Origin of the sequence: Streptomyces similanensis, from assembly GCF_039543625.1 — a bacterium.
GTDB lineage: Bacteria > Actinomycetota > Actinomycetes > Streptomycetales > Streptomycetaceae > Streptomyces > Streptomyces similanensis.
Map to the genome: position 1 here is coordinate 56,463 of NZ_BAABKC010000047.1, position 41,776 is coordinate 98,238.

At 74.0% G+C, this 41,776-nt stretch carries 33 protein-coding genes, 1 pseudogene and 1 riboswitch (1 of these 35 running past the window's edge); of the genes and pseudogenes, 13 read left to right on the top strand and 21 right to left on the bottom strand.

All coding sequences use genetic code 11. The features are described from left to right. The 6 genes from ABEB07_RS17150 to ABEB07_RS17175 all read right to left on the bottom strand — a co-directional run. Positions 1-465, bottom strand: partial view of a 2'-5' RNA ligase family protein gene (locus ABEB07_RS17150; protein ID WP_176150215.1) — the 5' portion only. 120 nt of this gene lie to the left of the window's left edge; 465 of the gene's 585 nt are visible here — the first part of the coding sequence; the start codon lies at positions 463-465; its stop codon lies beyond the left edge, outside the window. Positions 466-764: 299 nt separating this feature from the next. After that, positions 765-1,778, bottom strand: coding sequence for a tryptophan--tRNA ligase (trpS, locus tag ABEB07_RS17155; RefSeq protein ID WP_345669121.1), 1,014 nt, complete (start codon positions 1,776-1,778; stop codon positions 765-767). Positions 1,779-1,920: 142 nt separating this feature from the next. Continuing rightward, the gene (locus tag ABEB07_RS17160; RefSeq protein WP_345669122.1) at positions 1,921-3,366 is read right to left on the bottom strand and encodes a glycine hydroxymethyltransferase; all 1,446 of its coding nucleotides are present in this window, start codon (positions 3,364-3,366) and stop codon (positions 1,921-1,923) included. A 34-nt stretch (positions 3,367-3,400) separates the two neighbouring features. Further along, positions 3,401-3,512, bottom strand: a riboswitch (ZMP/ZTP riboswitch). Positions 3,513-3,566: 54 nt separating this feature from the next. Continuing rightward, positions 3,567-3,764 carry a hypothetical protein gene (locus tag ABEB07_RS17165; protein ID WP_345669123.1) on the bottom strand — a complete coding sequence of 66 codons (198 nt, stop codon included), beginning with the start codon at positions 3,762-3,764 and terminating at the stop codon, positions 3,567-3,569. A 168-nt stretch (positions 3,765-3,932) separates the two neighbouring features. Further along, entirely contained in the window at positions 3,933-5,117 is a 1,185-nt protein-coding gene (locus tag ABEB07_RS17170) for a glutathionylspermidine synthase family protein (protein ID WP_345669124.1), read from the bottom strand. Between the two features lie 8 nt (positions 5,118-5,125). Next, the gene (locus tag ABEB07_RS17175) at positions 5,126-5,491 is read right to left on the bottom strand and encodes a hypothetical protein (protein WP_345669125.1); all 366 of its coding nucleotides are present in this window, start codon (positions 5,489-5,491) and stop codon (positions 5,126-5,128) included. Between the two features lie 239 nt (positions 5,492-5,730). On the opposite strand from ABEB07_RS17175, the gene ABEB07_RS17180 reads away from it, so the two are divergent. Continuing rightward, positions 5,731-6,594: a DMT family protein gene (locus ABEB07_RS17180; protein ID WP_176152093.1), complete on the top strand. Its 864-nt coding sequence runs from the start codon at positions 5,731-5,733 to the stop codon at positions 6,592-6,594. A 43-nt stretch (positions 6,595-6,637) separates the two neighbouring features. On the opposite strand, the gene pdxR is transcribed toward ABEB07_RS17180, so the two are convergent. Next, positions 6,638-8,044, bottom strand: a complete 1,407-nt coding sequence (gene pdxR, locus ABEB07_RS17185; RefSeq protein ID WP_345669127.1) for a MocR-like pyridoxine biosynthesis transcription factor PdxR — start codon at positions 8,042-8,044, stop codon at positions 6,638-6,640. Positions 8,045-8,090: 46 nt separating this feature from the next. Here pdxR and ABEB07_RS17190 point away from each other — a divergent pair, with 46 nt between their 5' ends. From ABEB07_RS17190 to ABEB07_RS17200, 3 genes are read left to right on the top strand one after another with little or no spacing between them, the layout of a single operon-like run. After that, entirely contained in the window at positions 8,091-8,702 is a 612-nt protein-coding gene (locus tag ABEB07_RS17190; RefSeq protein ID WP_425589019.1) for a carboxymuconolactone decarboxylase family protein, read from the top strand. Further along, a complete protein-coding gene (locus ABEB07_RS17195; protein WP_345669128.1) occupies positions 8,699-9,142 on the top strand; it encodes a carboxymuconolactone decarboxylase family protein in 444 nt (147 codons plus the stop codon). Before ABEB07_RS17190 ends, ABEB07_RS17195 begins: the two co-directional genes overlap by 4 nt. Further along, positions 9,139-9,930, top strand: a complete 792-nt coding sequence (locus ABEB07_RS17200; RefSeq protein WP_345669129.1) for an isocitrate lyase/PEP mutase family protein — start codon at positions 9,139-9,141, stop codon at positions 9,928-9,930. Before ABEB07_RS17195 ends, ABEB07_RS17200 begins: the two co-directional genes overlap by 4 nt. 67 nt (positions 9,931-9,997) lie before the next feature. On the opposite strand, the gene ABEB07_RS17205 is transcribed toward ABEB07_RS17200, so the two are convergent. Beyond that, complete coding sequence (locus ABEB07_RS17205; protein ID WP_345669130.1) at positions 9,998-10,951, bottom strand: LysR family transcriptional regulator; 954 nt, start codon at positions 10,949-10,951, stop codon at positions 9,998-10,000. A gap of 93 nt (positions 10,952-11,044) precedes the next feature. Here ABEB07_RS17205 and ABEB07_RS17210 point away from each other — a divergent pair, with 93 nt between their 5' ends. Continuing rightward, complete coding sequence (locus ABEB07_RS17210; RefSeq protein WP_345669131.1) at positions 11,045-12,499, top strand: MFS transporter; 1,455 nt, start codon at positions 11,045-11,047, stop codon at positions 12,497-12,499. A 156-nt stretch (positions 12,500-12,655) separates the two neighbouring features. Here the strand turns inward: ABEB07_RS17210 and ABEB07_RS17215 are convergent, their stop codons facing one another. The 4 genes from ABEB07_RS17215 to ABEB07_RS17230 form a co-directional block, all read right to left on the bottom strand. After that, on the bottom strand, positions 12,656-13,645 hold the full coding sequence (locus ABEB07_RS17215; RefSeq protein ID WP_164583742.1) for a malate dehydrogenase: 990 nt from the start codon (positions 13,643-13,645) through the stop codon (positions 12,656-12,658). A gap of 438 nt (positions 13,646-14,083) precedes the next feature. Next, on the bottom strand, positions 14,084-15,775 hold the full coding sequence (locus ABEB07_RS17220; RefSeq protein ID WP_345669132.1) for a helix-turn-helix domain-containing protein: 1,692 nt from the start codon (positions 15,773-15,775) through the stop codon (positions 14,084-14,086). Between the two features lie 286 nt (positions 15,776-16,061). Then, positions 16,062-16,619, bottom strand: coding sequence for a DUF3017 domain-containing protein (locus ABEB07_RS17225; protein WP_345669133.1), 558 nt, complete (start codon positions 16,617-16,619; stop codon positions 16,062-16,064). Positions 16,620-16,824: 205 nt separating this feature from the next. Further along, the gene (locus ABEB07_RS17230; protein ID WP_164584753.1) at positions 16,825-17,679 is read right to left on the bottom strand and encodes a bifunctional methylenetetrahydrofolate dehydrogenase/methenyltetrahydrofolate cyclohydrolase; all 855 of its coding nucleotides are present in this window, start codon (positions 17,677-17,679) and stop codon (positions 16,825-16,827) included. 300 nt (positions 17,680-17,979) lie between these two features. Between ABEB07_RS17230 and ABEB07_RS17235 the strand changes: the two genes are divergently transcribed. From ABEB07_RS17235 to ABEB07_RS17250, 4 genes and pseudogenes are all read left to right on the top strand, one after another. Continuing rightward, on the top strand, positions 17,980-18,558 hold the full coding sequence (locus ABEB07_RS17235) for a hypothetical protein (RefSeq protein ID WP_176150204.1): 579 nt from the start codon (positions 17,980-17,982) through the stop codon (positions 18,556-18,558). 143 nt (positions 18,559-18,701) lie between these two features. Further along, positions 18,702-19,418 (top strand): annotated as a pseudogene (locus ABEB07_RS17240) (FHA domain-containing protein); the annotation flags it as partial. 455 nt (positions 19,419-19,873) lie between these two features. Continuing rightward, positions 19,874-21,481, top strand: a complete 1,608-nt coding sequence (locus tag ABEB07_RS17245; RefSeq protein ID WP_345669134.1) for a protein kinase domain-containing protein — start codon at positions 19,874-19,876, stop codon at positions 21,479-21,481. Positions 21,482-21,578: 97 nt separating this feature from the next. Beyond that, positions 21,579-22,049 (top strand): hypothetical protein, encoded by a 471-nt coding sequence (locus tag ABEB07_RS17250; RefSeq protein WP_345669151.1) that lies wholly within the window; start codon positions 21,579-21,581, stop codon positions 22,047-22,049. A gap of 155 nt (positions 22,050-22,204) precedes the next feature. Here the strand turns inward: ABEB07_RS17250 and ABEB07_RS17255 are convergent, their stop codons facing one another. The 3 genes from ABEB07_RS17255 to purN form a co-directional block, all read right to left on the bottom strand. Further along, a complete protein-coding gene (locus tag ABEB07_RS17255; RefSeq protein WP_345669135.1) occupies positions 22,205-23,650 on the bottom strand; it encodes a hypothetical protein in 1,446 nt (481 codons plus the stop codon). Between the two features lie 142 nt (positions 23,651-23,792). Next, positions 23,793-25,358 (bottom strand): bifunctional phosphoribosylaminoimidazolecarboxamide formyltransferase/IMP cyclohydrolase, encoded by a 1,566-nt coding sequence (purH, locus tag ABEB07_RS17260; protein ID WP_176150201.1) that lies wholly within the window; start codon positions 25,356-25,358, stop codon positions 23,793-23,795. Beyond that, positions 25,355-25,984, bottom strand: a complete 630-nt coding sequence (gene purN / locus ABEB07_RS17265) for a phosphoribosylglycinamide formyltransferase (protein WP_176150200.1) — start codon at positions 25,982-25,984, stop codon at positions 25,355-25,357. Before purN ends, purH begins: the two co-directional genes overlap by 4 nt. Positions 25,985-26,277: 293 nt before the next feature. Here purN and ABEB07_RS17270 point away from each other — a divergent pair, with 293 nt between their 5' ends. Continuing rightward, a complete protein-coding gene (locus tag ABEB07_RS17270) occupies positions 26,278-27,099 on the top strand; it encodes a hypothetical protein (RefSeq protein ID WP_345669136.1) in 822 nt (273 codons plus the stop codon). A gap of 56 nt (positions 27,100-27,155) precedes the next feature. Here ABEB07_RS17270 and ABEB07_RS17275 read toward each other — a convergent pair whose 3' ends face one another. Continuing rightward, a complete protein-coding gene (locus ABEB07_RS17275; RefSeq protein WP_345669137.1) occupies positions 27,156-28,904 on the bottom strand; it encodes a cell division protein PerM in 1,749 nt (582 codons plus the stop codon). A 96-nt stretch (positions 28,905-29,000) separates the two neighbouring features. Here ABEB07_RS17275 and ABEB07_RS17280 point away from each other — a divergent pair, with 96 nt between their 5' ends. Then, positions 29,001-30,092, top strand: a complete 1,092-nt coding sequence (locus ABEB07_RS17280; RefSeq protein ID WP_345669138.1) for an RNA polymerase sigma factor — start codon at positions 29,001-29,003, stop codon at positions 30,090-30,092. A gap of 289 nt (positions 30,093-30,381) precedes the next feature. Here the strand turns inward: ABEB07_RS17280 and sucD are convergent, their stop codons facing one another. From sucD to ABEB07_RS17305, 5 genes are all read right to left on the bottom strand, one after another. Next, the gene (sucD, locus tag ABEB07_RS17285; RefSeq protein WP_164588202.1) at positions 30,382-31,266 is read right to left on the bottom strand and encodes a succinate--CoA ligase subunit alpha; all 885 of its coding nucleotides are present in this window, start codon (positions 31,264-31,266) and stop codon (positions 30,382-30,384) included. A gap of 28 nt (positions 31,267-31,294) precedes the next feature. Next, positions 31,295-32,476 (bottom strand): ADP-forming succinate--CoA ligase subunit beta, encoded by a 1,182-nt coding sequence (gene sucC, locus ABEB07_RS17290; RefSeq protein ID WP_345669139.1) that lies wholly within the window; start codon positions 32,474-32,476, stop codon positions 31,295-31,297. Positions 32,477-32,984: 508 nt separating this feature from the next. Then, positions 32,985-34,184, bottom strand: a complete 1,200-nt coding sequence (locus ABEB07_RS17295) for a VWA domain-containing protein (RefSeq protein WP_345669140.1) — start codon at positions 34,182-34,184, stop codon at positions 32,985-32,987. 119 nt (positions 34,185-34,303) lie between these two features. Further along, positions 34,304-36,817: a DUF5682 family protein gene (locus ABEB07_RS17300; protein WP_345669141.1), complete on the bottom strand. Its 2,514-nt coding sequence runs from the start codon at positions 36,815-36,817 to the stop codon at positions 34,304-34,306. Between the two features lie 217 nt (positions 36,818-37,034). After that, the gene (locus tag ABEB07_RS17305; protein ID WP_345669142.1) at positions 37,035-38,234 is read right to left on the bottom strand and encodes an AAA family ATPase; all 1,200 of its coding nucleotides are present in this window, start codon (positions 38,232-38,234) and stop codon (positions 37,035-37,037) included. A 134-nt stretch (positions 38,235-38,368) separates the two neighbouring features. On the opposite strand from ABEB07_RS17305, the gene ABEB07_RS17310 reads away from it, so the two are divergent. Further along, the gene (locus ABEB07_RS17310; RefSeq protein ID WP_345669143.1) at positions 38,369-39,718 is read left to right on the top strand and encodes an SWIM zinc finger family protein; all 1,350 of its coding nucleotides are present in this window, start codon (positions 38,369-38,371) and stop codon (positions 39,716-39,718) included. Between the two features lie 290 nt (positions 39,719-40,008). Next, entirely contained in the window at positions 40,009-41,637 is a 1,629-nt protein-coding gene (locus ABEB07_RS17315) for a DUF5691 domain-containing protein (RefSeq protein WP_345669144.1), read from the top strand. The last annotated feature ends 139 nt before the right edge of the window (positions 41,638-41,776 follow it).

Here is a 41,776-nt window from a genome sequence, read left to right on the forward strand (position 1 = left end):
CAGGGCGAAGCCGGTGCACGGCCACTGGGCCCGGTAGTCGGCCAGCTCCTTCTGGGCGCGGTCCATCCCGGCCTCGTCGATGCCGTGCGCCACCGTGACGTGCGGGTGGTAGGGGAACTGGAGTTCACGGGGCACCGGCCCGGAGGCGGACCGCACCCGCTGCTGGAGCCGGGTGCACTCCTCGGCGCCCGCGACCACCCGGACGTACACCACCGGCGACAGCGGACGGAAGGAGTCGGTGCCGGACAGCCGCATCGTGAAGGGGCGCCCGGCGGCGGCCACCTCGCTCAGATGGGCCTCGACCGCCGGCAGCTCGGCGGCCGCCACCTCGGTCGGCGGCAGCAGGGTGACGTGCGTGGGGATGCCATGAGCCGCGGCGTCACCGAAGCCCGCGCGCCGCTCCTGGAGCAGGCTGCCGTGAGGCTCCGGGACCGCGATCGACACGCCGATCGTTACGGTCCCCACGTCGTCTCCTGTCGTCGTGCCGATGGTCTGTCGTCGTCCCGGGCGCCGTCCCCCGCCGCGCACCCGGCCGTGTCGCCCCGACCACTCGGGCTCCGGCCGTCGCGTCGCGGCCGTCCGGCCTTCGACTGTACGGCCACGGGCGGGCCGGCGGCAGGCGCGGCGGCAGTGATGTGCAGCGCTCTGCCCGGTCCGCCGCGCGAGCCGTGGTGCGCCTCGGGGCCCGGCGGTCCGGCGCCCCGCGGCCGGACGGTGCGGGGCGGGTCGGTGCCTGCCGGGCGGGTCGGTGCCCGGCAGGCGGGTCAGTGCTTGGCGGGCAGGAAGCCCACCTTGCCGTACACCTGCGCCAGGGTCTCCGCGGCGACCGCGCGGGCCTTCTCCGCACCCTTGGCCAGGATCGAGTCCAGCGTCTCCGGGTCGTCCAGGTACTGCTGGGTCTGCTCCCTGAACGGCGTCACGAACTCGACCATGATCTCGGCGAGGTCCGTCTTGAGCGCACCGTAGCCCTTGCCCGCGTACTTCTCCTCCAGTTCGCCGATACCCGCACCGGTGAGGGTGGAGTAGATGGTGAGGAGGTTGCTGACGCCGGCCTTGGTCTCCGGGTCGTAGCGGATGACGGTGTCGGTGTCGGTGACCGCGCTCCTGACCTTCTTCGCGGTGGCCTTCGGGTCGTCCAGCAGGTTGATGAGGCCCTTCGGCGTGGACGCCGACTTGCTCATCTTCGCGGTCGGCTCCTGGAGGTCGTAGATCTTCGCCGTCTCCTTGAGGATGTACGCCCTGGGGACGGTGAAGGTCTCGCCGTAGCGGCCGTTGAAGCGCTCGGCCAGGTCACGGGTCAGCTCGATGTGCTGGCGCTGGTCCTCGCCCACCGGCACCTCGTGCGCCTGGTAGAGCAGGATGTCGGCGACCTGGAGGATCGGGTACGTGAACAGGCCGACCGAGGTGCGGTCGGCGCCCTGCTTGGCGGACTTGTCCTTGAACTGGGTCATCCGGCCGGCCTCGCCGAAGCCGGTGAGGCAGTTCATCACCCAGGCGAGCTGGGCGTGCTCGGGCACATGGCTCTGGACGAAGAGCGTGCAGCGGTCCGGGTCGAGGCCGGCGGCCAGCAGCTGGGCGACGGCCACCCGGGTGTTGGCGCGCAGCTCGGCCGGGTCCTGCGTGACCGTGATCGCGTGCAGGTCGGCGAGCATGTAGAACGCGTCGTGGCTCTCCTGAAGGGCCACCCACTGGCGCACGGCGCCGAGGTAGTTGCCGAGGTGGAACGAGCCCGCGGTGGGCTGGATTCCGGAGAGCACGCGAGGTCGATCAGTGGCCATGCTCACCATTCTCTCATTGACCACCGCCCCCGACGGGCCGGGTTTGCGCGGCCGGAGAACGCCGCGCGGCGGCCCGCCGGGGAGGCGGACCGCCGCGCGAAGGGGGCGTCGGGCGAGGGGCCCCGTCGTTCACCGGGACGGGTCAGCCGAGGTCGATCTCCGGGTAGAGCGGGAAGCCGGCGACCAGGTCCGTGGCCCGCTGGGAGATCTCGTCCGAGACCTTCGGGTCGAGCACGTGCTGCGCCTTGGAGGGCGCGCCCTTGCTGGTGGTGCCGGGCTCGGCGGTGGTCAGGACGCGGTCGACGAGGCCGGCCACCTCGTCCATCTCGGCGGTGCCCAGGCCCCGGGTGGTCAGGGCCGGGGTGCCGACGCGGATGCCGGAGGTGTACCAGGCGCCGTTGGGGTCGGCCGGGATGGCGTTGCGGTTGGTGACGATGCCGGAGTCCAGCAGCGCGGCCTCGGCCTGGCGGCCGGTGAGGCCGTAGGAGGAGGCGACGTCGATCAGGTTGAGGTGGTTGTCCGTGCCGCCGGTGACCAGGGTGGCGCCGCGGCGCGTCAGGCCCTCGGCGAGCGCGCGGGCGTTGTCCACGATCCGCCGGGCGTAGTCCTGGAAGGCGGGCTGCCGTGCCTCGGCCAGGGCGACGGCCTTGGCGGCCATGACGTGCGGGAGCGGGCCGCCGAGGACCATCGGGCAGCCGCGGTCGACCTGGTCCTTGAGGGAGTCGTCGCACAGGACCATGCCGCCGCGCGGGCCGCGCAGCGACTTGTGCGTGGTGGTGGTGACGATCTGCGCGTGCGGCACCGGGTCGAAGTCGCCGGTGAGGACCTTGCCCGCGACCAGGCCGGCGAAGTGCGCCATGTCGACCATGAGGGTCGCGCCGACCTCGTCGGCGATCTCGCGCATGATCCGGAAGTTCACCAGGCGCGGGTAGGCCGAGTAGCCCGCGACCAGGATCAGCGGCTTGAAATCGCGGGCCTGGGCGCGCAGCGCCTCGTAGTCGATCAGGCCGGTGGCCGGGTCGGTGCCGTAGGAGCGCTGGTCGAACATCTTTCCTGAGATGTTCGGACGGAAGCCGTGGGTGAGGTGGCCGCCGGCGTCCAGGGACATGCCCAGCATGCGCTGGTTGCCGAAGGCGTGCCGCAGCTCGGCCCAGTCGGCCTCGGAGAGGTCGTTGATCTGGCGGACGCCGGTCTTCTGGAGGAAGGGGACCTCGACCCGGTCGGCGAGGACGGCCCAGAACGCGACCAGGTTGGCGTCGATGCCGGAGTGCGGCTGGACGTAGGCGTGGCGGGCGCCGAAGAGTTCCCTGGCGTGCTCGGCGGCGAGCGACTCGACGGTGTCGACGTTGCGGCAGCCGGCGTAGAAGCGGCGGCCGACGGTGCCCTCGGCGTACTTGTCGCTGAACCAGTTGCCCATCGCGAGCAGGGTGGCCGGGGAGGCGTAGTTCTCCGAGGCGATCAGCTTGAGCATCTCGCGCTGGTCGCCGACCTCCTGGCCGATGGCATCGGCGACGCGCGGCTCGACGGCGCGGATCACGTCGAGTGCGGCGCGGAAGGCGGTGGACTCGGTGGAGAGGGGCGCGGTCATGTCTAGGACCTCCGGACGTGGCGTTCGGCGTTCACGGTACGGCCCAGGCGCACGGCACAGTTCTTTCACCCGGGCCGCTTCCCGATGGTCGGTCCCATCCTCGGAGCCCCGCGTCGGGGTCCAGCGCGCCAGTCACGGCCCGCCGTCAGCCTACCGGGCGCCGTGCGGCGCCCGGCCCGGCGTCCACCATGCGAGCGCGCTCAGCCCTCGTCGTCCCCGGTCAGACGCCACCGGCCGACCTCCCGGTAGCCGGAGTCGTACACCGCCGAGCCGTCGCCGGGCTCCAGGGCGTAGTGGTGCAGGTTGCCGCCCCAGTAGCGCAGGATCCGGCCCAGTTCGGCCGCCTTCTCCCCGGCGGGAAGCGCGTCGTCCACCGTGACTTCGAGGAGGAACCTCATGTCTGCCGTCTCCCGTCCTGTCCGGACCGGACGCGCCGCGGGCGCGACGCGTCGCCGGACCGCCCAGAGAATCACACGGCCGCCGGGCCGTGCCCGGAGAATGCCCGTCGGGCCGTGCCCGGAGAACGCCCGTCGAGCCGTGCCCGGAGAACGCCCGTCGGACCGCGCCTAGAGGATCACGTGCGGGACGAAGCGCGCGTACTCGTCGGTGACGAGGCCGGAGGACTCGCGGATGCCGAGACCCGCGGCCTCGTCCCCGACCACCCAGGCGCCGAGGACGACGTGGTTGCCGTCGAAGGCGGGCAGCGGGGCGAGGGCCTGGTAGCAGCAGGGCTCCTCGCGCACGGCGGCCTGCGTGCCCGGCGGGTGGACGGTCACTCCGGCGCCCTCGCGGCCCAGCAGCGGCTTGGCGACGTAGCCGGGCCCGGCGGCCAGGTCGCGCGGGCCGTCGAGGTGGGCGGGCAGGAGGTTGGGGTGGCCGGGGTAGAGCTCCCACAGGATCGCCAGCAGCGCCTTGTTGCTGAGCAGCATCTTCCAGGCGGGTTCGATCCACAGGGTGGAGCCGGTGCCGCCGCCGTTGTCGAGGGTGTCCAGGACATGGCCGGCGAAGCGGTCGGTGGTCAGCCACTCCCAGGGGTAGAGCTTGAAGATCGCGCGGATGAAGTGCAGGCCGTTGTCGACGAACCGGCCGGACAGCGGGTCCCAGCCGATCTCCTCCATGGAGATCCAGTCGGTGGCGAGCCCGGCCTGTTCCGCGGTCTCCTTGAGGTAGGCGACCGTCATCAGGTCCTCGCCGAGTTCGTCGTCGGCGGAGTGCGCGAAGTGCAGCGGGCTGCCCGGCGGCAGCAGGCGGGCCTGCTCGCGCCAGGCGGCCACCAGGCGTTCGTGCAGGGAGTTCCACTGGTCGGCGCCGGGGAAACGATCCTCCATCCAGAACCACTGGGGCGAGGCCGCCTCCACCAGGGAGGTGGGGGTGTCGGCGTTGTACTCCAGCAGCTTGGCCGGCCCGGTGCCGTCGTAGCGCAGGTCGAAGCGGCCGTAGACGGCGGGGAGTTCGGCGCGCCGGCGCCACGCCTCGGCGACGGCCCCGGCGACGCGCGGGTCGGTGATGCCGAGGTCGGCGAAGCGGTTGGTGGCGACGATGTGCTCGGCCGCGGCCAGGCACATGCGGTGCAGTTCCTCGACCGTCTCCTCCAGCGCCTCGACCTCGGGCAGCGAGAAGACGTAGTGGGCGCTCTCGTCCCAGTAGGGCCGCAGGCTGTCGTCGGGGTACCGGGTCAGGGGATAGATGAGCCCCTGGGCCTCGACGGTCTGCTGCCAGCCGGGCCGGGGGGCGATCGTACGGCGTTCCATCGCGGGCGTCAGCCGCCGGACTTGCCGTGGCCGCTGCCGAAGCCGCCCCGGTCCACGCCGCCGTGGCCGCCGCTGGACCCGCTGGAGCCGCTGGAGCCGCCGGAGCCCTTGCCGGGCTTGGTGAGAGAGCCGCCGGTGACCCAGCCGCTCTTCTTCTTGCCGCCGTAGTACCAGACGCCGTTGGCGGAGGTCTTGCCGGTGGACTTGCAGTTCTTGTCGGAGACGACCTTGTAGCCCTTGGCCGCGGTGTAGCTGCCGCGGTCGACGCAGCGCTTGTCGGGGGCGGAGGAGCAGGCGGTGAGTGCCGTCGCGAGCAGTCCCATGCCGCCCAGTACGACCGTCGCCGACCGCAGTTGTCGCCGTGCGTCCGCCATGTCCGTCTCTCCCCGTCGTGGTCGACCACCGGCCGCGTGCGCGGCCGCTCTCCGGCCGCCAGCCTAAAGACACCGCCATGCGCATGCCCAGGGGGGATCGGTTCAGGCGTGAGGTGGGAGGGGGTGGGGCGGGGGTGGAGGTGGGGGGGCTCAATGCGGGCCTCGGGGGCGGGGCTTGGTTACGGGTGGTGGGGGCGGGTGGTGCGGGCAGGGCCTAGAGTCGCCGGGTGCTTCTCGGAATGGTGTGCGCGCTCGGCGCGGCGGTGTGTTTCGGTACGGCGACGGTGCTCCAGGCGGTCGCCGCCCGGGCGGCGGCCGACGCCGGAGGGGGTTCGGGCGGCGACGCGGCACTGCTGCTGCGGGCGCTGCGGCAGTGGCGGTACCTGGCGGGCCTGGCCCTGGACGGACTCGGTTTCCTGCTCCAGATCGTGGCGTTGCGCTCGCTGCCGATCTACGCGGTCGGCGCCGCCCTGGCGTCCAGTCTCGCGGTGACGGCGGTGGCCGCGGCGCGGCTGCTGCGGGTGCGGCTGAGCGGCACCGAGTGGGCAGCGGTCGGGGTGGTCTGCGCGGGCCTCGCGATGCTGGGCCTGGCCTCGGGCGCCGAGGGGCACGAGGACGGCTCGGCGGCGCTGCGGTGGGTGATGCTGGGGGCCGCGCTCGCGGTGCTCGCGCTGGGCGCGGTCGCCGGACGCCTGCCGGAACGCGGCCGGGCGCTGCTGCTGGGTCTGGGCGCGGGCTGCGGGTTCGGCGTGGTCGAGGTGACGGTGCGGCTGGTGGACTCGGTCAGTCCGGCCCGGCTGTTCGCCAACCCGGCGGCGTACGCGCTGGTGCTGGGCGGCGGCGCGGCGTTCCTGCTGCTGACCTCGGCCCTCCAGCGCGGTTCGGTGACGACGGCGACGGCGGGCATGGTGCTCGGCGAGACGCTCGGCCCGGCGGCGGTCGGCGTGGTCTGGCTGGGCGACCGCACCCGCGACGGACTGGCCTGGCTGGCGGTGCTGGGCTTCGCGGTGGCGATCGCCGGGGCGCTGGCGCTGGCCCGGTTCGGGGAGGCGCCGGCGGAGGAGACGGCGGCGGCGAGGACCCCGGCCGACGACGCGCGCTGAGCCGTCGCCCCGGTGGCTCTCGGGGTGTCGTCGCGGGTCGTCGCTACGGCAGGACCCGGCACAGCGCGTCCAGGGCCGCTGTCCAGGCGTGGTCCGGTGGGGTGCCGTAGCCGACGACCAGGGCGTCGTCCGGGGCGGTGACGGCGGCCCGGTCGTGGCGGAAGCGGGCCAGGCCGTAGACGGCGAGGCCCTGCCAGGCCGCCGCCCGGACCACGGCCGGCTCGGTGCCGGGCGGCAGCCGCAGCACGGCGTGCAGACCGGCCGCGATCCCGGTGGCGCGCACGTCGGGAGCACGGGCCGCGAGCGCCTCGACCAGGGCGTCCCGGCGGCGCCGGTACCGCAGCCGCGCCGAGCGCACATGCCGGTCGTAGGCCCCGGAGGCCAGGAACTCCGCCAGCGTCAGCTGGTCCAGCACCCCGCAGGTCTCCATCGCGCCCTTGGCCGCCGCGGCCTCCTCGGCGAGCGACGGCGGCAGCGCCATCCAGCCCAGCCGCAGCCCGGGCGCCAGCGACTTGCTGGCCGTGCCCAGGTACACCACCCGGTCCGGGGCGAGGCCCTGGAGCGCGCCGATCGACTGGCGGTCGTAGCGGAACTCGCCGTCGTAGTCGTCCTCCAGGACCAGGCCGCCGGTGCGACGGGCCCACTCGATGACGGCGGCGCGCCGGTCGGGCCGCAGCGGCACGCCCATCGGGAACTGGTGCGACGGCGTGAGCAGCACCGCCCCCGCGTCCGCGAGGCCGCCGGTGACGGTGCCCAGGTCGTCGAAGGGCAGCGGCCGGGTGCGCAGTCCGGCCGCCGCCAGCAGGTTCCAGTGCACGTCGAGGCCGTAGGAGTCGACGGCGACGGTCGAGGCGCCGCGGCGGCGCAGCACCTCGGCGAGGACGCGCAGCCCGTGCGCGAAGCCCGAGCAGATCAGCACGTGCTCCGGGTCGGTGCGCACGCCGCGGGCGCGGGCGAGGTAGCCGGCCAGGGCGGCGCGCAGTTCGGGCAGGCCGCGCGGGTCGCCGTAGCCGAGGACGTGGTGCGGGGCCGTGGTCAGGGCCCGGCGGGCGGCGCGCAGCCAGGCGGCGCGGGGGAAGGAGCCCAGGTCGGGGCTGCCGCTGCGCAGGTCGTGGCGGGGGCGGGACGGGGGGCGGCGCGGGTGCGCCGGGCCGCCGGGCGGGGTCTGGGCGAACGGCGCGGCGGGCACTCCCGTGGCGACCCGGGTGCCCGAGCCCTGGCGGGCGGTGAGCCAGCCCTCGGCGACCAGGTCGGCGTAGGCGTCGGCGACCGTGTTGCGGGCGACGCCCAGGTCGGGCGCGAGGGCGCGGGAGGAGGGCAGCCGGGTGCCGGGGGCCAGCCGGCCGGTGCGCACCGCCTCGCGCAGCGCGTCGGTCAGGCCGCGGCGCACGCCGGGTCCGGTCGGCTCCAGGTGCAGGTCGACGCCCAAAGTGGCCCACGTTTCCGCCATGGGAATGGACCATACTCCTGGGACGCTTCGTGCCTAGGGTCGAAATGTGACCACGAAGAACGACACACCCGACACGACAGCGACCACGGCGACTACGGCGACCACGGCACCGAACGGAACGGCGACCACGGCGACCACGGCGACCACGGCACCGAACGGAGCGGCAGCGGCGGCCACGGCCGGGTACGCGCCCGAACAGGCGCCCCGGCTGGAGTGGGCCAAGCACGCCCCCGAGGTCTACAAGGCGATGATCCGACTGGACACCGCCGCGAAGCGGGGCCTGGACGCGAAGCTGTACGAGCTGGTGAAGATCCGCGCCTCGCAGCTCAACCACTGCGCGTTCTGCCTCGACATGCACACCAAGGACGCGCTCGCGGCCGGCGAGAGCGTGGAGCGGATCGTGCAGCTCAGCGCCTGGGAGGAGTCGCGGCACTTCTACACGGAGAAGGAGCTGGCGGCGATCGAGCTGACCGAGGCGATCACCGTCCTGACCGACGGCTTCGTCCCGGACGAGGTGTACGACCGGGCCGCGGGCCTGTTCGAGGAGCCTGAGCTGGCCCAGCTGATCGCCGCGATCACGGTGATCAACGCGTGGAACCGGTTCGGCGTGACCACCCGCATGACCCCGGGCCACTACCAGCCGGGGCGGCCCGCGTGAGCCGTTCGCAGCTGCTGGACCAGAAGGTGTTCCAGGCGATGCGGGCGGTCGGCGCGGCCGCGAAGAAGGGCTTCGGCGATCCGGTCCTCGCCGAGCTGGTCATGATCCGCGCCTCGCAGCTCAACCACTGCGCGTTCTGCCTCGACATGCACCTGCGGGCCGCCCGCGAGAACGGCGAGTCCGAGGACCGCGTCCAGCTGCTCAACGCCTGGGAGGAGGCCGAGGGCCGCTACACCGAGCGGGAGCGGGCCGCGCTCGCCCTGACCGAGGCGGTCACGGTGCTGACCGACGGCTTCGTCCCGGACGAGGTGTACGACCGGGCCGCCCAGCTGTTCGAGGAGGCCGAACTGGCCCATCTCGTCTCGCTGATCACCGTCATCAACGGCTGGAACCGGCTGATGGTCAGCCGCCGGGTCCCGCCGGGCGGGCGGCAGGCGTGAGCGGCGCGGCCACGTTCCGCGCCCTGCACCACGGGCGCGCGCCGGGTGATCCGCTGGTGCTGCCGGGGCCGTGGGACGCGGCGAGCGCCCGGGTGTTCGCCGAGGCCGGGTTCCCGGCGCTGGCGACGCCGAGCGCCGGGATCGCCGCGTCCCTCGGGTACGCGGACGGCCGGACGCCGGCGCCGGAGATGTTCGCGGCCGTGGCGCGGATCGCCCGGGCGGTGGACGTACCGGTGTCGGCGGACGTGGAGGACGGGTACGGGCTCGCGCCGAAGGAGCTGGTGGACCGGCTGCTGGAGGCCGGGGCGGTGGGCTGCAACCTGGAGGACTCGCACGGGGGTGTCCTTGAGGACCCGCGACGGCAGGCGGACTTCCTCGCCGAGGTCCGCGCGGCCGCCGGCGACCTGCTGTTCGTCAACGCCCGCCTCGACACGTTCGTCCACGGCGGCGACGACGGCGGGCAGGTGGCCGGACCGGCCGGCGGCCGTGCCGTCGGGCCTGCCGTCGGACGTGCCGTCGGACGTGCCGTCGAAGAGGCCGTCGAGCGGGCCGCGTTGTACGTGGCGGCGGGCGCGGACTGCGTGTACCCGATCCTCGCCCCCGTGGAGGCGCTGCCGGCCCTGCGGGCGGGAATCCGGGGCCCGATGAACGTGCTGGCACGGCCCGGCGAGGGCCCCTCGCCCGCCGCGCTCGGCGAACTCGGCGCGGACCGCGTCACCTTCGGCCCGGGCCTCCAGCGCCGCGCGACGGCGGCCCTGCGGGAGATCGCGGAGGGCATCGGGAGGTAGGGCGCGGGGGGGGGGACGCGGGGGCGCCGGCGCGGTGGGGCGGGTCCGGGACGGGCGGAACGGGGGTTCATCCGTCCAGGGACCCGGACCACTGCGCCAGCACCTCCCGGAAGCACTGCCGCAGCCAGGCGTGCGCCGGGTCGGCGTCGTGGCGCGGGTGCCAGGCCAGCCCCATCCCCAGCACCGGCAGCTCCAGCGGCACGTCGAAGGTGACCAGGCCCAGCGCCGTGGCCAGCGGCAGCCCCCAGGAGGTGATCAGGCCCACCAGATTGCTGTCGCGCAGCACGAACAGCGCGGCCGGAAAGGTCCCGACGCCGCCCACCACCCGCCGGGTCAGGCCCCGTTCGGCGAGGGCCGCGTCCACGGGCCCGTGCAGCCGGCCGCGCCGCGACACCGACAGGTGCTCGGCCGCGGCGTACCGCTCCGGCGTCACCTCGCCGCCGAGCAGCGGATGTCCGGCCCGTACGACGCCGACCATCCGGTCCTCGTACAGGTGCTCGGTGCGCACCTCGGGAGAGGTGGTGTCGATCACCCCGACCTCCAGATCGGCGGTGCCCTGCCGCAGGAACGGCGCGTCCACGTGGCTCTCGCCCAGGAAGCGGACCCGGACGCCGGGCGCCTCCCGGGCGGCCCGCGCGAACAGGGCCGCGCCGCAGGAGGCGGGCACCGCGTCGTGGCACAGCACCGTGAACGTGCGGGTGACGGTGCGCAGATCGGCGTCCCGGCCCGGCGCGAACAGGGCGCGGGCGCGCTCCACCACCGCGCTCACCTCGGCGCGTACCGCCAGGGCGTGCGGGGTCGGCACCATGCGCCGGCCGGCGCGCACCAGCACCGGATCGCCCAGCGCCCTGCGGATCCGGCCCAGGGTGCGGCTCATCGCCGGTTCGGACAGGTGCAGCCGCCGGGCGGCGCCCTGCACGCTCTGCTCCTCCAGGAGGACGTCGAGGGCGAGCAGCAGATTGAGGTCGATGCCGGTGGGCGCCGTGGGCCCGGCCGCCTCCGCGGATTGCGTCACACGCATCTTTCCCTTGTCAAGATTGCACTGGAGTGCAGGTCACCTGCGAGCCTACGGTGACAGGGCATCCCCCACCACACCGGTCTCCCCGGAGGAGCCATGCCCTCACCTGCCCGAAACACCGCCTCCGCCTCCGCGTCCGCCCAGGCCGAGACCCCGGCTCCCGCTCCGGCTCCGGCTCCGACGAGCGCCCTGAAGCGCTCCACGCTGCTGGCCCTGTGCGCCTGCGTCCTGGTCGCGCAGAGCATGGTCGCCGCCATCAACCTGCTGATCCCGCAGCTGGCCGCGTCCTCCCTGCACCTCACGCGTGGCGACATCCTGTGGACGGTCGACGCCTACGTCATCGCCTTCGCCGGACTGCTCATCCCGGCCGGGGCGCTCGGCGACCGGCACGGCCGCAAGGGCGCGCTGCTCGCCGGTCTCGCCCTGTTCGCCGCGGGCGCCGCCACCAGCGCGCTCGCGACCGGCCCCGCGCTGCTCATCGCGGGCCGGGGCGTCTCCGGCGCGGGCGCCGCGCTGATCACCCCGGCCACGCTGTCGATCCTGGTGCACCTCTCCGCGCCCGAGCACCGCGCCCGCGCGCTGGCGTCCTGGACCCTGGCCATCGGACTCGGCGGCTTCGCGGGCAACCTCGGCGGCGGCCTGATCGGCCAGTTCCTGTCCTGGCGCGCCCTGTTCGCCGTCATGGTGCCGCTGGCCGCCGTACTCGCCGCGGCCGTCGCCCTCGCCGTCCCCCGCACCGCGCGGACGGCCCGCGGCAACCCCGATCCGCTGGGCACCGTCCTGCTCACCACGGGCCTGGTCGCGGTGCTCTTCGGCATCATCGAGGGGCCGGCGTACGGCTGGGGCTCGCCGCGCATCGTCGCCGCGTTCGCGGTCGGCGTGCTGCTCGTCGCCGTCTTCACCCGGCACGCCTTGCGCTCGCCCGCACCGCTGTTCGACCCGCGGGTCTTCGCCCGGCCCCGGCTGCGCGCCGCCACCCTCGGCACCGCCACCGGCTTCTTCGGCCTGTTCGCCCTCTTCTACGTCAACTCGCAGTATCTCCAGGACATCAAGGGCTACGGCGCCGCCCTCACCGGGGTGGCGATCGTGCCGCTCACCGTCGGCATGGCGCTGATGCCCAGGCTGGCGGCCCGCTGGTCCGACCGCCCGCGCCCGGTCATCGGCGGCGGCCTCGCGCTGATCGGCCTCGGGCTGCTCGGCGCGTCCACCGCCGACGCGGGCACGCCCTACCCGCTGTACGCCTGCTGGCTGCTGGTCATCTCGGCGGGCACCGGGCTCAGCATGCCCGCGCTCACCGTCGGCGTGGTCACCTCGCTCCCGCCGCACCAGGCGGGCCTCGGCTCCGGCCTCGGCACCTCGGCCCGCGAACTCGGCGCGGCCCTCGGCGTCGCCGTCACCGGCACGGTGCTCGCCGCCCACCAGGGCGCCCGCGGCCTCGCCGACGGCATGGCGCCCGCCCTGCGCATCGTCGCCCTGCTGGTCCTCGTGGCGACGGCGGCCGTGGTCGCCGGCTACGGCCGGGACGGCGGCCGCGGGCGGGACGCGACCTGAGCCGCCGCGCCTGCGGGCACCAGTGTTGCCAGCCGCTCCAACGGCACCAACGGCACCAACGGCCACGGGCCCCGTTCCGGACGAATCCGGAACGGGGCCCGTGCGGGCTCGCGGCGAACGCGGGCCGTGACGTACCGCGCTGGCGAGGCGTCAGGCTCAGATGAGGCCGAGGCCGCGGACCGCCTCGCGCTCCTCCTCCAGCTCCTTGACGGAGGCGTCGATGCGGGCGCGGGAGAACTCGTTGATCTCCAGGCCCTGGACGATCTCGTACGCGCCGTCCTTGACGGTGACCGGGAAGGAGGAGATCAGGCCCTCCGGAACGCCGTAGGAGCCGTCCGACGGGATGCCCATGGAGGCCCAGTCGCCCTCGGCGGTGCCGTTGACCCAGGTGTACACGTGGTCGATGGCCGCGTTGGCGGCGGAGGCGGCCGAGGAGGCGCCGCGGGCCTCGATGATGGCCGCGCCGCGCTTGGCGACGGTCGGGATGAAGTCCTCGGCCAGCCACTTCTCGTCGTTGACGACCTCGGCGGCGTTCTTGCCGGCCACCGTGGCGTGGAAGATGTCCGGGTACTGGGTGGCGGAGTGGTTGCCCCAGATGGTCAGCCGCTTGATGTCGGCGACCGTGGTGCCCGTCTTCTTCGCGAGCTGGGTCAGCGCGCGGTTGTGGTCCAGACGGGTCATGGCGGTGAAGCGCTCGGCCGGTACGTCCGGGGCGGCGGCCTGGGCGATCAGCGCGTTGGTGTTCGCCGGGTTGCCGACGACCAGCACCTTGACGTCGTCCGCCGCGTGGTCGTTGATGGCCTTGCCCTGCGGCTTGAAGATGCCGCCGTTGGCCTCCAGGAGGTCACCGCGCTCCATGCCCTTGGTGCGCGGGCGGGCGCCGACGAGGAGGGCGACGTTGGCGCCGTCGAAGGCGACGTTCGGGTCGTCCGAGATCTCGATGCCCTGAAGGAGCGGGAACGCGCAGTCGTCCAGCTCCATGGCCGTGCCCTCGGCGGCCTTCAGCGCCGGCGTGATCTCCAGCAGGCGCAGCTTGACCGGCACGTCCGCGCCGAGCAGCTGGCCGGAGGCGATGCGGAAGAGCAGGGCGTAACCGATCTGGCCGGCCGCGCCGGTGACGGTGACGTTCACGGGAGTGCGGGTCATGGCGTTCTCCGTATGACAGCTGGCGGTGGGGCGTCCCTGCCCCGGGGAGCTGGACCGCTCGTCCGGTTCGTGACCGTGGGCGCCGCGATGATCGATCAAAGGTACGGATGATCGATCTCTTGGCGTCAAGAGAGATCCACCGGTCAGGCTATCGCGCATCCGGGATCACGCACCGCCCGGACCCTGTGGCCCGCCCCACAGAGTGATCGCGCGACGGCCGCCGGCAACGGTGAGGGGCGGCGCCCCACGGGGTGGCGGCCGCCCGTCCAGGAGAGGTGGGACGAGGGCGACCGCCGCATGGGGGTCACCGAGGCGACCTGACTTCCCGTGGGGGGTGCCTGTCCGTCCGCCCCGTCGCGCGCACCTCATGCACGACAGGGCCCGTTTCTTTTCCCGCTGCCCCGGATCTCACTCGGTACACCCGGTGACATCAGTGTTTCACCGCGTGCACGCCTGACGTCCCGACGCCGCCAGCGTCACGCACGCCGTCGCCCGGCCCGCGTCCGCCACGGCCACCATCGGCGTGTACGCGATGGTGTCCCCGGCGGTGTCGACGGTGTCGCTCTCCTCCCGCCCGCCGGCCTTGAACCGCACCCGGTCGCCCTGCGCGGCCTGGGTGATGCGCCCCCAGGCCGCGCCGCAGGTCTTGCTGTAGCGGACCTCGACGAGGGTGGTGCCCACGGTGACGCTCCGGCTGGTGCTCACCTGCGCGCGGCTGCACCCCATGGCTTCGGCGTCCTTGCCGGTGCAGCCCGCGCCGACGCACTTCACGCCCGGCGGCAGGCGCACGGCGGGACTGGCCGACGGAGACGGCGAACCGTCCGCGCGCCCGGCCTTCCCGCCCCCGATGCCACCGGTGACGTAGAAGACGACGCCCATCACGAGAAGGGCGGTGACCAGCCCGGCGAGGAACATGGTCACCTGCCGCCGCAGCGGGGTACCGCCGCGCGGAGGCTTCATCGCTTCGCTGCGCGGGACGGAGGGGTACGGGGCGTTCGGCCCCGCGCCGGGGGCGGGGGTGCCTGGAGTGCCCGGGGCGCCCGGGGCGTGGGGGCCGTTCGGGGCTTGGGGGCCGTTCGGGGTGCCCGGGCCGTACGGGTTCGGGGTGCCGGTCCCGTACGGGGCGGCGCCCGCCGGGTACGGGGCCGAGGTGCCGTTGCCGGGTGTGCCGGCCGGGGCGCCGGGGCCCTGGGAGGCGCGCTTGCCGCCCATCGGCGCCGGTCCGCGATAACCGGCCACCCGCCAGGAGTTGCCCCCGGAGGAGGACGCGGCATCGGACCCGGACGGCTTGCCGGAGCCGGGAGCCTTGGTGAGGTCCGGGGTGGTGCGGGGACTCGATGCCGCCGTCGTGCCGGTGGGGCCGGTCCCGGCGTCGCCCCCGCCGTCACCGTCGCCGTCGCCCTTGCCCTTGCGCTGGGGGCCTTCCTCGGCGCCGCTCTTGGTCTCGTCCTCGGTCTCCGAGCCGATGGCCCACGAGGCCCGCGCTCGCGGCCGGGCGTCCCGCGGTTCCCCCGGCACCGCCCGTTCCCTCCCCGCAGCTCCCGTCGCTCCCGACGCCCCCGCCGCTCCCGTACGCCCGTCCGCCTCGGACGCCGTGGGCTGCAACGGCACCGTGGGCGACACCCCCGCGGGCCCCGCGATCCCCGGCACCAGCCGACCGGCCGTCCCGCCGCCGTCCCGCGCACCTCTGTCCCGCGCACCGCCGTCCCCGGCGGCGTGCGCGTCCCGCGGCTCACCGGCCCCCGGCGTGTCGTCCTCGCGGGCCTTGTCCGCCGCCCCCGCCGACGCCCCGAACTCCCCCAGCGCGGCACGGGCCCGGGATATCCGGATGGCCTCCATCGTGCGGTCGTGCCGCAGCTCCGCACGGCTCCAGGCACGCTCGGCGAGTTCCCACATCGTGGTGAGGTGGACCGGGTTGGCGCCGGTGACCTCGGCGAGGGCGACGACCGCTCCCTTGGGCGCGAGGAGCCGGCCGCCCAGGTACCGCTCCCAGGACGTCTTGCTGTAGCCCGTGCGGTCGGCGAGTGCGGCCACGTTCAGTCCGCTGCGGTCCACGAGCCGCCGCAAATGGCTCGCGAACTCCTTGATCTGCGGATCGAGTTCATCGGGCAAGGCCTTCCAACGAGGCATTGCTGCATCCCCCTCTTCCCCGATTGCGTGCCGGCTCTTCCCCCGCGCGGCTTCGCCGCGGAGCCCCATTTTGTCAACAGATCGACACAGCTGGGTACATCCGCACCGCGCGGGCCCGTAGGGAACCGTTCCTGTGGCCAAGCGCGGACACCGTAGCGGAACGGTCACTTCCGTGCCACAGCGAGCGGACAGCCGTTGAGCTGCGCGTTCCTGGTGCAGGAAGGTGGTTCCCGGCGGCGGCCCGTCCTTACTCGGGGGAGAGGACGGGCCGCCGTCACGGCGAGGGCTAGCTGTTGCGGACGGTGAAGTGCAGAGCGTCGTCCAGGAACGGTATCTCCAGCCACGGCTTGGGCTGCGCCATCAGCGCCAGCAGCACGATGGCGACGCCGAGGACGCCGTAGGTGACGATGTCCGTGAACCGGGAGCGGACGGCGAGCATGCCGACCCTCGGCAGCATCCAGCGCAGCACCGCGCCGCCCAGCAGCCCGGCGCCGATGAGCAGCAGCCCGACCCGGAACGCGTCGAGAGCGGTCACCAGCAGACCGAGCCCGACCGCGATCAGCACGGACAGCAGCGGCCACTGCCGGGCGGGCGCCGGGGCGTCGCCGGCTGCGGCCCGGCCACCGCCCTCGGGACGGGCCGTGTCCCTGGTGAACAGCGGGAAGCGCCGCGTGGCCCGCCGCGGCCGCCCCTCGGCGTCCGGCGCGCTGATCGGATCCAGCACCTCGATCTCCGGCTCCCCCGCCTCGCCTGAGGTCTCCCGCGGCTCACCGGAGGTTGCCTGCGGTTCGCCGGAAGCCTTCTCCGTCTTCTCGGAGACCTGCTCGGACCGCTCGGGCCGCACAGGGGTCTGCTCGGACTGCTCGGGCTGCGGGGAGGTCTTCTCGGATTGCTCGGATTGCTCGGATTGCTCGGACCGCGACGAAGTCCGCTCAGGCTCCCCGGCGGCCCTCACCCGCCCCGGGCCCGCTGCCGTACCCGTACCCGGGGCCTGGCCCTGGGGCGGGGCCGTCTCCTGCGGGGTCCGGTCCCGCCGGGGTCCGCCCGCCTCAGCCGACACTGCGCTCCGCCGCCTCGACCACGTTGACCAGCAGCTGGGCCCGGGTCATCGGGCCGACGCCGCCGGGGTTCGGGGAGATCCAGCCGGCCACCTCGGCGACGTCAGGGTGGACATCGCCGACGATCTTGCCCTCGGCGTTGCGGGAGACGCCGACGTCGAGGACGGCGGCGCCCGGCTTGACGTCCTCCGCGCGGATCAGGTGCGCGGAGCCGGCCGCGGCGACGATGATGTCGGCCCGCTTGAGGTGGGCGGACAGGTCACGGGTGCCGGTGTGGCACTGGGTGACCGTGGCGTTCTCGCTGCGCCGGGTCAGCAGCAGCGGCATCGGCCGTCCGATGGTCACACCGCGGCCGACGACCACGACCTCGGCGCCCTTGATCTCCACGCCGTAGCGGCGCAGCAGGGTCAGTACGCCGTTGGGGGTGCAGGGCAGCGGCGCCGGCTCGTTGAGGACCAGCCGGCCGAGGTTCATCGGGTGCAGGCCGTCGGCGTCCTTGTCGGGGTCCATCAGTTCGAGGATGCGGTTCTCGTCGATGCCCTTGGGGAGCGGCAGTTGGACGATGTAACCGGTGCAGGACGGGTCCTCGTTCAGCTCGCGGACGACCGCCTCGATCTCCTCCTGGGAGGCGGTGGCCGGAAGCTCACGCTGGATGGAGGCGATGCCGACCTCGGCGCAGTCACGGTGCTTGCCCGCGACGTACTTGCGGCTGCCGGGGTCGTCACCGACCAGGATCGTGCCGAGGCCGGGCGTGACGCCCTTCTCCTTCAGCGCCGCCACGCGGGCGGTCAGATCGGACTTGATCGCGGCTGCGGTGGCCTTGCCATCGAGAATCTGGGCGGTCATGGTCCCATCCTCGCGGATGACCCGGCACCGGTACCAATCCGGGGGGCCGCTCGGGGATCCCGTCCCGTTCGTTCCCCTCCCGTTTCTTCCGCGGCCTCCGTGATCGGCGAGGTTGCACTTGCACAACGCATCACGACTCATACGAAATGCGGCTGGACAAGTAAGCACTCGGTCAAGAACGATGAACGCAACAGTGCCGCGGGCAGCTCATCGGGGGGTCGGGCCGCAAACTCTGTAGATCTCTCCTCCGTACGGTGCCGCGCGTCGTCCCCGCACTTGATCAACGGAGGAAACCCCGCCATGAGTTACGGCGACCCGAACAACCCCTACGGCCAGCCCCAGGGCCAGCCCGGCTACCCCTCGCAGGAACAGGGCTACGGCGCGCCCCAGCAGGGCCAGCCCGGCTACGGCTACCCGCAGGCCCCGGCGGTTCAGCAGCCCTACGGCGCCGTGCCGCAGACGATGCCCGGGACCGTCAGCGGAGCCCGGGCCATGCTGTGGGTGATCGTCGGTCTCCAGGTGGTCGGCGCGGTGATCTTCGCCCTCGGGGCCGTCGGCCTGAACGCCGCGAAGAACGACGAGAGCCTCAAGGACGACTCCTCCTTCCAGCAGCTCGTGGACTACTCCACCGGCAAGCTGTGGGCGCTCGTGGTGTTCGCGATCGCCTGGGGTGTGTTCGCGGCCGTGCTGGCCACGAAGTTCAACTCCGGCGGCAACGGCGTCCGCGTCACCCTCCTGGTCTTCGGCATCATCACCGCGGTGCTCGGCCTGTACCCGTTCACCCTCATAGGTATCGTCCACCTGGTTCTCGCCATCCTGATCGCCTGCTTCGTCGGCGGCTCCAAGGGCAAGGCGTGGTTCAACCGCCCGCGTTACTAGGGCCTGTCGACGGAAAGCGCCCGACGCGCTTTTCGCGCCGTTCACTTCCGGGGCCGTGACCCGCTTGTCCACAGGCGGGCCACGGCCCTTCCGCGTCCCCCTAATCTGGAATCCGTAGTTGTACAAGCACGGGGAGACGCACCTTGTACAGCATCATCGTGGTACCTCCGCCGACCACGGAGGACGAACGAAACGGCACCCAGATCCGGCTGGCGCCCGGCGACCACCTGGCCTTCGGACGTTCCGCCCCCGACAACGACCTGGTGATCCGGCACGACGGCGTGTCCCGCCGGGCCGGCCGCATCACCGCGCACGGCGCCTTCTGGATACTCAGCAACCTCTCCACCCGCCAGACCTACGTCGTGGAGAACCCGGAGGGCGCGGGCGAGCACATCAAGGTGGGGCCGGGGCGACTGGACGCCCCGATCCCGTTCGAGTTCTCCCGGATCGTGCTGCCGGCGGCCGGTGACCTGCTGCCGATCGAGGTGTGGGCGCCCCGGCACGACTATCTGGACGGCGCGGACGGCCCGGACGGCGAACCGACCGCCCCCGCCTTCTCCGTGGACCGCGCCAAGCGGTACTTCGCGGTGCTCACCGCACTGTGCGAACCACGGCTGCGCGGCGACCCGCACGCTCCGCTGCCCACCGTCGACCAGGTGGTCGAGCGACTGCGCCCCGTCTGGGCCGCCGCGTCCCGCACCTCGGTGCAGTGGAACATCGACTACCTGGCCGTGAAACTGCGGCTCAAGCCCGGCCCGGACACCGCCGACACGGGCCCGCGCCTCAACGGCAAGAAGGAGTCGCTGGTCTCCCTGGCCCTCCGCTTCGACCTGGTCCGCGAAACCGACCTCCCCCTCCTGACCCCCCGCCCACCAGCACCACCAGCACCACCAGCACCACCAGCACGACCCCCAACGCAACACCAGCCACAACCGACTCAAACGCCCCACACAGAACCGACGACACGGCGGGAACGGCCGGCACAGGCAGAGCGGGCGGCACGGACGGGACAGCCAGCAGCGGAACAAGCGACACGGACGGAACGGGCGGAGCGGACGGCGCGGACGGCGCGGACGGAGTCGCCGGCGCAGGTCGGACAGGCGACGCGGGCGGAAGCGGCGGCGCGGGCGACGCAGCCGGAGCAGCCGGAACTGGCAACTCAGCCGGGCCCGGCGGAACCAGCGGGACTGGCGGGACCGGCGGGGCTGGCGGGACCGGCGGAACTGGTGGCTCAGCCGGAACCGGCGGAACGACCGGGACCTGCCGAACCGGCCGAACCGGCGCGGCAGCAGCCTCGCTCAGGACGGGCGGCCCGGTGAAAGAGGCCTACGCCGTTCTGGTGCCGCGCGGGTACCGGATCGGCGACTGGGAGGTGCGGCGGCCCATCGCGACGGGCGCGTTCGGCAGCGTGTACGAGGCCCGCCGCACCGGCCCCCGCACGGGCCCCCACGCCGGACCCCGCACCGGATCCCGCTGCGGCGCCCAGCCGGAGACGGCCGCGCTGAAGTTTCTGCCGACCGGCACCGGCACCCCGCGCCGCCTCGCCCACCTGCGCGAACTCGTCGACCGCGAGGTGACACTGCACCGCCGACTCAGCCGCCCCCGGCTGATCCGGATGTACGAGACCCTCACCGTGGACGATCCGGCCCACCCCGAGCTGGACGGCGCCACCGTGCTCGTCCTGGAGAAGGCGGAAGGGTCACTGTCCACCCTGCTCACCGCCGGGCCCCGCCCCGCCGCCGGCCCCGAGTTGCTGGCCCAGATCTGCGAAGGCCTGGCCCAACTCCACCGCGCGGGCTGGGTGCACGGCGACTTGAAGCCGGCCAACGTCCTGCTGATGCGGGACGGCTCCGCACGCCTGGCCGACTTCAACACAGCCGCCGAACTGGAGGGCACCCACGCCTACTCCCCCGCTTTCTCCACCCCCGACTACACCCCGCCCGAACTGCTGTGGTCGGAGGTCGGCGTACGGGGCCGCCAGGTCCGCCCGTCCGCCGACGTCTGGGCCTTCGGCGTCCTCGCCCATCTCACCCTCACCGGCTCCTTCCCTCTTCCCGGCGGCACCCCTTCGGCCCGCCGTGACGCGGCGGCGGCCTACGCCCGCGGCAGCGATGAACTACGCCTGTCCTCCCAACTCCCGCCCCCTTGGCGGGACATCGTGTGCGCCTGCCTCACCCGGACCCACGCCGACCGGATCGGCACCGAGGCCCTGCTGCGGCGGGTGGCGGCCGCGACCGGTACGACCTGCCACTCCCCGCTGCCCCAGCGGTTACGCCGTTACGCGTCTACGCATAGGCGCCGCACCCGGCTGCTGCTGGGCGGCATGGCCGTCACGGCCGCCGTCGCAGCACTCGGCTTCGGCATCGGCAGCTTCGCCCATGCTCCGCCGGGCGTCCGGGCCTCCACCGCCCTGCCCGCGGCCGTCGCCCCGGCCACCTACGGCGCCGCCGAACTCCGTACCGACCGTGGCGTACCTCCTTCCTACCGTCCGCTGATCGTCAACGCGGCGCACGACTGTCCCCAGCCGGAGGTCACTCCGGCACTGATCGCGGCTATGCTGAAGGCCGAGAGCGACTTCGACCCCGCGCTGTCCGACCCGGCCAAGGACGAGTACGGCATCGCCCGCTGGACCCCGCGGGTACTGCGCTACTGGATCCGCGCGGACGGCGAGCCCGCCGCCACGGCTCCCGTGCCTCCTTTCTCCGCCGCCGTGTCCATCCCGGCCATGGGCCGCTATCTCTGCTTCATCGCACCGAACCTCGAACCCTCCCTGCCCGGCGATCGGCGGATGCTGGTCGCCGCCGCCTACCGGACCTCGTTCCGCAAGGTGAACACCACGGGCGGAGTCCCTCCGGAGTACCGCGACTACTGCGCCCGTGTCGCGCGCTACCTCAAGGAGTACACGCCCGCCGGCCGCACGTGACCCTGAGATGTCCGAGGTACCGGCGGAGCGCGGCCGGCGGCACGGTGGTACCACTCCGCTTCGGCGGACCGACCACCTTCGTCACATGGGGGAACCTGTGAACGTCAAAAAGCCCGCCGCGCTGCTCGTCGCGGCCACCGCCCTGCTCGCCGGCACCACGGTCGCGGCATCCGCCGCCGACCCGGCCGGCACCCGGGTGACCAGCGTCCAGCAGCGGGCCGAGCAAGTGCTGGCCGGCCACCCGAAGGTCCTGCACGCCTCCGCCGACGCGGTTCGGTACGACGGTCTGACCGTCACCGCCGTGCCCACGGGCAAGGCGGCCCTGAAGGACCTGTCCTGCGCCTACGGACACCTGTGCATGCTCGTCAACGGCCAGAAGTTCGACTTCTACAAGTGCCAGACGTGGAACCTCAACAACTGGACCGGCAACGGCCCCTTCACCAACAACCAGACGCCCGGCACGGTCGCCAAGTTCTTCAACAAGGACGGCAGCGTCCGCTGGACCTCGACGGCCTACCAGGCCGGCACGGCCACATGGGACCCGATCTGGTCCCTGCGCCCCTGCTGAGCCGTACCCGTTGAGCGGCGGTGACTCCCGGCCCCTCCTGGGGGAGGGCCGGGGGTCATGGCCGTACGGTCACCGCTCCTGCCGGGCGCTCGGTCAGGCTCCACTCGTGCGCGCGGCAGGAGCCGCGGGGAAGACCACCCGGCACAACGGGTGTGTCAGGTGACCCGAAGTTCGGTGGCGGGCCGGCGTTCGTAGACCGTCACCCGACGGCCGCGAACCGTCTCGTCCGTGACGACGGTGAAGTGCTCGCGCAGGACGGCCAGTTTCGCGCTGTCCCGCGTCACCGGCACTGAACCGCCCGTCGCAACCGCGTCCGTCACCAGCAGGACCCGCCGCTCGGCCAGCGTCAACGTCCTTATGGTGGCCGGATCCGCCTCCTCGCCGCCCAGCGTTCCGGACTCGGCGGGGCTCCGCGTCAGCGCGATGTCCCGCATGCCTGCGAAGGCGCCGGACGAGACCAGCGCGGTGTCCCGGCGAAACACCGGAACGAACAGCACCGCGTCCCCGTCCCGCCGCAGTTCGCGCACCCGATCGGCCACCGCGAGCACGTCGTCCACCCTGCTGGCCGGCGACCGCACGGCCAGCGACTGCGGCAGTAGCGCGGCCACCGCCGTGACGACCACGGTGGGAACCAGCCACGCGGACGCCCGCGGCAGCCGCGGAGCAGCCGCCCGCACCCCCGCGTCCAGGACGGCACCGATCAGCAGGGCCAGCCCGAGCTGGCTGAACACGACATACCGGTCCAGGAAAACCGGCTGGATGAAGGAGAGTCCGATCAGGCCGAGTTGCGGCACCGCCAGCAGAGGCAGCCCGACGGCCGCCACCGACAGCCGGCCGACCTTCGGACGGGTGAGCAGGGCCGCGAGGCCGCCCACCGCCAACAGCACGGCGGGACCAATCACCGAGTGCCAGGTCACGGGCGGTATCCAGGCCACCTGCCCGGCCTGGTCCCGGCTGTAGAGGATCAGCGGCAGTACCCCGGCCACCGCGCCCGCCGACACCCCGGCCCAGCGTGCCCACGTCCCGCGTCCGGCCCGGCTCCACAGCAGGGTCACCGCATGCGCGGGCAGAACCAGAAGGGAGAGCCAGTGCAGCAGCCCCGTCACGAGAACCACGCCGCCGTACGCGATCCACCGTCCCGCCCCGCCGCGCCCCTGGAGCAGCACGGCCAGCAGCAGCGTCGAGAGCCCGACGCCGGCCGCGACCAGCGCGTACGAGCGGCCGTCCTGAAGCTGGTACTGCACGGCGGGCAGCAGGGGCAGGGCCAGCCCGGCGGCCAGGCCCGTGCGGAAGCCGCCCAGCCGACCGCCGATGACCGCCACGCAGGCCGCCGCCCCGGCCATCGCCAGCACCGAAGGCAGCCGCAGGGTGAGGATGCCAGGCCCGAAGCAGCTGAAGAGGACGTGCATCCACAGGTAGTAGAGGCCGTGCACGGCGTCCATGTGCTGGAGCGTGTGCGCTATCTGGCCGGTGGAACGCTGGGCCACCAGCCAGGTCGCGGCCTCGTCCCGCCACACACTGCGCTGCCGACCGATCCCCCACAGGCCGAGGAGGACGGTCCACAGCACCGGGGCGGCCCAGACGGGCGGGCGAGAGGTCATGGAAACGGCCGGTCCTCACTGCGGTGATCATCCTGGTGAGCCGCACAGGGTACGTGCGGAGGCGACCCGGATGATCACCGAGCGTAAAGAACCGGCCAGAGGAAATGCTCAGCGCTCGAGCTCGGTAAGCCCGAGGGCGTGCTCAGTGGAAGAAGTGACGCGTGCCGGTGAAGTACATCGTCACGCCCGCCTTCTTCGCGGCCTCCACCACCTGCTCGTCGCGGATCGAACCGCCCGGCTGGACGATCGCCTTCACACCGGCCGCGATGAGGATCTCGGGACCGTCGGGGAAGGGGAAGAACGCGTCGGAGGCGGCGTAGGAACCGCGCGCCCGCTCCTCACCCGCCCGCTCGACCGCGAGCTTGCAGGAGTCGACGCGGTTGACCTGGCCCATGCCGACGCCGACCGAGGCTCCGCCCTTGGCGAGCAGGATCGCGTTGGACTTCACCGCCCGGCAGGCCTTCCAGGCGAAGGAGAGTTCGGCCAGCTCGTCGGCGGACAGCGCCTCGCCGCTCGCCAGGGTCCAGTTCGCCGGGTCGTCGCCGTCGGCCTGGAGGCGGTCGGTGACCTGGAGCAGCGCGCCGCCGTCGATCGGCTTGACCTCGGCCGGGTGGGAGGGCCCGGACGGGGCCTTCAGGACCCGGATGTTCTTCTTCTTGGCGAGGGCTTCGAGCGCCCCCTCCTCGTAGTCCGGGGCGACGATGACCTCGGTGAAGATGTCGGCGACCTGCTCGGCCATCTCCTTGCTGACCGGCCGGTTCACGGCGATGACGCCACCGTAGGCGGAGACCGGGTCGCAGGCGTGCGCCTTGCGGTGCGCCTCGGCGACGTCCGCGCCGACGGCGATGCCGCACGGGTTGGCGTGCTTGATGATCGCCACGCACGGCTCGTCGTGGTCGTACGCGGCACGGCGGGCGGCGTCCGTGTCCGTGTAGTTGTTGTACGACATCTCCTTGCCGTGCAGCTGCTCCGCCTCGGCGAGGCCGGCGCCGGTGCCGTCGACGTAGAGCGCGGCGGGCTGGTGCGGGTTCTCGCCGTAGCGCAGGGTGCTCTTGCGCTCCAGGGTGGCGCCCAGGAAGTCGGGGAAGGAGGAGTCGTCCACGGGTGCGTAGGAGGCGGCGAACCAGCCGGCCACCGCGATGTCGTACGACGCCGTGTGCTGGAACGCCTCGGCGGCCAGCCGCTTGCGGGTGGCCAGGTCGAAGCCGCCGTCCTGCACGGCGCCGAGGACGTCGGCGTACCGCTCGGGGCTGGTGACGACCGCGACCGAGGGGTGGTTCTTGGCGGCGGCGCGCACCATCGAGGGGCCGCCGATGTCGATCTGCTCGACGCACTCGTCGTCCGAGGCGCCGGAGGCGACCGTCTCGCGGAACGGGTAGAGGTTGACGACGACGAGGTCGAACGGCTCGACGCCCAGCTCGGCCAGCTGCTGCCGGTGGTCCTCCAGGCGCAGGTCGGCGAGGATGCCGGCGTGGACCTTGGGGTGCAGGGTCTTGACCCGGCCGTCCAGGCACTCCGGGAAGCCGGTCAGCTCCTCGACCTTGGTGACGGGCACCCCGGCCGCGGCGATCTTCGCGGCGGTGGAGCCGGTGGAGACGAGTTCGACGCCGGCCTCGTGCAGCCCGCGCGCCAGCTCCTCCAGACCGGTCTTGTCGTAGACGCTGACCAGCGCGCGCCGGATGGGCCGCTTGTTGCTCTCGGCGGTCACAGGATTACTACCTTTCGTCCCTCGATGCGATAGCCGTGGCGGGCGAGCCGGCTCACGACCTCGACGAGCAGCCTTCGCTCGACTTCCTTGATGCGCTCGTGCAGCGCGCTCTCGTCGTCCTCGTCCCGGATCTCGACCACGCCCTGGGCGATGATCGGTCCGGTGTCGACGCCGTCGTCGACGAAGTGGACGGTGCAGCCGGTGACCCTGGCGCCGTACGCGAGCGCGTCGCGGACGCCGTGGGCCCCCGGAAAACTGGGCAGCAGCGCGGGGTGCGTGTTGACGAACCGTCCGCCGAACCGCGCGAGAAACTCCTTGCCCACGATCTTCATGAACCCGGCGGAGACGACAAGATCGGGGGCGTGCGCGGCGACGGCCTCGGCGAGCGCCGCGTCCCACTCCTCGCGCGTGCCGTAGTCCTTGACCTTCCGCACGAAGGTCGGCAGCCCGGCGCGCTCGGCGCGCGCCAGCCCCTCGACGCCCTCGCGGTCGGCGCCCACGGCGACGATCTCGGCGCCGTAGGCCTCGGCGCCGGTCTCGGTGATCGCGTCGAGGAGCGCCTGCAAGTTGGTGCCGGATCCGGAGACCAGCACGACGAGGCGCTTGGCCACGGGCTTGGCGGCCACGGTGGGGCCCTTTCTCGGGGAGCTGTTTGTACGGTCGTACGAATGCTTCGGGCCCCCGGATACGGGGAAGCCTACGAAGCGGCCGACCGTCAGCAACGATACCGGCACACCGGAAGGCCCCCATGGGACGGGGGCGGGGCCGGCAGGTAGCGTCTGGGGAGAGCTGGTACGGGACGTGCGGGGAACGCACTGGGTGCACCGTGCGTTCCATGGATACCGGACCGGATACCGGACGCTCCGGACCGCCGGACCGCCGGACCAGTCGTGACTACCAAGGGGAAGACGCTCACTTGATGCCGGACCGCAGCCCGCGACTCCTCACGCTCCTTCCGCAGCCGACGCGGGGAGGGGAGCGCGGCGCCGTGCTGCTGAGGGAGCGTCCCGCCTCGCCGCCGGACGCGCCCTCCGGCGGTGGCGAGGGCGGCGGGCGGCAGGACGCCGCCGGGGACGACAACCCGTTCGCGCCGCCCGCCGAGGGCACGCCCGACCGCCCGTGGCAGCCCCGGCACCCGTCGGGCCAGGGGCAGGGGCAAGGGCAGGGGCAGGGGCAGGGTCCCGGTGACGGCTCCGGCGGTCCCGGTTCCGGTGACGGCCGCCCGCCCTGGGGCAGCCAGTGGAGCGACCGTCAGCCCGGCCGCTCCTCCGGCGGCTTCGGCGAGCGTCCGCAGCGGCCCGGCGGCGGCCCCGAGAAGCCCGACGGCGGGCCCGGTCCCGGTATGCGCTGGGACCCCACCGACCCGGCGCAGCGCCGTGCGCGGTTCGCCCTGCTGTGCGGTATGTGGGCCTTCTTCTTCGCCCTCTTCAGCTGGCCGTACGTCGCCCTGCTGCTCGGCGCGCTCGCGCTGTACTGGGGCATCAGTGCGCTGCGCGCCAAGCCGCGCCGGTCCGGTCCGGACGCCCCGGCGCCCGAGGGCCGCCCGCAGATCACGGCGGCGGTCACCGGCCTGGTCACCGCCTCCCTGGCGCTCGTCCTGGTCGCCACGGGCTTCGCCGCGCAGTTCGTCTACAGCGACTACTACTCGTGCATGAACGACGCGCTGACCAGCGAGGCCAAGCAGTCGTGCGACCAGCATCTGCCGCAGGAGCTGCGGGGGGTGCTGGGGGTCGACGGCTGAGGCCGCGGCGACCCCCCTCGCGGGCCCGGTGAGGGAGCGAGGGGGCCAGGTCGGAGTCACTCGGGAGGCGCTTCGGGGGCCGAGGAACTGTCGGGCTGAGGACCGCTGGGCTCGGTAGTCGGCGTCTTCTCGGGCGTCCCGGCTGTTCCGGGCGTCTCAGGTGTCTCGAGTGTCTCGGGCTGCGGCGCTTTGCCGGGTGTCTCGGGCTCGCCGTGCGGCTTGCCGGGGTTTTCGCTGCGCCGCGGTTCCGTGTGCTTGGCCGTCGGGGCCGGGGGCGTGGGGTGCGTCGTCGGCCGGTCGGTGAGGGCGTCGGGCGCCGGCGGGTCCAGCGGGAGCACGTCGTACGGCTCGAGGGTCGCGTCGTAGTGGTGGTCGGGCAGGCAGCGGCGCCCGGCGTCGACCGCCTCGGCCGTCCGGGCCGCCCGTACCGCGTCGCCGGTGCGGGGCATGGTGATCCGCCACGGCGTCTCCTCGTCCACCCGCGCCCGCTGTCCCCAGCAGCGCCAGGCCCGTACCGTCACCGCCGTCGGGACGGCCGCCGGCGCGGTCCACAGCAGTACGGCTCCCGTGATCTGCCAGCCGGCCGGACCGAACCGGTCGAGGGCGGCGTTGCCCAGCGGGCCGCCCGCCAGTTCGGCGAGGACTCCGAGCACGAGTGCGCACACCACGCAGGCCAGCGCGGCCCCGCCCGCGGTCCGCCGCCACGACCAGACCCGCGGACCGCCCTTCGCCCCCGGTTCGCGCGTCTCCCGTACCGCCGCGCCCGCCACGAACCAGCCGATCGTCAGTCCGGCGGCGGCGGGCACCACCGTGGCCGCCCAGTTCAGCGCGGTGCCCGGCCCCGCGTCCGGGACCGCCGCCAGCAGCGGGAACGGCGGCAGCGACGGCAGTGGGGCGGAGGCGAGCGGGCCGACCTGGCCGGGACCGAGCGCGAAGCCGGGCCCGAGGGCGTAGGCCGCCGCCCACAGCACCGCGTTCGGCAGCAGCGCCAGGCACAGCAGCAGTACGGCGAACCGGCCCGACCAGCCCTCCGTCAGCTTCAGGAAGGCTCCCTGAGCCGCGCCGCCGTGCGCCACCAGCGACACTCCGAGCACCAGCGCGCCGCCGCCGACGAACACCACGACGCCCGCGCCGGCCGCCCGCGCGGAGGCGCCGAGACGGGCCCGCGGTCCCGGTCCGAGCAGCAGCCGCCGTACTCCCGGCGACAGCGAGAGCGCGTCCAGCGCCCGCTCCAGCGGGACGCGCGGACAGCCGTACGCCGCCCAGACGCCGCTGCCCGCCGCCGTCACCGCCACCAGCGGCAGCCACAGGACGGTCCACGGCCACGAGGGGCGCAGGGGGCCGCCGGCCGCGTACACCGAGGCCGCGCAGGCGACGGAGAGGTAGCCGAGGACGACGCCCGCCCAGGCGGTGCGCTGGGGCAGCAGCGGGCCGCCGTCGCTGCCGTCGGTGGCGTCCCGCGCCGCCCGGTGCAGGAGCAGCGCGGGCAGCGCGAGCAGCAGCAGCGGGGTCACCCCGATGGGCGTGGGCGCGCCGGTGAGGGTGCCGGCGCGCAGCAGTTCGGTTCCGTGGGCGAGGAGCCACAGCGCGGCGGCGACGTGCAGCGCGCCGCTGGGGCCGCTGTCGGGGTACGGCGAGCTGATCCACAGCACGATGACGAGCACGGCGGACGAGCCGAGCCCGAGGCCCGCCGCGACCACGCCACCGAGGAAGCCGGCGCCGAGGCCGGGCGAGCGGTCCCGCACACGGATGCGCAGCTGGGCCAGGGGTGGGCGGTGACGGGTCGTCTGGATCACGTCCGCCATGCTGCCAACGTCACACGCGTTCCCGGCGCAACAGGCGAACCGCCGAAGTGTCGCTCAATATACGTTTATGTGCCTATTCACACGGAGGGACGCACTATGACGAACCGTCATGCGAACCCGCGGCCGCAGCCCGTGGAGGGCCGTACGCCCTGGGCGGCAGCCACCCTGACACGCACTCAGTCCTCCGGGACGACGAGCACGGAGACCCACGAGCGAGCACGAGAGAGGGAGAGCGGCCAGGCGGCGGGCAAGGCCGGGGAGGAGCTGACGGCCGTTCAGGCCTTCGACGCGCTCTACGCCTTCTGCGCCCCCGCCCTCGTCCGACAGGCCTATCTTCTGAACGGCCGTCACGAGGGGGCCCGCGCCGCCGTGGAGGCCGCATTCCAGCAGGCTTGGCTGCGCTGGCCGGAGGTGGCCCACGACCGGGACCCGGCGAGCTGGGTGCGGGCGGCGGTGTACGAGCGCGCGCTGTCCCCCTGGGACCGCCTGCGCCGCCGCGACCGCCTTCCCGACCCGCCGCCCGACCCCGCCGACCGCGCCCTCCAGGAGGCGCTGCTGCGGCTCCCGCCCTCTTACCGCCGCACGCTGGTGCTCTACGACGGGGTCGGCCTCGATCTGCCGGAGACGGCGGCCGAGACGGAGGCGAGCACCCCGGCGACGGCCGGCCGTCTGATGCACGCCCGCGAGGCCGTCGCCGCCCGTCTGCCCGAACTGGCGGACCCGGCGCAACTCCACCGCCGCCTGGTCCGCCTCGCCGCCACGGCGAGCCTGAACCCGGCGCGGACGACCGTCCCGGCGAAGGGCGCGGGCGGGGCCGGCGCACCGCCGCGCGGGAGCGGCGCGGCCGGGGGGATCGCGGGGGTGGCGGGCGTCGCCGGGGCGGCGGTCGCGTCGGTGGCCGCCTCGGTCGCCGGACCGGCGGCGGTGCGGACCGCCGGAGAACGCAGCACCCGCTTCTGGACCCGGTCCGCGATCGCGTTCACCGTCACCATCATCGGCGCGACGACGCTCACGCTCCGGACGGCTCCCACGCACTATCTGGCGCCGGTCTCCCCCGGTCACGCGATCCAGGGTCTGCCGGTGGAGGCGGCGGCGGGGCCCCTGTCGCAGGACGCGCTCAGGCTGCGCGCCCAGCTGAAGACCGAGGTGGCGGGCGGACCGGAGCGCCTGGCGCCCGAGACGCGCTAGGCCGGCGGCGGGGGCGCCGATGAACACCGGCGCGCCCGTGCTTCGGCGCCAGGCAGGCGGTTCCGGCGCGCGCCCGGGGCGGCGTACGGCGGGCGGTCCCGGCGCGCGCCCGGGTCGGCGGGCTTGGCGCACCCTGGGTCGGCGGTCCTGGCACGTGCCTGGGGCGGTGGACAGTCGGCGGGCCCGGTCCGCACATGACGGTGGGCCCGTCCCCGTGGCCGTTGACGGCCGGGGACGGGCCCACCGATGTCGCGTCGGGCGGCTGGGCCGCCCGGCCGGTTCAGCCGGTTCAGCCGGCGAGGACCTCGCGGGCCAGCTTGGCCGTCTCGGTCGGCGTCTTGCCGACCTTGACGCCCGCGGCCTCCAGGGCCTCCTTCTTGGCCTGGGCCGTGCCGGAGGAACCGGAGACGATGGCGCCGGCGTGGCCCATCGTCTTGCCCTCGGGCGCGGTGAAGCCAGCGACGTAGCCGACGACCGGCTTGGTCACGTTCTCCTTGATGAAGGCCGCGGCCCGCTCCTCGGCGTCGCCGCCGATCTCACCGATCATGACGATCAGGTCGGTGTCGGGGTCGGCCTGGAACGCGGCGAGCGCGTCGATGTGCGTGGTGCCGATGATCGGGTCGCCACCGATGCCGACGGCGGTCGAGAAGCCGATGTCACGCAGCTCGTACATCATCTGGTACGTCAGCGTGCCGGACTTCGAGACCAGGCCGATGCGGCCCGGCTTGGTGATGTCGCCCGGGATGATGCCGACGTTCGACTGACCCGGGGTGATGATGCCGGGGCAGTTGGGGCCGATGATGCGGGTCTTGTTGCCCTTCTTGCCGGCGTACGCCCAGAAGGCGGCCGTGTCGTGCACGGCGATGCCCTCGGTGATCACGACGGCCAGCGGGATCTCGGCGTCGATGGCCTCGACGACCGCGTCCTTGGTGAACTTCTCCGGCACGAAGATGACGGAGACGTCGGCGCCGGTCTTCTCGATGGCTTCCTTGACGGTGCCGAAGACGGGTACCTCGGTGCCGTCGAAGTCCACGGTCTGCCCCGCCTTGCGCGGGTTCACGCCGCCCACGACGTTGGTGCCGTCGCCGAGCATGAGCTTGGTGTGCTTCATGCCCGTCGCGCCGGTCATGCCCTGGACGATGACCTTGCTGTCCTTGTTGAGCCAGATAGCCATGGTGTGTTGGTGTCCTCGTCCTGAGTGCTTACTTGGCGGCGTGGGCCAGCTCGGCGGCCTTGTCGGCCGCGCCGTCCATGGTGTCGACGCGCTGGACCAGCGGGTGGTTGGCGTCGGTGAGGATCTTGCGGCCCAGCTCGGCGTTGTTGCCGTCGAGGCGGACGACGAGCGGCTTCTCGACCTTCTCGCCGCAGTCCTCGAGGAGCTTCAGCGCCTGGACGATGCCGTTGGCGACCTCGTCGCAGGCGGTGATGCCGCCGAAGACGTTGACGAAGACCGACTTGACGTCGGGGTCGCCGAGGATGATCTCCAGGCCGTTGGCCATCACCTGGGCGGAGGCGCCACCGCCGATGTCCAGGAAGTTGGCGGGCTTGACGTCGCCGTGCTTCTCACCGGCGTACGCGACGACGTCCAGGGTCGACATGACCAGGCCGGCGCCGTTGCCGATGATGCCGACCTCGCCGTCGAGCTTGACGTAGTTGAGGTTCTTCTCCTTGGCTGCCGCCTCGAGCGGGTTGGCGGCGGCCTTGTCGTGGAGCTCCTCGAAGTCCGGGTGACGGAACTCGGCGTTGTCGTCCAGGGAGACCTTGCCGTCGAGGGCGATGACGTCACCGGAGGCGACCTTGGCCAGCGGGTTGACCTCGACCAGGAGGGCGTCCTCCTTGATGAAGGTGTCCCACAGCGTGACCAGGATGTCGGCGATCTTGTCCGCGACCTCGGCCGGGAACTTCGCCGCGGCGACGATCTCGCGGGCCTTCTCCGGCGTCACACCGTCGATGGCGTCGATCGGGGTCTGGGCGACGGCGTCGGGACGGGTGGCCGCGACCTCCTCGATCTCCATGCCGCCCTCGACGGAGGCGATGGAGAGGAAGGTGCGGTTCGCACGGTCGAGGAGGAAGGAGACGTAGTACTCCTCGACGATCTCCGGAGCCGTCTCGGCGATCATGACCTTGTGGACCGTGTGGCCCTTGATGTCCATGCCGAGGATGTCCGTCGAACGGGCGACGGCCTCGTCCGGGGTGGCGGCGAGCTTCACGCCACCGGCCTTGCCACGACCACCGACCTTCACCTGCGCCTTGACGACCGACTTGCCGCCCAGTCGCTCGGTGATCTCGCGCGCCGCCTCAGGCGTGTCGATGACTTCACCGGCCAGCACCGGTACACCGTGCTTGGCGAAGAGGTCCCTCGCCTGGTACTCGAACAGGTCCACGCGCTTCCGTCCCTATCAGTGATCTCGCGGTTCGTTGGATGCGTGGGCGTGCCGCGAAGGGCAACGTGACGTCCGCTGTGTCACAAGGGAGGCGCACACGGTGTCCGAGCGCGCGGCATGTCCATCTCGCAGGTTATCCCCGCTCACCGGAGCGCCCTAAATCCGGGGTCACAGACCAGCGGTGATACCTGTCACATGATGCCGCGCCACCTGGCACGGCGTGCCGTGCGCGCGGGGCCTCACCGGGCTGGGGTTGACCCGGTGAGACCCGTGAACGGCCCCGCGGGGCCCAGGCCCGCTGATCCCCACCCCAATGGGGACCAGCGGGCCCTCGCGCAGGGTTCCGGGCAGACGTCCGGACAAACCGACGGCTTTCGGCCATCCGTGCGTACCGGTCCCGCACAGCCCCACAGACTCGCACGTCCCCCGCGGTCGCACACCGTGCGGAGCCCGCCCGGAGCCTCCGCCGTCTCCGCGCCCTCGCTCGCCTCTGTCCCCCCTCCGTCGGTCAGGCGGTGTCCGGCACCGGCAGCGGACGCTTCTCGATCGCCGCCGCCATCACCTCCGGGAACAGATCGGGGGTGCAGGCGAACGCGGGGGCGCCGAGCGCCGCGAGCGCGGCCGCGTGCTCCCGGTCGTAGGCGGGGGCGCCCTCGTCGGAGAGCGCGAGCAGCGTCACGAACTGCACCCCGGACGCCTTCATGGCCGCGACCCGCTTCAGCATCCCGTCGCGTATCCCTCCCTCGTACAGGTCGCTGATCAGCACCACCACCGTGTCCGCCGGCCGGGTGATCCGCGACTGGCAGTACGCCAGTGCCCGGTTGATGTCCGTGCCGCCGCCGAGCTGGGTGCCGAAGAGCACGTCGACCGGGTCGTCCAGCTGGTCGGTGAGGTCGACGACCGCGGTGTCGAAGACGACCAGCCGGGTGCTGATCGACCGCATCGACGCCAGCACCGCCCCGAACACCGACGCGTACACCACCGACGCCGCCATCGAACCGGACTGGTCGACGCAGAGGACGACCTCCTTCCGCACCGACCGGGACGCCCGTCCGTATCCGACCAGCCGTTCCGGCACGACCGTGCGGTGCTCGGGCAGGTAGTGCTTCAGGTTGGCCGCGATCGTGCGGTTCCAGTCGATGTCGTGGTGGCGGGGCCGGCTGACGCGGGCACCGCGGTCCAGGGCGCCGGTGAGGGTGGCCCGGGTGCGGGTGGCGAGCCGCCTCTCCAGGTCCTCGACCACCTTGCGCACCACCGCGCGCGCCGTCTCCCTCGTCGTCTCCGGCATCGCCTTGTCGAGCGAGAGCAGGGTGCCGACGAGGTGCACGTCCGCCTCCACCGCCTCCAGCATCTCCGGCTCCAGCAACAGCGTCGCCAGCCCGAGCCGGTCGATGGCGTCGCGCTGCATCACCTGGACGACGGACGAGGGGAAGTAGGTGCGGATGTCCCCGAGCCAGCGCGCCACCGACGGCGCCGACGCCCCGAGCCCCGCCGAACGGCTCCCTCCGGCCTGGGGCTGCTTGCCGCCCTTGCCGTAGAGCGCGATGAGCGCCCCGTCCATGGCCGCGTCCCTGCCCGAGAGCGCGCAGCCGGTGCCGTCGGCGCCCTCACCGCCGCCGAGCACGAGCCGCCAGCGCCTGAGCCGCTCCCGCGCCGCGTCCGTCATCCCGTCCGGCTCCCCCGCCACACCGTCCCCCGCCCTCGCCATGCCCCGCCCCTCCGCCGCCGCCCTGCCCTGTCTCCCCGCCGTCGCGCTACCGCGCCCCTGCGCCGCCGTCCTGCCGTGTTCCTCCGCCGTCGTGCTCCCGCGTCCCCGTACTGCCGTCGTCATGCCGCCGCCCCCGTACTTCCGTCACGGGTCGCGCCGTCTGCCGCCGCTCCCGTGCTGCCGAAGGACAGGGGCATCGGGGTGGCGGCTCCGGTGGCCGGTCGGGCAGCCGACGACGGCTTCGCACCAGCCACCTGGTCCTTTACCGCACCGTCCGCCGTCGCCGCCTCGTCCAGGCCCAGCAGCAGCCGCAGGACCGGCACCACCGCGTCGGCCCGCTCGCGGTCGAGACCGGGGCCGAAGCCGGGCGTTCCGGCCGCCAGGGCCCCGGCCGCGCCGCCGCCCTGCCCGGGTCCGCGCCGGACCAGCTCGCCGAGCGTTCTGCGCACCCCCGGCTCGTACGCCGAGAAGGTCCGCCGCAGCAACGGCAGCACGTCCGTGAACGCCTCCGCCGGCACTCCTGTCAGCCAGGCGTCGACGAGTCCGAGCAGCCGCTCGTCGTGCACGAGCAGCATTCCGCCGCCGCCCCCGCCCACGAAGCCCTCGATCCAGGCGGCCGCGTCCGGCGGCGGTGTCCCGGGCGACAGCGCGAGCCCCATCAGCCGCGCGGCCCGGTCCTGCTCGATCGCCCCGTCGTCCAGCAGCAGCCGTACCGCGCGCCCTCTGATCACACCGGGCGCCGTGTCCCGCTCCGCGAGCACCCGCAGCACGGTGTGCCAGCGCGGGCGCAGGTCGTCGTGGCCGGCCGCGGGGGTGTCGCCGAGCAGGCCCACCGCCGTGTGCACCGCGTCCACGTGGCGGCGCATCGCCTCGGCCGCGTCCGGGTCCAGCGCGGCGCAGGCCGGCGGCAGGCCGACGAAGACCCGCTCGGCCAGGCCGACGGCCACCCCGGCCAGCGCCTCGGTGTCGGTGCCGCGCACGTCGCCGTAGCGCAGGGAGCGGACCAGCGCCGGGAGCGCCTGGGCGAGGTGGCCGACGTCCGCGTCGAGCGCCGCCCGGTCGGCGAGCACCCGCATCACCACGGGCAGGGCGTCGGAGAGACCGGCGAGCAGGCAGTGCTCGGCGAGCCCGGTGACCTCGGCGAGGGTCTGTGCGCCGACGGCGTCCGCCTCCGCCCTGGCGTTCGCGGCGGCGAGGACCGTCGTCCCCCATATGCCCGCCTCGGCGACCCGCACCGACAGTTCCGGTTCCCAGCGCAGCCGCCACGTCTCGCGGAACGTGCCCGTGCCGCCTCGTGAGGCGGCCGGCTCGCCCCAGTCGACGCCCAGCAGCCGCAGCCGGTGCAGCAGTCCGCTGCGCGCGGCGTCGGTCTCCCCTCGCAGGTCGAGTTCCAGTTCTCGCTCCAGCGCCTCCGGTTTGAGCCGGAGACGGCGCTGGAGGCGGGCGAGATCGCGCTGGAGCGGTACGGCGGGCGCCGTCTCGGGCACCTCGCCCAGGACGTCGCCGACCACCAGCCGGTCGTGCACCAGCGCCAGCGGCACGTCCGAGCCGTCGCCCAGCACCGCCCGTACGGCGTCCGTGGTCTCGCTCAGGCCGGGCAGCGGGCGGCCGCGCATCGCGGCGAGCGTCTCGGCCAGCCGCACCGCCTCGATGACGTGTGCGGGGGAGACGATCCGGTCCTCCTCGCGCAGCAGTCCGGCCACCTTGGTCAGCCACCGCTCGACGGGCCGGTCCGGCGCGTCGAACAGGTGCGCGTACCAGCCCGGTGAGTCGATGCCCGCTCCGTAGCCGCCGGCCCGGGAGAGCCGGCGGTGCGTCCACGGCACCCATGTCAGGTCCGCCTTGACCTTGGGCAGGCCCTTCAGCAGGGCGCGGTCGGCGGCGACGGTGGCCTTGCGGCGCAGTGCGGGCACGTGCCAGGCGCCGCACACCACGGCGACGCCGTCGCCGAACTCGCGGTGCGCGGCGCGGATCTTCAGCCGCATGTGGGCCTCCCGCACGAGGTCCCGTTCGTGGCCCCCGCTGCCGTACGCCTCCCGCAGCGCGCCCATCGCCTCCTCCAGCGCCAGGAACGGGGCGAACGGGTCCGCCGCTCCCCTGCCCCGGTGCTCGACGACGTCCTCCCACCAGCGTTCGGGGTCGTCGTGACCGGCCGTGCCGGCGAGCACGGCGAGCGGATCGACCCGCACGTCGGCGCCGACGTCTTCGCCGGAGGGTCGTTCGTCGCCGGTCGCGGCTTCGTCCTCGTCCGCGGGCGCGTTCTCGTCGTCGCGCTGCCAGGCCAGCGTGTGGACGGCCGGCAGGTCGATGAAGCGGGCCGGTACGTCGTGCTCCAGGGCCCAGCGGAGGGCGACCCATTCCGGGGAGAACGCGGCCAGCGGCCAGAACGCGGACCGGCCCGGCTCGTCCACGGCGTGGGCGAGGAGGGCGACCGGCGGCCGCATGCCCTCGTCCAGGGCGAGCGGGATCAGCGCGTCGGCCTCCGGCGGGCCCTCGATCAGCACCGCCCGCGGCCGCGCCGCCTCCAGCGCGGCCCGCACCGCCCGCGCCGAGCCCGGCCCGTGGTGCCGTACCCCGAGGAGCAGCGGTCCCGCGCCGGGCGCCCGGCTCCCCGTCACCTCGTCCCCTGCCACACCGTCCCCCTCACGCAGTCCGCCCGCATCGCGCAGACCGCCCGCATCGTGCGTACCGTCCGCGTCGTACGTGCCGTCCGCGTCGTCGTCCGACGTCGTCCGCCCCGCCCGCCCGTCCAGCTCGGCTCGTCCTCGTCCCGGGTCCGCACCGCACCGCCCGCACCGCCCGGCACCCGCTCCCGGACCCGCGCGATCCCCCCGGCCGTGCTGTGGTTCCTCACGCGCTCACCTCCCGGCAGGCCCGGTAGAAGTCCTTCCAGCCGTCGCGTTCGCGGACCACCGTCTCCAGGTACTCCTGCCAGACCACCCGGTCGGCCGCCGGGTCGCGGACGACGGCGCCGAGGATGCCCGCGGCGATGTCGCCGGCCCGCAGCACGCCGTCGCCGAAGTGGGCGGCCAGCGCCAGTCCGCCGGTGACCACCGAGATCGCCTCGGCGGTCGAGAGCGTGCCGCTGGGCGACTTCAGCTTCGTCCGGCCGTCGGCGGTCACGCCGCCGCGCAGTTCACGAAAGACGGTCACCACCCGGCGGATCTCGTCGATGCCGTCCGGCACGGCCGGCAGGTCGAGGGAGCGGCCGATCTGCGCCACGCGGCGCGAGACGATGTCGACCTCGGCCTCGGGGGACTCCGGCAGCGGCAGCACCACCGTGTTGAACCGCCGGCGCAGCGCGCTGGACAGGTCGTTCACCCCGCGGTCGCGGTCGTTGGCCGTGGCGATCAGGTTGAAGCCGCCGACCGCCTGCACCTCCTCGCCCAGTTCCGGTATCGGCAGGGTCTTCTCCGACAGGATCGTGATGAGCGTGTCCTGCACGTCGGCCGGGATGCGGGTCAGCTCCTCGACGCGGGCGGTCATGCCCTGTGCCATGGCCCGCATGACCGGGCTCGGCACGAGGGCGTCGCGGCTGGGGCCGTGCGCCAGCAGCCGCGCGTAGTTCCAGCCGTAGCGGATGGCCTCCTCCGGCGTGCCTGCCGTGCCCTGGACCAGCAGTGTCGAGTCGCCGCTGACCGCTGCGGCCAGGTGCTCTGACACCCAGGTCTTCGCCGTGCCGGGCACGCCCAGCAGGAGCAGGGCGCGGTCGGTGGCCAGGGTCGTGACGGCGACCTCGACGATGCGGCGCGGACCGACGTACTTGGGGGTGATCACCGTGCCGTCCGGCAGCGTTCCGCCGAGGAGGTAGGTGGCCACGGCCCAGGGGGACAGCTTCCAGCGGGCGGGGCGCGGGCGGTCGTCCTGCGCGGCCAGCGCGGTGAGTTCGGCGGCGAAGGCCTGTTCGGCGTGCGGTCGCAGCGCCTCCCTCGTCTCCGGGCCTGGCGCGCCCTCGCTGCTGCCCGCGGCGCTCGGGTGCGCGGGCGCGCAGTGGTGTCGGCTCGGTTCGGCGGGTGTCGGTTCGACGGACACTTCGACGGGCGCAGACATGGCTGAGGTCCCCTCCAGCTCGGCCGGTTCGGATCTGGTGTCCACCGTGCACCACGGCACTGACAACGCGTTGTGACCTGCGCGAACGCCCTCGCCGGGGCCGATTGTCAGTGGGGGGTCCTACCTTCGGATCCATGACACAGCAGGGGGTGCGCCGGACCGCGGACCAGGTGCTGGCACTGGCGCCTGACGACGCGTCACGCAGAGCGGGAAGCAGACTCGCCACGGCCGGGCCGTGGTCGGCGGCGGGGAGTTCGGACGAGGGGGCGGTGTGGGGGCTGTGCGAGGGCAGCGGCAAGAAGCCGTACCGGACGGTCGTGGACCTCGCGGACGGGGCGGCGCCCGCGTACACGTGCACGTGCCCCAGCCGTAAGTTCCCGTGCAAGCACGCGCTCGGGCTGCTGTTGCTGTGGGCGGGCGACGAGGCCGCGGTGCCGGCCGGGCAGGCGCCGGACTGGGCGGAGCCGTGGCTGTCGGGCAGGCGGCAGCGGGCGGCGCAGCCGTCCGGGACTGCGGGCGGGGCGCCCGGTCCGGCCGATCCGGAGGCGGCGCGCCGCCGGGCGGAGCGCCGGGCCGAGCGGATCTCGGCGGGGGCGACGGAGCTGGAGCAGCGCCTGGCCGACCTGGTGCGCGGCGGTCTGGCGGCGGCCGAGCAGGCGGGGTACGGGCTGTGGGAGGAGACGGCGGCCCGCATGGTCGACGCGCAGGCCCCGGGGCTCGCGGCCCGGGTGCGGGAGCTGGGGGCGATACCGTCCTCGGGGCCGGGCTGGCCGGTGCGGCTGCTGGAGGAGTGCGCGCTGCTGCACCTGCTGGTCCAGGGCTGGCTGCGCCGCGAGCGGCTGCCGGCGGCGCTGGCGGCGACGGTCCGCTCCCGGGTCGGCCTGCCCGGCGCCGCGGACGGCCCGCCGGTGCGCGATCGCTGGCTCGTCCTGGCCCAGTACGACACGGCGGACGCGAGGCTGACCACCCGCCGTATCTGGCTGTACGGCGCGGACTGCGGCCGCACGGCGCTGCTGCTCTCCTACGGTGCGGCCGGCCGCACCCCCGATCTGGCGTTGCCGGTGGGCCTGGCCCTGGACGCGGAGGTCGCCGCGTATCCGGGCGCCGGACAGTCGCGGGCGTCCCTGGGCGAACGGTTCGCGTCGCCCGCGCCGACCGGCGTGCGCCCGCCCGGAGTGACGCCCGCGCGGGCGGTGGCCCGTTACGGCGAGGCGTTGCGGGACGATCCGTGGCTCGATGCGGTCCCGGTGACGCTGCGGGAGGTGATACCCGTCCCGGACGGCGACTCCTGGCAGCTGGCCGACGCCGGATCGGACTCCGCGCTGCCGCTCGCACCACAGGCGCGTGCCCGTCCGGGCCTGTGGCGGCTGGTGGCGCTGTCGGGCGGCGCGCCCGTCACGGTGTTCGGCGAGTGCGGCCACCGCGGCTTCACTCCCCTGACCGCATGGCGGCACGAGGAGGAGGGCGTGGTCACTCTGTGCTGACAAGCTGCGTACTCTCAGCGATCTTATCGCTGGTGACGGGCCTCGCGTGTCCGGCATTGGGGTGACGTCGCGGGTGCGGCGGGACGGGCGCGGGGTGTGGCGGGAAAGCCTCACCCGAAAGGCGCACGCCGACCCGATCGCACCGCATTCAACCGTTCCTCCTCGCTCGGTCCTCGCCCGTTTCCCGTCCGCTTTCTCTCCCGTTTCACGCATTTGTTCCGTTCCACGGGAAACCCGGCTCGGGTGACCCTCCGACCACCCACAGGCACCCGGCAACCGAAAGGAAGCCCATGATCAGGACCTCCGCCCCGGTGGAAGCGCCCGCAGCGGGCGCCTGGGAGGAGTTGGTCACCACCGCCCTGCTCGGCACGGACCGGCGTACGCCCCCGGGCGGCGCCACAGGACGGCGGGCCCCGGCGGCGCTGCTGGAGCTGGCGGCCGTGCAGACCGTGCGGCGGCGGGCGGGGCTGCGCGCCGCACCGGCCGCCACGCCGCCCGAGCCGGCGCCCGAGGATCCGCGTCCGGCGCTGCCCGCGGCGGCGGCCCGCAGGCTCACGATGCTGCTGGCCGACCGGCCCGGTACGGCGGGCGGCGGGCGCAGGGGCACCGCACCCGACCTGATGGAGCTGCTGCCCCAGTGGCTCGCCGCCGCCAACGCGCGCGGCTACGCGGCGCCCCCGCAGACCCTGCCCGCCCTGCTGGACGCCGCCCGCGGACGCACCGACCTGCGGCCGGCCGCACTGGCCTTCGCCGGACCCCGCGCCCTGTGGCTGGCCCGGCTGAACCCCGACTGGCGGTTCGCCCTGCGCGCGGGTCCGGGCGGCGCGGCCGCGCTGCCCGGTCCCGCGGAGGCGGACCGGATACGCCGGCTGTGGGAGGAGGGCCTGTTCGCGGAACGGGTCGCGCTCCTGGCGGCGATCCGCGAGCGCGAGCCCGCGGCCGCCCGTGACCTGCTCGCCGGCACCTGGGCGACCGAGCGGGCCGAGGACCGCCTGATGTTCCTCGACTCGCTGCGCGACGGCCTGGGGCCGGAGGACGAACCGTTCCTGGAACAGGCCCTCGCCGACCGCAGCCGCAACGTGCGGGCGACGGCCGCCGAGCTGCTGTCGGCGCTGCCCGGCTCGGCGCTGGCCGCGCGGACGGCGGACCGGGCCTCGGCCTGCGTGGCCGTCGACCACACCCTCGACACCCCGACCCTCGCCGTCGAGGCCCCGCACGAGTGCGACGCGGACATGGAGCGCGACGGCGTCGTGGCCAAGGCCCCGTCGGGGCGCGGTGAGCGGTCGTGGTGGCTGGGCCAGTTGCTGGAGGCGGCCCCGCTCGGCGCCTGGCCCGCGCGGCTGGGCGGGCGTACCCCGCGGGAGATCGTGGCGCTGCCGGTCGCCGACGGCTGGCAGGGCGAACTGCACGCCGCCTGGTGCCGGGCCGCGGTGCGGCAGCGGGACGCCCGGTGGGCGCGGGCACTGCTCGGGGCGCCCGCGGCGCCCGGGGCCGGCGGGCCGGGCGCGGTGTCGCTGGCCGAGCGCGCCCGGCTGCTCGGCACGCTGGGGGCCGGCGAACGGGCCGACTGGGTGGCCGGGTTCATCTCGGTGCACGGTCTGTCCGAAGCGTTTCAGCTGCTCGGGGTGTGTGCGGTGCCGTGGGCCGCGCCGCTCGGCCGGGCGGTGGTCGACGCGCTCAACATCGCGCGGGACGCAGGGAGTTACCCATGGAGTTTCAGTGGAGTGATGGGACTGGCCGAGCGGTGTCTGAACCCCGCGGAGGCGAGCCGGCTCGACGGACTGCTGGCGGTGCCGGACGAGGCACGGGACCCGTCGCCCGGAGCCGGCGGATACTGGGCGGAGGCGTTCCAGCGACTGGTGACGACGCTGCGGCTGCGCGCCGCGATGGCCGAGGAGCTCCGTCCTGCCGACGGTTGAGCGGTGCGCCGAAGGACGGCGGGTGTCCCCGGGGGCGGCGCCCCCGGATATCCCTCCGGGCCGAAGGGGCCGGGTCCGCGGCTCGGCGGCGCGCCGCCGCCCCTCGCCCGCGGGCGTCGGGCCGGCCGGCCGCGCCCGG

What these genes read in the sequence shown, in the direction of transcription:
- ABEB07_RS17205 (WP_345669130.1), bottom strand. Translation starts at nt 10,951, where the DNA reads ATGCGTGTGACGCAATCCGCGGAGGCGGCCGGGCCCACGGCGCCCACC.
- ABEB07_RS17280 (WP_345669138.1), top strand. Translation starts at nt 29,001, where the DNA reads ATGACGAACCGTCATGCGAACCCGCGGCCGCAGCCCGTGGAGGGCCGT.
- ABEB07_RS17165 (WP_345669123.1), bottom strand. Translation starts at nt 3,764, where the DNA reads ATGAGGTTCCTCCTCGAAGTCACGGTGGACGACGCGCTTCCCGCCGGG.
- ABEB07_RS17170 (WP_345669124.1), bottom strand. Translation starts at nt 5,117, where the DNA reads ATGGAACGCCGTACGATCGCCCCCCGGCCCGGCTGGCAGCAGACCGTC.
- trpS (WP_345669121.1), bottom strand. Translation starts at nt 1,778, where the DNA reads ATGGCCACTGATCGACCTCGCGTGCTCTCCGGAATCCAGCCCACCGCG.
- ABEB07_RS17315 (WP_345669144.1), top strand. Translation starts at nt 40,009, where the DNA reads ATGATCAGGACCTCCGCCCCGGTGGAAGCGCCCGCAGCGGGCGCCTGG.
- ABEB07_RS17215 (WP_164583742.1), bottom strand. Translation starts at nt 13,645, where the DNA reads ATGACCCGCACTCCCGTGAACGTCACCGTCACCGGCGCGGCCGGCCAG.
- sucD (WP_164588202.1), bottom strand. Translation starts at nt 31,266, where the DNA reads ATGGCTATCTGGCTCAACAAGGACAGCAAGGTCATCGTCCAGGGCATG.
- ABEB07_RS17230 (WP_164584753.1), bottom strand. Translation starts at nt 17,679, where the DNA reads ATGACCGCCCAGATTCTCGATGGCAAGGCCACCGCAGCCGCGATCAAG.
- ABEB07_RS17235 (WP_176150204.1), top strand. Translation starts at nt 17,980, where the DNA reads ATGAGTTACGGCGACCCGAACAACCCCTACGGCCAGCCCCAGGGCCAG.
- ABEB07_RS17270 (WP_345669136.1), top strand. Translation starts at nt 26,278, where the DNA reads ATGCCGGACCGCAGCCCGCGACTCCTCACGCTCCTTCCGCAGCCGACG.
- ABEB07_RS17210 (WP_345669131.1), top strand. Translation starts at nt 11,045, where the DNA reads ATGCCCTCACCTGCCCGAAACACCGCCTCCGCCTCCGCGTCCGCCCAG.
- ABEB07_RS17175 (WP_345669125.1), bottom strand. Translation starts at nt 5,491, where the DNA reads ATGGCGGACGCACGGCGACAACTGCGGTCGGCGACGGTCGTACTGGGC.
- ABEB07_RS17160 (WP_345669122.1), bottom strand. Translation starts at nt 3,366, where the DNA reads ATGACCGCGCCCCTCTCCACCGAGTCCACCGCCTTCCGCGCCGCACTC.
- pdxR (WP_345669127.1), bottom strand. Translation starts at nt 8,044, where the DNA reads ATGGCGGAAACGTGGGCCACTTTGGGCGTCGACCTGCACCTGGAGCCG.
- ABEB07_RS17275 (WP_345669137.1), bottom strand. Translation starts at nt 28,904, where the DNA reads ATGGCGGACGTGATCCAGACGACCCGTCACCGCCCACCCCTGGCCCAG.
- ABEB07_RS17305 (WP_345669142.1), bottom strand. Translation starts at nt 38,234, where the DNA reads ATGTCTGCGCCCGTCGAAGTGTCCGTCGAACCGACACCCGCCGAACCG.
- ABEB07_RS17180 (WP_176152093.1), top strand. Translation starts at nt 5,731, where the DNA reads ATGGTGTGCGCGCTCGGCGCGGCGGTGTGTTTCGGTACGGCGACGGTG.
- ABEB07_RS17295 (WP_345669140.1), bottom strand. Translation starts at nt 34,184, where the DNA reads ATGGCGAGGGCGGGGGACGGTGTGGCGGGGGAGCCGGACGGGATGACG.
- ABEB07_RS17310 (WP_345669143.1), top strand. Translation starts at nt 38,369, where the DNA reads ATGACACAGCAGGGGGTGCGCCGGACCGCGGACCAGGTGCTGGCACTG.
- ABEB07_RS17220 (WP_345669132.1), bottom strand. Translation starts at nt 15,775, where the DNA reads ATGCCTCGTTGGAAGGCCTTGCCCGATGAACTCGATCCGCAGATCAAG.
- ABEB07_RS17255 (WP_345669135.1), bottom strand. Translation starts at nt 23,650, where the DNA reads ATGACCTCTCGCCCGCCCGTCTGGGCCGCCCCGGTGCTGTGGACCGTC.